The sequence below is a fragment of the Pannus brasiliensis CCIBt3594 genome (assembly GCF_036688125.1).
In the GTDB taxonomy this organism is placed as follows: domain Bacteria; phylum Cyanobacteriota; class Cyanobacteriia; order Cyanobacteriales; family Microcystaceae; genus Pannus; species Pannus brasiliensis.
The window spans coordinates 1-57,671 of record NZ_JBAFSM010000028.1 but is presented as its reverse complement, the minus strand read 5'-3'; the positions used below and the strand labels follow the sequence as shown (position 1 = coordinate 57,671).

Here is a 57,671-nt window from a genome sequence, read left to right as displayed (position 1 = left end):
ACCCCGCCTGACTCGACTCGGATAGCGATCGGCGGATCGCGTTTTCCGTATCGAACACCCGTCGGTTAAAGCGGTTCGAGAGATCGAAAGGACCGGTCACGAAATCGTTGACGAAACTGGAGGTCGTATCGCTACCGCCTCGTTGTTCCACGTACATCGCCCCGCCCTGTACCCCGTTAATGATCTGGGTCGCGTCGCCGATAAAATCCCGATTGCTATCGAGCCAGAACTTCAACCCCAGGCCGGCCCACACTTGGTTAGTGGCGGTTAGAGCCGAGTTATCCGCTAACCCCCGCAGGGCGGCATCATCGAAGTTGAGCGCCCCCAGTTGCGTTCCGGTACTCGAAAAACTGGCGATGTAGTAGCGATCGTTCAGGCTCAGATCGCGGGTGAGGGGGGCGGACAACAACCATCCCCCGCTATTCGTCGGCAATCCCGTGGTCGCGTCGTAGGTGAGCCGCTCGCCCGCCGCGCTTAAAACCCGTATCTCGTAAGTACCGTTTTGAATCCCGGTAATCCGGTAGCTTCCATCGCTCGCCGTCACCGCGAAAGCTTCACCCGCATCCAGGCGACCGTTGCCATTATAGTCAACGAACACCGTCCATCCCCCGATCGCTCGATCGAGTCCGATATCTTGAGTTCCGTTGGCATTGACATCGATATATAGGCTTCCTAAAAGTTCTGCCATGAAAATCTAACTTCCTCCTGAAGTCGCGGGTGACGTTCGCGTGAATATACGGATTTCTAGAATTCGCGGGTTGCTACTGACGCGCTGTAGCGGATGCGGAAAACCCTATCGAGGTTTCTATCTAAATATAGACACTTAAGAGAGGTTGCTGAAAAAAATTTGTTGTACTTTACAGAAAAATTACAAAATACCCTGATTTTCTTTATACATTCTTTATGTACGTCGAGCGTCGGGATCGAGATCACCCGGGAAAAACTTCCGCGGTCGGATGGGAGAGGCCGCCCGGCCGCTAGATTCCCCGACCCGCGGGAAACGAAAAGGCTTATCGGGGTCAAACCGCTCTAGGCTAAACGGTAAGATGATTGTAGGAAAATATACGGTGTATCGTTTAAAATACGGAATTTTTTTCTAAAAAAGTCTTTCACGCCTGTAGACCGCCCCGATACCCCCTACAAAAGGTCTAAAATAGATCGGGAAACGATCGAGCGTGTCTTAGCGGGATCGGCCCTGACGCGTCCGGCGCGACCGTATGAAATATCTACTTTTCTATAAACCCTACGGGGTACTCTGTCAGTTCACCGATGAATCGGGAAGAAAGACCCTAAAAGACTACATCCCGATCCCGAACGTCTATTCCGTCGGTCGGTTAGATTTCGACAGCGAGGGATTATTACTACTCACCGATAACGGTCAACTCCAGCATCGGTTGGGCCATCGTCAATTCGCCCACCCGCGAACCTATCTCGTCCAGGTCGAACGGATTCCCGACGAAACCGCCCTGCAAAAATTACGGGATGGTGTACCCGTTCAAGATTATCGAACCCGACCGGCGATCGTCCGCCTTCTCGACACGGAACCGTCCGTCCCCCCGCGAGATCCCCCGATCCGGTTCCGAAAATCCGTCCCGACCGCTTGGCTAGAAATCACCCTCACCGAAGGCCGCAACCGCCAAGTACGCCGCATGACCGCCGCGGTGGGTTTCCCGACCCTACGCTTAATTCGTACCTCGATCGCTATTGACAAAAACTCCAGATTGTGCTTGACGGGATTACAGCCCGGCGACTGGCGAGAGATCGCGCGCGAGGAGAAGATCGCGTTAGAGAAATTATTAAGGCGGTAAGGTCGAAATTCTTCGTTTCCTTACCGCCTATTATCTTGTTGCCTCCTGCCTTCTGTCCACTGCCTCCTTACGAGGCTAATGTCGCGGTCGATCGACGGCGGCGATAGGTACGCGTGGAAGACGAGGGGGGTTCCGTTTCCGTCGCTTGTAGAAGGAAGATCACCAGCGGTTGACTCTGTAACTCCCGCTTGATCAGACGTTGCAGGGTCGTTTCGATCTCGGCCCGGAGGCGTTGCCAGTCGGGGGTTCCAGCCTCGGTTTGGAACTCGTCGATCCGTTCCTCTAGCGCGCGCTCGATCGCCCGAACGATCAACTGGTTCAACAGCGCCCGTTCCACGTTCGTTACCACGCCCCGCAGGTTAATTTCCGGGGGCGCGCTTAACTGTCCCTCGCCGTTCACGAAGGCCGCCACCGTCACCACACCATCCTCGGCTAACTGTTGCCGTTCCTGCATGATGTGTTCGTGGACGATGCCCGCCTGATCGACCAACTCGACCCCGGAGGCCACTTTCCCGGCCAGGGCGATCGAATCCGCCGTCACCTCGATCACGTCACCATTGTTGACGAGTACCGTGTTCTCCGCGGGAACGCCCATATTCCGCGCCATCCGCGCGTGCTGTACCAGCATCCGGTGTTCGCCGTGGACGGGAACGAAGAATTTCGGACGGGTCAGGGAGAGCATCATTTTCTGATCTTCCTGGGAGCCGTGACCGGAGACGTGAATCCCCTTATCGCGACCGTAAACCACGTTCGCGCCGAGCATCATCAATCGATCGATAGTATTGACCACGGCGATCGTGTTGCCGGGGATCGGGTTCGCGGAAAACACGATCGTGTCCCCCTGACGGACGCGGATATGCGGGTGTTCTCCCTTAGAAATCCGGGTCATCGCGGCGAGAGGTTCCCCCTGCGATCCGGTGGTCAGGATGACGATCTTATCGTCCGGTAAACTGCGGGTCGCTTTCAGCGGCTCGAACAGATTATCCGGACACTTGATATAGCCGAGATTGCGCGCGTGGGCGATGACGTTGAGCATCGATCGACCCACGACCACCACTTTCCGGTTGAATTTCTCCGCCAGTTTCAACACCAGATTGATCCGGTGTACCGAGGAGGCGAAGGTGGTGATCATGATCCGTCCCGTCGCCTGATTGAAAACCCGCTCTAAACCGGGATACACCGAGGCTTCCGAGGGCGTGTAACCGGGAACTTCCGCGTTCGTGGAATCGCTCAGGAGGCATAAAACGCCTTTTTCCCCGTGTTCGGCCAGTTTTTGCAGGTCGAAGCGCTCGCCATCGACGGGGGTGTGGTCGATTTTGAAATCTCCCGTGTGAATCACGACTCCGAGGGGGGTATGAATCGCCACGGAACAACTATCGGCGATCGAGTGGGTGTTCCGGATGAACTCCACCATGAAGGATTTTCCCAGACGCACCATCTCGCGGGGTTGGACGCTCTCTAACTTGGTGCGGTTTTCTAATCCCGCCTCCGCTAATTTATCCCGCAAGAGCGCCATCGCCAACCGCGGCCCGTAGATAATCGGCACGTCGAATTGTTTGAGATGGTAGGGGATACCACCGATGTGATCCTCGTGACCGTGGGTGACGATCATCCCCTTGATCTTGTGGCGATTTTCCCGCAGATAAGTGGTATCGGGAAGAACGACATTCACCCCGTGCATATCATCGGAGGGAAAGGCTAATCCCGCGTCGAGAAGGATAATCTCGTCGTCGTACTCGAAAACGCAGGTGTTTTTGCCGATCTCGTGTAATCCTCCTAGGGGGATGATTTTTAGTTTCGAGTTTGTTTCATTTTGACTCATTTAGTGTCCTTGGTTTGTAGGTGAGTTTGTACTGGATTCGGTTGCTTACGAAACGGAAAGTCGAAATAGTTATAAAAAGCTCTTTCTAGTGATCTATCCCTAGAATGAATCGCTTGTTTTTTATCGATTAAATCGCAAAATCTTTTTCTAATAATTTACGTTTACTATACCATAAATTGGACAAATTTAACCCGGAAGAATCCGAAAAACGGGGTTCGACGATCACGAGGGAAGTTCTCGCAAAATCCGTTCCAATCCCGTTTGCAGTTCGGGACTCAAGGAAACTAGGGGAGATCTCAGCCCGCCCACGTCCCAACCGGTCAGGTTTAACGCCGCTTTTACCGGGATCGGGTTCGTGGTCACGAACAACCCTTTAAACAGGGGGAATAGACGTAGATTGATCTCGATCGCCTCGCGGGTTTTCCCCTCGCTAAAAGACCGGATCATCGTCTGGATCTGTTCCCCGACGAGATGACTGGCGACACTCACGACCCCGATCGCCCCGCAGGTCAATAGCGGCAAGGTCAGAAAATCATCCCCGGAATAGATGGCGAAGTCGGGCGCGGTCATCGTCCGGATCTTGCAGGCCGCCTCTAGATTCCCGCTGGCTTCCTTGACCGCGACGATATTCTCGATCTCGCTTAATTTGGCGATCGTCTCCGGGGTCATATTCTGTCCGGTGCGACCGGGAATATTGTAGAGCATCATCGGCAGATCGGGGGTAGCGCCGGCGATCGAGCGGAAATGCTCGTACAGTCCCTCCTGGGGCGGTTTGTTGTAGTAGGGAACTACCTGCAAGGTTCCGTCTAACCCCAATTTGGCCGCTTCTTTCGTCGCCTCGATCGCCTCTGCGGTACAGTTCGATCCCGTCCCGGCGATCACTTTCCCCCGATTTCCGACCGCTTGTTTGACCACCCGAAAGAGTTCGTATTCCTCTTTCCAACTGAGGGTAGGCGATTCCCCGGTCGTCCCGCAGACCACGAGGCCGTCGCTACCGTGGCCGATCAGGTAATCCGCCAATCTCTCGGCGACCGCGTAATTCACGTTTCCCTCCCCGTCAAAGGGAGTTACCATCGCCGTGATCACTCTTCCGAAACTTGTATCGCTCATCTAACTGCTGGTGTTTATCGATTAATAGCTAAAGGCGGGAGTCGGGCGTGGATTCTTCCCGATCGGGATTCGTGGGAAATGACAATTCCCGCCCCGTACTCCTTTTTTCCGAAATTTTACCCGAACGCCTATATTTTGACCGGATTTTATCCCAAGACGCGAACGAGATTTTTCTCGACCAGTAGTTCGGCGATCTGAACGGCGTTTAACGCCGCCCCCTTGCGGATCTGATCCCCGCATAGCCATAACTCCAGGGCGTTGGGGTTGGAAATATCCTGACGGATGCGGCCGACTAACACCTCGTCGCGTCCGGTCGCGTCGATCGGCATGGGGAAATAGTTCGCTTTCCAGTCCTCGACGAGTTTTACCCCCGGCGCCGAACTCAGGATCTCCCGCGCTTTTTCCACGGGGAAGGGACTACTGAATTCTAGGTTAACCGATTCCGAGTGCGCCCGATCGACGGGAACCCGCACACAGGTCGCGCTTAACCGAAATTCGGGAACCCCGAAAATCTTCCGCGTCTCGTTAACCATTTTCATCTCTTCTTCACAATACCCGAGATCGTTAATCGGCGTGTTGTGGGGGAAAAGATTAAACGCGAGAGGATAGGGGAAAGAATTCGTCGGCGGTTGCCGGTTTTCCAGAATCGCCCGCGCCTGCTCCTTTAGTTCCTCCATCGCCCGCGCGCCCGCGCCGCTGGCGGATTGGTAGGTGGAGACGATCGCCCGTTCGATCGGTCGGACTTGGTGCAGGGGCCAGATCGCGACCCCTAACAGGATCGTCGTGCAGTTGGGATTGGCGATAATCCCCCGATGTTTCGCAACGCTTTCCGGGTTCACTTCCGGGACCACGAGGGGAACGTCGGGATTCATCCGGAACGCGCTGGAGTTGTCGATCAAGGTCGCGCCCGACTCGACGATCGTTTTCGCCCAGGCTTTGGAGGTCGATCCCCCGGCGGAAGCGAGAACGATATCGATATCTCGAAACGAATTCTCGTTAACCGCCTCGATCGAGAGACTTTCGCCCTTGAAAGGGAGGGTTTTTCCCGCCGAACGCTCCGAGGCCAATAGTTTCAGACTCTCGATCGGGAAATCCCGACTTTCCAATAACTCCAATAACTCCGTTCCGACCGCTCCCGTCGCCCCTAAAATGGCGACCCGCGCTGTTTGCTTCAAATCGTTTGACCTCCCGCTCGAAATGGTTTATCCATAAAACCTCTACTCGCTACCAAATATCTCTATTCCGCCCAAAACTTTTTTTCTTAAGCCCTCTTTCGTCCCGATCGAGCCGACCCGGCACGACAGCTACCGTCAACTTTCGGGTATCGGGTTCCCTCAATATACCCCATTCCCCGCTAAAATAAAAAGATTGTGACAGCACGGGGATCGAGTGAAGCGATTCCCCTAGAATAGCATAGGCGCGACGGATCGACACCGCGTTTCCCCCGTTCACCTCATTGTAATCGTTAAATTGTTGTAAGAGCCGGAAAAATCGATGAAAGTTACCCAGGAAAAGCTTCCCGCCAGTCAGATCGGTTTGGAAATCGAGATTCCCGCCGAAACCTCCCGAAGTACCTACGAGAAAGTTGTCGGCAAACTCGCCCGTACCGCGAGCGTTCCGGGGTTTCGCAAGGGAAAAATCCCCCGTCAGGTTCTCCTGCAACGTTTGGGGACGAAAGCGGTCAAGGCGGCGGTACTGGAAGAGTTAATTGAAGACGGACTCAAGTCGGCGCTGAAACAGGAATCGATCGAATCCCTCGGCCAACCGAAACTACTTTCCAAGTTCGAGGATCTGGTCGAGTCCTACGCGCCCGGCGAGGCGATCACTTTCTCCGCTTCCGTGGAGGTTCCCCCCACCGTAACGCTGGGAGATTACTCGGATATCGCCGTTACCGCCGAAGAAACGGTTTACGATCCCGAATCCGTGGAGCAATGGCTTAGCGAGAAACAACAGCAGATAGCCACCCTCGTTCCCGTGGAAGATCGCGGGGCCGAGATGGGAGACGTGGCGATCGTCGATTACGCGGGACGCGACGCGGAAACCGGGGAAGACATCGAGGACGTGCGCGGGACGGATTTACGGGTCGATCTCGAACCGGGACGTTTCATCGAGGGAATGGTCGAGGGAATCGTCGGCATGAAACCGGAGGAAGTGAAAGAACTGCCGTTAAAATTCCCGGAAGATTACCCGAAAGAGGATATCGCGGGCAAAGCGGTGATCTTCACCATCACGATGAAGGAATTGAAAGTCAAGGAGTTACCCGAACTCGACGATGATTTCGCCGGGGAAGTCAGCGATTACGAGACGATCGCCGAACTGCGGGAAACCCTAGAGAAACGCGCCCGAGAACAGGCCGAAAAAGAAACCAAAGACAGCATCAACGGGGCCTTGATCGACGAACTGGTAAAACGGGTTCGGGTAGAGTTACCGGAGACGCTGATCGATCGGGAGGTGAGTCAACTGCTGACCCAGACCTATATGCAGATGCAACAGATGGGCATCGATGTCCGACAGTTGTTCAACTCGGAAAGTATCCCGAAAATGCGGGAAAACGCCCGTCCCGACGCGATCGAGAATCTCACCCGCGTCCTCGCCATTCAAGAACTAGCGAAAGCGGAAGGCATCGAGGCCGACGAGGGATCGGTGAAGGAGAAAACCGATAAGATCTTAGAACAGGTATCCGAACGGGATATCGACTTCGATCGCTTACGGGCGATCGTCACCGAGGAAGTTCTCACCGACAAAACCCTCGCCTGGCTAGAGGAAAAAGCCACCGTCACCCTAGTCCCCAAAGGAACGCTGAAAACCGAGGAAGACGACGAGGAAGACGGCGAGGAAGTAGTAGAGGTCGAAGCCACCGCGGAAGAGGAATAAACGAGGGTGTAGGGCGAAGAAAGGGAAAAGGGTAAAGGTGAAGGGTTTAAAAGTAGTCTTTTCCCTTTCCCCTTTTCCCCCGAAAAACTCCCCCATCTCCCCATCTCCCCATCTCCCCACCTCCCCACTCCCTACAGGGGTTGTACCAACGGCTACCAATCGCGCCAAATCCCGGAAAGTTACGTCATAATGATGGACAGAAGAGACGAAGGCTCTTAACATTTGGAAGTAAACGCGCCAAATCCAAGCGAAACGAATACGATTGTTATAGCGGAACCGTAAAATCTTATGCTCGAATCGAGATCTCCTGACTACCCGATCGCCAGCCATCGTCGTCCTAGCCTACACTCGGTCGCGAACTATCCCTCTGTCCGGAACGTTTTGCCCGTCGTGATCGAACAATCCGGCATGGGGGAACGCGCGTTCGATATTTACTCGCGGCTGTTGCGCGAGCGGATCGTCTTTCTGGGAACGCCGGTCGATGACAATGTGGCCGATTCGATCGTCGCCCAACTCCTATACTTAGAAGCGGAAGATCCCGAAAAAGATATTCAACTGTATATCAACTCCCCCGGCGGTTCCGTGTACGCGGGTCTGGCGATTTACGATACCATGCAACAGATCCGCCCCGACGTGGTGACGATCTGTTTCGGCCTCGCCGCTAGTATGGGCGCTTTTCTCCTCTGCGGGGGGGCGGCCGGGAAACGGATGTCCTTACCCAGTAGCCGGATCATGATCCACCAGCCTCTAGGTGGAGCGCAGGGACAGGCCAGCGATATCGCTATCCAAGCCAAGGAAATCCTTTACATCAAGCAGAGACTGAATACCATGCTGGCCCAGCATACCGGTCAGCCCTACGATCGCATCGCCAACGATACCGAACGCGACTTTTTCATGTCCGCCGAAGAAGCGCGAGACTACGGGTTAATCGATCGGGTGATCTCCCGTCCCGAGCTTCCCGATCCCTCCGTTCCTGTTACCTCTCTCAAGTAAGACCCAAGAAGGCTTATGTCTAAATACGACTCCCACCTCAAATGTTCATTTTGTGGCAAATCCCAGGAGCAAGTGCGAAAATTAATCGCCGGGCCGGGGGTCTATATTTGCGACGAGTGCGTGGAACTGTGTAACGAGATCTTGGACGAGGAACTGATGGAAGCCCCCAGTCCGCTCGCCCCGGCGGAGGAACGCTCCCCGAAACGGCGATCGGCTAAGGCGAAGGGTTCCTGGGATCAGATCCCGAAACCGCGGGAGATCAAGAAATACCTCGACGATTACGTGATCGGTCAGAACGAGGCGAAAAAGGTGCTATCGGTGGCGGTTTATAACCACTACAAGCGTCTGAAGGATATTCAATCGCAAAAAGCGGGACTCGGCGGCTCCGAGGACGGGATCGAACTCCAGAAGTCGAATATCCTGTTGATCGGGCCGACGGGTTCTGGAAAAACCCTTCTCGCGCAAACGCTGGCGAAAATTCTCGATGTGCCTTTCGCGGTCGCCGACGCGACCACGTTAACCGAGGCCGGCTACGTGGGCGAGGACGTGGAGAATATTCTCTTACGTCTCCTCCAAGTGGCGGATCTGGACGTGGAGGAAGCCCAGCGGGGCATTATTTACATCGACGAGATCGATAAAATCGCCCGCAAGAGCGAGAATCCTTCGATCACCCGCGATGTGTCCGGCGAGGGAGTCCAACAGGCTCTACTAAAAATGCTGGAGGGAACGATCGCCAATGTTCCCCCCCAAGGCGGCCGCAAGCATCCCTATCAGGATTGTATCCAGATCGATACCAGTAATATCCTGTTTATCTGTGGTGGGGCGTTCGTCGGTTTAGATAAAGTCATCGAGCAACGCATGGGCAAAAAATCGATGGGTTTCGTCAAACCGGGCGAGAACGGGTCGAGTAAAGATAAACGTTCCGCGGAACTGCTACAGCATTTAGAACCGGACGATCTGGTGAAATTCGGTATGATTCCCGAGTTCGTGGGACGGATTCCCGTTCTAGCGGCGCTCGATCCGCTCGACGAGGAAGCGCTGATCGCCATTCTCACCCAACCGCGTAACGCTCTCGTCAAACAGTATCAAAAGCTGTTGAAGATGGACAACGTGCAGTTAGAGTTCAAGTCGGACGCGGTACTGGCGATCGCCCAGGAAGCTTTCCGACGCAAAACCGGCGCGCGCGCTTTGCGGGGTATCGTCGAGGAGTTGATGCTGGATGTAATGTACGAACTCCCCTCGCGGAAGGATGTCAAACGATGTCTCGTTACCCGCGAGATGGTGGAGAAGCGATCGACCGCCGATCTACTCATTCATCCCTCCTCGCTCCCGAATCAGGAATCGGCCTAATGCGAAAAAGTTACTTTTCTCCTTCGATCGCCCTTCGGTATATGGACCGCGGGGCGATCGGGTTTTCGGGGGGTTAGGGGCGGGATTTTTGGAGACGATTTAATTTCTGTTGGCGGATATCGGCTTCTAGGAGCGCGTCGATCTCTTCGAGTTCTAAGTCGATGAACCTGTCATCGATATCCATCTAGCCACTCTGTAGACTTCCGGCTAGAAAAAGTTAACCCCCGTTCATCGCGCTAGAGTTTCGGGACTCTGGCGCGATTTCTGTCGATGGGAGTTGAGGATATAATTACCGTGTCCATCCAACCCATCTAGGTTAACCATGCTGAACACCGTTTGGGCGATCGTCAGAGACGGCCGGATCGAACTTCTCGAATCCGTTCCTATTCCCGAGGGTACGAGAGTTCTCGTCACCCTCATCCCGGACGAAACAACCCCGAATTTCTGGCAGAAAGCCAGCGAAACCGCGCTCGGCAAGATTTGGGACAATCCGGAAGATGATATCTACGAACCGTTACTCGAAACTTGATATCGTTCTCGATCGCTATCCTTTTTCCGACCTATCGAACGCTAAAGTCAGACCCGCGATCGTTGTTAATTCTCCCCACCGTTCACAGGATATTTTTATCGTTCCTCTTACCAGCCGCATCAATAATTTACTAGAGGGAGAGTTTTTGCTAGAAGATTGGGAAAGCGAGGGTTTGAATGTACCGACAGCCGTTAAACGAGGCATATACACGGTTCAACAGACTTTAATCCTCAAGAGAATCGGACGGATATCGGACGGGGACGCGCGACGCTTAGAAACCTCTTTACGAGGATGGCTAGGTATTGGAAAATCGATCGAGCGCGCCCGATCGATATTTTTAAGATTATCGTAACGCGCCACGAGGCATGATTTTAGGCGTATTACGCTACGCTAATGATTTAGGGGACGTTACGCTATCTTAACCCCCCTACTAATCTATCGAACTGACCGCCAACCGTCCAGAAAAATGCAAACTCAAGTAACAGGAAACACGATCGCCGTCCGCGGTGTCCCCCATTATTACGAGTGGGTTCGCGGGGCCGAATCCTCGGGAAAGAAGCCGGTGATGGTGTTTATCCACGGTTGGGGTGGCTCGGCGCGGTACTGGCGATCGACCGCCGAAGCGTTGAGCGATCGCTTCGATTGTTTACTCTACGATCTGCGGGGATTCGGTCGATCGAAACTGCCGGAATCCTTACCCGAACTGACTTACGAGATGGAGGATTACGCGACCGATCTGGCGTTGTTTCTCGACGCGTTGGGACTGGAGAAAATTTATCTCGATAGTCACTCGATGGGCGCTTCGGTGGCGACTTATTTTATCACCATGTATCCCGATCGATTGGAGAAAGCGATCCTGACCTGTAACGGGATTTTCGAGTACGACGAGCGCGCGTTTAACGCCTTTCATAAATTCGGGAAATACGTCGTTCAGTTCCGTTATCGTTGGTTTCTCTGTGTTCCCTTCGCCGATCGAATGTTCATGGCGAGGTTTTTACATCGATCGATCCCGAAATCGGAACGGGTGGCGTTCTTAGAGGATTTTCTGCTCGCGGATTACCCCGCCGCGCTGGGAACGATTTACACTTCGGTGAGTAAAAAAGCCGTGGAGGTAATGCCGGGGAAATTCGCCGAGATTCGCGTGCCGACGTTGTTAATCTCCGGGGAGAAAGATATTATTATCCCCGCGCGGATGGGACGGATGGCGGCGGAATTGAACGAGAATATTCAATACGTGGAGATTCCCGAAACCGCGCATTTTCCCATGTTAGAGGACGCGCCGACCTATTTGAAAGTGGTACGGGAGTTTTTGGACACTCGATCGTGAGTTAACCCGACTCTCCTATCTATCGCTCGATCGGTCGTTACTCTCCGTGTCTCCGGGGTTCGATCCTCCACACATTCCCGACGCTCATTAACCGTATCGCGAACCCGAATCGAACCATTTAAGAACCGCTTAGTTAATACCTAAACTGAAAACGAGATCGTCTTCCCCGTGATCGTAAAACCCTGGCGTGGTGTACAGCGTGGCATTCGAGGGATATTCTTTCTGTCCGTTTTTTCCTAAAAAAGTGATCTGGATATAACGTCCCCCCGATGCCGAATAGTTCTCGTAGTCGTACATAGAATTAAACGGAACCTGACCGCTATTCTGGGTATAAAAGCAAGTAATGCCATCGGGCGGAATATTGCGGGAGGTATCGGCGGGAAAAAATCCCCTTTCTAACTTATAGATCTGTAGATCTTTCGCCATACAATTCATTTGGGTTCGGGCGTTGGCGTACCGCGTTTTATCAATCCAGCGCTGGTAGGCGGGAAAGGCGAGCGCGGCGAGAATACCGATAAAGACCGTCACGATCAGGATTTCGAGGAGCGTGAAGCCTTCGGTTCCGTTTTTTCCCGATGGCGATCGATAACGGGCGAGCCAAAAATGTAGGTGTCTCGAATACATGGTAGAAACAACCCGATCGATGGTCTTGTGACGAGTATGCCCAACCGATCGGTGATCCCTATCACTCGCGAGACGCGAATCCATCGATCCGCGGGAAAGCCGTTCCCGAGGGACGGGGGTTTAAATTAGCGCGGCGGCTCTCTACAATGAAAAGGGGAATGGCGAAAGACGAGATTTCTATGAGCTTTAGTGAAGAGTTTGAATTACTGCTCCGCGCCTGTTATCCCCTGATTTATATTCCCACCCTAGAAGAAGAACGTTTAGAAAAAGCGATCGCCGAGATCGCCGGACGGGTCGGCAATCGATCGATCTACACCTGGGATTTCGTCGAGGGCTATCAGGATAATCCTAACAACGAGAGTGTCGGTCGGCGGAACCCCCTACAAGCGTTGGAATTCGTGGAAAAACTCCCCGCCAAAGTCGGGGCGATCTTTATCCTCCGGGACTTCCACCGCTTTCTCGAAGATATCTCGATCGCCCGCAAACTTCGTAATCTCGCCCGCGCCCTCAAATCCCAACCGAAAAACCTGATTATTCTCGCTCCCGATCTCTCCATCCCCGCCGATCTAAGCGAGGTTCTCACCGTCGTCGATTTCCCCCTGCCGGCGAGCGAGGAAATCCAAACCGAGATCCAACGTTTGATCGCCTCCACCGGACAATCGCTCGACGGGAAACTCCTCGATGAATTGGGACGGGCGGCCCGGGGATTATCCCTGGAGAGAATCCGCCGGGTGTTAACCCGGTGTCTCGCCGGTCACGGCAAAATCGAGCCGGAAGACGTGGAGTTAATTTTGGAGGAAAAACGCCAATCGATCCGCCAGACACGTATCCTGGAGTTTTATCCCGCAACGGAACAGATATCCGACATCGGCGGCCTGGATAATCTCAAAGATTGGCTGATCCGGCGCGGCGGGGCCTTTAGCGATCGCGCGCGCGCCTACGGTTTACCCCACCCGCGGGGATTATTACTCGTGGGCATTCAAGGAACTGGAAAATCGCTCACGGCCAAAGCGATCGCCCACCACTGGCATTTACCCCTACTCCGTCTCGACGTGGGGCGATTATTCGGGGGATTGGTGGGGGAATCGGAATCGCGAACCCGACAGGCGATCGCCCTCGCGGAAGCCCTCGCCCCCTGCGTCCTCTGGATCGACGAGATCGATAAAGCCTTCGCCGGGATCGACGGGAAAGGCGACGGGGGAACCACCAGCCGCGTTTTCGGTACCTTCATCACCTGGTTGGCCGAGAAAAAATCCGCCGTTTTCGTGGTCGCTACCGCCAACAATATTCAGGCCCTCCCCCCGGAAATTCTCCGCAAGGGACGTTTTGACGAGATATTTTTTGTCGGTCTACCCGATCGGGAGGAACGCGAGGAGATTTTTAACGTCCACTTATCGAGAGCGCGTCCTCACAACTTGAAAAGTTATGACCTCAAGCGATTGGCTTACGAGACTCCCGATTTTTCGGGAGCGGAAATCGAACAGACGATCGTGGAAGCGATGCACATCGGGTTCAGTCAGAATCGAGACTTCACCACCGACGACATTTTGATGGCCGCGAGTCAGATTATTCCCCTAGCGCGGACGGCCAAGGAACAGATCCAGTTTTTACAGGATTGGGCGAAGGCGGGAAAAGCTCGATTGGCATCGCGCGACGCTCGATTCAGTCGCTAAACGTCAATTTTATGCAATAGATTCAAAACGTATGAAACGCTTATCCGGTTTACTACAATTTCTCGTCGGTTTCGTTCTGGGAGTATCCATTTTAGTCGGGGGGGCCGCCGCCGTCGCCTATATGTTCTTCTCGCGGCTCAATAGCGAACCCCCGAAACCCGTTTTCACCGAAGAGAAAAAGACGGAAGAGAAAACGGAAGCGAAAACCGAGACGAATCCCCCCGCGAAATCCGATCTCCTCGCTACCGTTCCCGACAAAGAACCGAAGGCGGCGGAGAGTCCGGCGGTAACGGAAGCGCCCTCCCCGAAACCGGTAGAGAGTTCCGCGATCGCCAACGCGGCGGAACCTAAACCCGCGGAGAGTCCCGCGGTCGCGTCCGTCGCGGAACCGAAGGCGGCGGAAACGAAACCCGCGGTAACGGAAGCACCCTCCCCGAAACCGAAAGCCGTCCCCTCGGCGAAACCCCCGCGGCCCGAACCCCGAACCGAAGCGCCGGCCCCGAAACGGTCAGCGAAACCGGAAACCGCCGACCGCGGGTACAAGGCGAGAGTAACGTGGCAGAGCGGTTTAAGCCTGCGATCGGAACCCACCAGCCAATCGGCCCGGCTCGGTGGTCTCGACTACAATACCTCGGTACGGATCGTCGGCACGAGCGGTGACGGTCAATGGCAGAGAGTCCGTTTATCCGACGGTCGCGAGGGCTGGATCAAGGCGGGCAATATCACCAAAGAAGACTAGGGAGAAGGGAAAATTCTCTTTCTCGTGAATTTATCTAAAATCTATCGTGGGGGGGTCGAACCGAGTTCGGCCCCTTTTCGATCGGAGCGAGCGCGTCGGGATACCGTTTCACGCGTACATTTTTTCCTCGACGACCACGGATTCGAGCAGTCGCTCGATAATCGCCCTCGCCTGCCGTCCGTGGGTGGGAATAATCCGGTGACAGAACACGTAGGGAGCGATCGCTTTCACGTCGTCGGGGATAGCGTAGTCGCGCCCGTCGAGGAACGCGTACGCTTGAACGGCCCTCTGAAGGACAACACTCCCCCGCGGACTGATGCCGAGACTGATATCCTCGTGGTTCCGGGTCGCCCGGACGAGATCGAGCATATATTGTTGTAAAACCGGCTTCACTTCCACCGCGTTCGCTAATTTTTGTAATTCCCGCACCTGATCGAGACCGATACAGGGTTCCAAATCGAGAACATCGGCGTGAGAGTGCTGTCTCTGCAACATTTTTAACTCTTCTTCCTCGGTGGGATAGCCCAAACTGAGGGAGACGGTAAAGCGATCCATCTGCGCTTCCGGGAGCGGGAAAGTCCCTTGATACTCGATCGGGTTCTGGGTGGCGATCACGAAAAAGGGTTGCGGGACCGGACGCGCTTCCCCGTCGATGGTGATCTGTTTTTCTTCCATCACTTCCAGAAGTGCCGATTGGGTGCGCGGGGTAGCCCGGTTGATCTCGTCGGCGAGGAGAATATTCGCGAACGCGGGGCCGGGAACGAACTCGAACTCGCGACTGCCGGGGTTCCAGATCGTCGTCCCGGTAATGTCGCTCGGCAGTAGATCGGGAGTGCATTGAACCCGTTGAAAACGACCGTTGATCGATCGGGCGAGGGATTTGGCCAACAGGGTTTTTCCCACGCCGGGGACATCTTCGAGCAAGGCATGACCCCCACTCAGCAGGGCGACGAGAACGATCCGGATCGATTCGGTCTTCCCGACGATACTCCGGCTCAAGTTCTCCATCAAAACGTGAATGGAATCTCTCATGGTACAAGAAAAACAAAGGGATATATCGATCGGCTAATTCGGGTTAGGGAGACACGCGACTACTCCTAGATTGCCCGGATTCCTTCGGGAATCCCGCGGTTCGAGAAAAGTATTTTCCCGGAAACCAAGAGCGGCGAGGGAAATCTATCGCGGTCGATCGCCGAAAAATCGACTATAACAGATAACTAAGCTGTTCAGTATTTTCGGGAACCAGAGGTAAGAGGCAATAGGCAATAGGCAACAGGTCTTTAGCTATGAGCTTTTCCCTCACCTTCCCCATCTCCCTAACCTCTCCCATCTCCTGACTCCTGAATCCTCGAAATTATGACCTATAGCCTGAGAATCGCCGATATACCCGCCGATGAACGCCCCCGCGAGCGATTGATCAGTATCGGCGCGAAAAACCTTAGTAACGCCGAATTACTCGCGATTTTACTCGCGACCGGACAGGGAAAGGGGAAACTCTCCGCGGTGGGGTTGGGACAGCATATTCTAAACGAATTGAGTAAATATAAACGCGATCCCCTGGATATCCTCCGGGAGATCAGCCCGCGGGAACTGATCGCCATTCACGGGATCGGCCCGGCCAAAGCGACGACGATTCTCGCGGCGATCGAGTTAGGAAAACGAGCCTATCAACTGCGACCGAGCGAGAAAATGCTCATCGACGGCCCCGATGCCGCGGCCTCCGCGTTGAGTAGCGAACTCATGTATCAAAGTCAAGAGCGTTTCGCCGTCCTCCTGCTCGATGTCAAGAATCAATTGATCGGCACGAAAGTGATCACCATCGGAACCGCCACCGAAACCCTAGTTCACCCTAGAGAGATTTTTCGAGAGGTGGTGAAACAGGGAGCGACAAGGCTAATAATCGCTCACAATCACCCGACGGGAAATCTAGAACCCAGTAACGAGGATCTTTTACTCACCGAACAATTACTCCAGGGCGCGGACTATCTCGCCATCCCCCTCCTCGATCACCTGATCCTCGGAAACGGCAACTTTCAAAGTCTCCGCCAGATCACTACACTCTGGGACAAGTATCCCCAGGAGGGATGATCGAGAACACACCGATCGCCTTCTTCGTTTGATAGATTGACTGTAGAAGTCTCGAAAAATCCTGTAGCCTTTTCGATCATGCGATATACCCTTCCGAGAACTCCTTTTCCCAGAGAAACGCTGACCGCGGAAGAAGTGATATGGCGCTACATTCAGGGAGAAAGACAATTTAGCTGTTTAAATCTACAACGAGAAGATATTATTCAAGTCGATCTCAGTCAGGTAAATCTAAGCCGAACCTCTCTCGATTGGTCGAATCTCAGCGGTACGAACTTGAGCTACGCCAACCTCAACCGAGCCGATCTCGTCTACGCGCGCCTGATCGGGACAAAATTGATCGGGGCCGATTTGACGGGAGCGGATTTAAGTCACGCCGATCTCGGCTGGGTAGATCTCAGTGATGCGAATCTCAGCGGGGCGGATTTAAGTAACGTCAATCTCAAACAGGCGAATCTAACGAATGCCGACCTACGGGGGGCGAATCTGAGCGGGGCCAATCTCGTCGGCGTGAATCTAACCGGGGCGAAACTCGGTCGCGCCGATCTCGGTAAAGCCAATCTCAGCGGCGTGGATTTAAGCGGGGCGAATCTCCGACGCGCCGATCTCGCGAAAACCAATCTCAATGGAGCCGATCTGAGCGGCTGTAATCTCTATAAAGCCGATTTAAGTAGAAGCAATCTCCGCAACAGCAGTTTTAAAAACGCCCATCTACAGGGGGCGAATTTCCGACGCGTCGATCTGCGGGGAGCGAACTTGAGCGGCGCGGTGTTCCGGCAGTTGAATATCGGTTTAATTACCCTCTCCGAGTTCAATATCCAGAACGCGAACGCGAGCGGCCGGATCGATCTCTCTTCCGCGAATCTGAGCGGGGCGAATCTCACCGGCGCGCTCCTTCGCAACACGAATCTAGGCTACGCTCTCATCCATCAAACCTATCTACTGGAAGTCTGTTTCGACGGCGCGAATCTGGCCGACGCGTCGCTACAGGGAGCCGATCTCCGCGGGTCGCTTTTCCAGGGAAGCAGTCTCAACGCGGTCAATTTCACCGAAGCGATCATGCCGGACGGTAGCGTTCATCCGTGAGGGGATGAGGGAGATGGGGAAGATGAGGGAGGTGAGGGAAATGGAATTACAGTCTTAATTTCTTCCTAACTCCTAACTCCTGACTCCTGCCTCCTGCCTCCTCCTAGACTTTTCCGAAGCGATTTAGGGGGAAAAAGCGGAAGATCGCGCGACCGATGACGTTTTGCCGGGGTAGAAAGCCCCAGACGTGGGAATCGTTGCTATTATTGCGGTTATCGCCCATCACGAATAGTCGATCGAGCGGCACTTTCACGGGTAAGAGGGTATAGCGGGGGGATTCGAGGATGTAGTCTTCCGGTTGGGGTCGATCGTTAATATACACCCGTCCGTCTTTAACGGCCACGACGTCGCCCGGTGTGCCGATAACCCGTTTGATAAAAGCCTGATCCTTCTCGTACCCCTGTTCTTGCAGTTGTTCGGGGGGTTGGAAGACGATGATATCTCCGGCCTCGGGGGGATGAAAATAGTAGGAAACTTTCTCCACGACCAATCGATCGCCCTGTTCGAGCGTGGGTAACATGGAATCCGAGGGAATATAGCGCGGCTCGGCGATGAAGGTACGGATGAGAAAGGCGAGAACGAGAGCTATCGCGATAATTTGGATATTTTCTCGGATAGGCTTCCAAAAGTTCGGGGTTTCCAGAGTATTTTTCTTATCGATCTCGCGTTCTTGCATTATTCTTCTACGGGTAACGGGTTTGATTTCTGTAATCTCGCTTTCGCCTGGCGCCAGAAAACTTCTAATTCCTCTAGTGTATAGTCACTCAGGGGCTTTTCCGCGAAAGATTCGACGAGGGAAAAGCGTTGGATGAAGCGGAAGTTGGTTTCCTGTAGGGCGATCGAGGGATCTAGATCGTACCATCGGGCGATATTGACGATCGTGAACAGTAAATCGCCTAATTCCGCCTGTTGATGTTCTTTATCGCTCGATCGAAGCGCCTCGGTAAACTCCCCTAACTCCTCGTGAAATTTCTCCCACACTCCCTCGCTATCCTCCCACTCGAAACCGACTTTCGCCGCTTTTTTGGAGATTTTCATCGACGCGAGTAACGGGGGCAGGGTACGCGCGTACCGGCGTAACTGTCCGCTCACCGTCGGGTCGTTTTTTTCTTCGGCTTTAATTTTCTCCCAGTTACGGTGTACCTGTTCCGCGGTGTCCGCGGATACCTCCCCGAAAACGTGGGGATGGCGACGGATCAGCTTTTCGGTGATCCCCCGCGCCACTTCCTCCAGGCTAAAATTCCCCCGATCGCTGGCGACCTGGGCTTGCAGGACGACCTGTAACAGTAAATCTCCCAATTCTTCGGTGATTTCGGTTTGATTACCGCTTTTTATCGCCGCCACTACCTCGTAAGCTTCCTCGATTACGTAGGGAATTAAAGTTTCCGGAGTTTGGGCTAAATCCCAGGGACAGCCACCCTCGGGATCTCGTAAACGGGCGACCACCTCGATTAAATGGTGTAACGCTTCTAAAATCGTCGTGTAGGTCGGATTTCCCGTTTCTGGAAGATTAGACATAGAAATTTGTAAATAATTGTTAAATCCAGTATAACAGGGCGGTTTCGGGTCGATCGGGCGGGGATTTTCCCGAGGTTCTCCCAGTACAATGGAGTTCTTCCTAGGTTCGATCGCTTTGTTTAGACCTTCGGAAAAGTGAGCGTTTAAAGCCAGATTTAACTTAAAGCTTACGTTTCTAGGAATATTTAGAGAAAAATACACGCTTTATATTTTGATAAGCTCTTTACTTCTCCTTTCTCCTCCTGACTCCTGACTCCTGACTCCTGACTCCTGACTCCTGAGAGGCCCTATGACCCGACCCGCTTACCATTCGGTTTTACCGGAAACGACCCACGACGAACTGGCGCGCCAGCATTTCGTACAGAGTTTGGCGACCTATCTCGATCGAACCATGAGTCCCCACCTGAAGAGAATTTACGAGACGGAGATAAAACCCGATTTCGAGGGAGAATACAATCGCTCGCCGCGCGATCGCCACGAAGTCCGTCCGTTAATGGAAGGGAATCCCTATTATCATTGGTTTAGCGCGGTGAAACGTACCGCGCAAGAGATGTTATGGGAGTCCGTGGGGTCGAGTGTCGATCGACAGTGGCCGGACTTGAGCGCGAAAATTTCCTCGGAATCGCCGAAATTAGGCTCTTTAACCCTCTCTCCCGATCTGCATATCCCCCTCTATCACACGGCGATCGATATCCATTGTATGCCCGGCGGCTACGGGGGACAGAGCGAGGACGTTCGCGGCGCGGCGGTGTACGATCGGGGAACCTACGTGTACGGTCGGGGATGGTTGGGCGAATGGAACGACGATCTCGGAGAAACGGCGATTCACGGTTATTTAAAAGCAAATTATCCCGATTTTACGCCGTCGAAAATCCTCGATCTCGGTTGCGCGGTCGGTCACAGTACCTTACCCTACGTTTCGGCTTATCCGGACGCGGAGGTGTACGCGCTCGATCTCTCGGCCGCGATGTTGCGCTACGGTCACGCGAGAGCGGAAGCGTTAGGCAAACGCGTTCATTTCGTGCAGGATAACGCGGAAAATACCCGTTTCCCCGCGGGTTCTTTCGATTTAATCGTCAGTCACATCCTCCTTCACGAGATCCCCGTTTTCGCTATCCGTAATGTTTTGAAAGAATGTTACCGTCTCTTGAGTCCGGGGGGGATGATGGTTCACGTCGAGGCGCCGTTATTCCGACACATGGACGCGTACACGGCTTTCCTGTACGATTGGCAGACGGCGAATAATAACGAACCCTTCTGGAGCGCGATGCGGGATCTGGATCTCGCGACCGAAGCGAGGGAGGCGAATTTCGATCGAGTGACGGAAACTTTCATTCCCAGTTACCTACACGTCCTCAAACGGGGAAATCGCGAGGGATTGGGCAGTCGGGGAACGTGGTTAGCTATAGCGGCGATTAAAGACGAAAATGAGCGGGAAAGCTAAGGGAAAACGTCCGGTTTATTTAAGTACGGCGGAGAACGATCGACTGCTGGCGATCCTGATGGCGCTGGCCGGGGAGGTGGCGGTGGTCCGGGAACGTCTGGACTCGATCGAGCGTTTGTTAGACAGTCGCGGCACTATTTCCAGGCAGGATCTCGAATCCTATCAACCGGACGAGACGGTGTTTCAAGAACGGGAGAAATGGCGACAGGAATATCTAGCGCGACTCCTGCGGATTCTGGAAGAGGAAAAGTAGGTTAAAAAGACGATCCCGGTTGTTGGAGGAATTCTTCTTCTTCGGGAGTGGTCATCCGTCCGAGGATAGAATTTCGGTGGGGAAATCGGCCGAATCGATCGATCACCGCGAGATGGCGGTAGGCGTAATCGATGGGTTCGGCACTATCGGGATCGTCCGCGAGCGATTTCCATAGTTCGATTCCCCGTCGTTGCTCCTCGATATTCTCGCTATGCTCGAAGGGAAGGTAGATAAACCAGCGTTGGACGGGGAGGAGAGAGCGATCGAACCGCCTCTCGACCGCGTGTTTCGCGTGAGATAGGGCGAGTTCGTCGGTGGCGAAAGCTTCCGGTTTTCCCCGAAAGAGATTCCGCGAGAACTGATCGAGGGTGATAATCAGGGCTAAACAGCTTAACGGGTCATTTTTCCAGCTATCCAGCGCGCCGGTGGCCGCCTGTCGGTAGAGGGGGAGGAAGTTCGATCGGATTCGATCGTCGAAAACGGGATCTTTTTGAAACCATTCGCGCCGCGGTTTGCCGTATTCGGGAGAATCTACCTTTCCGAACCAGAAATCTAAGATATTTTCGGGAATCATCGGTGATAACGCTACTAATGTCGGTTTAAGACGGTGAAAAAAATCGTCACTTTTTCGCGGAAAGTTAATAGCCGATACTGGTTATCGGAGGGGGGCTTGTAGCTGTTGTTGTAGGGTTCGTTCGGGATCGATGGTGAGACCGAGAAACTCGCGGGACGAAAGGGGCGATCGATCGTCGGAATCGCCGTCGGGGAAAAATAGCCAGCGACTGCCCGCGGGTAGAGACTCGATCGAGACCGGATTTCCGGTTAACCAGATCACCGGCATATCCGGGAGGGTTTCCTTACTTTCCGTTTCCCCGGATTCTACCGCGGCGAGGGTTTCGAGGATCGATCGCTCGCCGTGAATCACTCCCGTCCCGGCCGTCCACAGTTTCGCGGTGAACTGACGGCGACTGGCGTAGAAATACAGGGAAGCGGCCGCGACGATCGCGCGCTCGAAAGTGGCGGACGGCCAACGCGAGAGGGTGTCCAGACAGACGATCACCTCCTGTCCCCCGGATAGGATCTCCAACTCCCGCACCTGAAATTCTCCCAGACGGGCGCTCGTTTTCCAGTGGATCAGACGGATGGGATCGCCGTATCGATACTGTCGGAGATTGCGGGTAAATCCTTCGGTCGCTCTCCGATAGTGGCGATCGCTCTGTAAGGGATTCCGATCTTGGCCGAGGGAATCGACGATCGGGCATTGTTGTAAGGGTAACACCCGCGGGTAGACGACCGCCCGCGCCGGAACCTCGCGCCGACGGCTACACCAAAACAGCCCCAACGGGGTCGCCGTCCGTAATTGGATTTCATTCCAGCGATAGATGCCGCGTTTAGTTGTCGGGATATAGTTTGTCCACCGATAGGAATCGCGAGCGGGGACACTCTCGATCGGGTGAGCTTTCGGGGGTGCGAGGACGAATGGCAGGATATCGCGGACTTCTAAGAGGGTTTTCGGTTCGCCGGTCGGGTTAGCGATCTCGATCGTGACCGCGAGATCGTCGCCCGCACTGACGGGTTCGATCGGTAAACGGCGCGCGGTCAAGGGACGGAGCGATCGGGGAGGGAGGATCGCCGACGCGCCTAATAATGCCATACTGGTGCCGCAAATGGCGTATAACCATCCGGCCATCGTGTTGGTTGCCGCCGCGAAAAAGCAAAATGTGACCGCGAGGAGCGCGCCACCACCGTAAGCGGGCGCTACCCAGTGATTTTCTAGCCAGTTTTTCATGAGGGGAAGTCGGTGATCCTACGGTTCTAGCATTCCCCGATCGGGCGATCGATCGATCGGTGTGGTTCTCTCTCTAGAAATGTTAGAGCGATCGATCCACCAGTTCCTAGATGTTTTCGGGAAATCAGAATTTTCCGTCGAGATAGGGAACTGGAATCCGATGGCCTACAATCGAGAGAGAAGCTAACGGAGGATACCGCGCGTGTCAGAACAGTTAGAAGAACGGGTAGCCGATTTAGAAGCCGAAGTTGCCCGACTGAAAAACAAAGTCGAAAACGATTCATCTAGACCTTGGTGGGAAAAAATCGCGGGAACTTTCGCCGATAATCCCGCTTATGATGAGGCGATGCGGTTAGGACGCGAGTACCGCGATTCTCTCCGTCCCGATGCTCTAGAACTCGCTAATGAATAAATGTATATTCTCGATACCGATCATTTAAGCGTTCTCGATCGTGGGGGAGTAAACGCTCAACGTCTCCTGCAAAGATTGGCGAGGGTTGGTTCTACGCCGGTCGTTACCAGTATTATTAGTTACGAGGAGCAGACCCGCGGTTGGTTAAGCTATATAGCTCAAGCCAAGACAATTCAACAACAGATTGAAGCTTATCAACAACTAAAGCGACAATTGACCAATTATTGCGCTATACCGATTCTAGATTTTGAGGAACGGTCGGCGCGAGAATTCCAACGTCTCCGGCAAATATACCCCCGACTCGGTACGATGGATGTAAAGATCGCGTCGATCGCTCTGGTTAATCAAGCGGTTCTATTGACTCGCAACAGCGCTGACTTCGGGCAAATTGCCGGTTTATCGATCGAGAATTGGACATAGATTAAATACAAGAGTCTCCGTGGTGAACTAATCCTTATTTCTCCTTGAGACGGAATAATAGAAATTGAGTGACTTGATCTTTCCGAAAATTATCATCGCTGACGAGAATTAACGATCGATCGCCCGAGGGTAGGCGCGGACCGATCGCCATCGCTTCGAGATTATCCAGATCGATGCCTAATGTTCCGAGATCGAGTAATAACTTCTTTTCTAGCGGTCGTACCTGTAAGGTTTCTAACTCTCCCGATAAACTGGTGATTTTCGAGGTATCGGTGGCGCTGGCGTTGACGACTTGGAACAGTTTCGCCCCGAATCCTTCGAGTCCGAAAGTTCTCTCTAAACTGAGAAAATATCCCTCTCTCTCTAGGGCGAGTAATTCCGTTAAACCGTGATAGATCGCGCTGTCCGGCGCCTCGTCGAGAAGGTATAAATGTTCGGCGACGAGGACGGGGGAACCGATCGGATCGATGACGTAGTGGAGGAGTCGAACCCGTCGATTTTCGATCGATTTTCCCGTCGGACTATCTTGCACTAACGCGCTCTCGTTGGCGGTAAACAGACGGAACGGATCGTCGGGGAGGGTACTAGTGATTCCTAACGTTAACGCTTCAAAACCGAGATTTTCCCGGATTCCCCGGCGATTCTCCGCGTCGGGGAGGAAACGGGTGGGAATGGCGAGGGGCGTTTTTACCTGTCCGGAGCGATCGAATTCGGCGATCGAGGGGGCGATTCCCTGTTTTACCGCGCCCTCGCTAGAGATAAAGAAGGTGTTTCGGGGGGAGAGGGCGATGCCTTCCGGGTCGATCGATCCCTTCGGATACGTCTCCCCATTGGCGTTTTTTAGCGTCGTAACGCCCTCGATCGACACTTTTTCGAGTTTTGTGCCATTAAGTTCTAAACGGGCGGTGTAGAAGCGCGCGGGGTTTCTTTCCGATCGATCGTCGGAGAGGAGGTAGAATCGATCGGTCTGTCGATCGCGGGTAATCGCGGAGATTCCCCCGACGCTCGTTCCTTGAAACTCTTCTTTCGGTAGTCGGTACTCGCCGAGAAATTCGACGGACAGGGGCAGAAACATCCGATCCTGTGCCATCACTCTGGGGGATGTCCCGCAGGCGACGAGGACGAGGGCTAGGATGGAGAGGAGGAAGCCCCGGAGAATCGGGAACCGAATTTTTCCCGCCGTCAGTCTGTTATAGAATCGATCGAACACGAAATTTCCCCTCGAAATAGTTTCCTTTTTAGATTGTAAAGTTCTCGTTCCTATATGAAACGTTTTTACCCGATTTTACTGCTCGCGCCGATTTTCTTTTCTTTCCCCGTCCTCGCGCAAACCCCCACCCCACCGAACCCGTTAGAAACGCCGGTACAGAATCCGATCGTACCCCTGAATCGGCCTCTCACCCCGGAGGAACGGCAGAAACTAACCGAATCTCTCGATAAACTCGACGCGGAAGCGCGGGCGAAATACGACGCGGGACTTTACCAAGAAGCTTTCCCTATCTGGTACGAGGAAATTAAACAGCGACGAGCGCTAGGGGACGTGGAAGAGGTAAAAGGGCTGGGAAGAGTGGGGTTAGCGGCGTGGGAACGCGATCGTACCGACGAGGTTAAATATATCAATCAACGCTTGAAAAACATTCAACAAAACGCGGAGACGGGGAAAAAAATGACCCCCGAATTACGGGCGGAGTTGGGAATCGCTTACGAACAGATCCGGGCGATCGATAGCGCCGTAACGATTTACGATCGGATTCTCGCCGACGCTAGAAAGGCGAACGATCCGGTGGCGATCGAGGCGAATTTAAGCAAACTCGGGGAATTACATTTGAAACGTTTCGACTATCAAAGAGCCGCCCCCGTTTACGAGGAACTGTTAGTCATCGCCCGAAGTCGGAACGATTCTTTACAGGAGGGGATTTATCTCCAGAAACTAGCGGAAATCTATCACGAATCCCTACAGCCCGCGAATGCCGCCAGAATCAAAGAAGAAATCGCCGAAAATTATTTACGGAATCAACAGCCTCAATTGATTCCCCCGATGAAAATTCTCATCGGTTTAGATTATCAAGCGCTCAACGATCCCAATAAAGCGAGTCAGAACTTTCAAGAAGCTTATTCCCTCGCTTTCGCCCTACAACAGTACGGAACCGCGGGAGAAGCGTTAGGAAGATTGGCGGAACTCTATCAAAAGTACGGGCAAACCGATTACGCGCTCCAGATCTATCAAGAAACGATCAAGGTTCACGAACTGGGTTATAATTATTACGGGTTAATGACGACCTACGATAAGATCGGGCAGATTTATCTCGATCGAAAAGATTACCGGCAGGCGATGAACGCTTTTCAAAAAGGTTCGGAATTGGCGCGGGCGATCCGTTATCGGGAGGAATATTTTCAAAATCAGATCGCGCGAGTCAATCAGGCGATGACTCAACCCCCGACGGAAGAAAAACCCGCGCCCTCTCCATGAGGCAGGAGTTAGGAGTTAGGGGGTAGGGGCGCGAGGCTCGCGCCCCTACGGTTTTTATTTTCGGAGAGAGAGCGAATTTTTAAACGGCTTCGTCTACCAGTAAACTGCCTCCGAGAATAATTTCGGTTAGGTTGACGAGTCCTAGCATTTTTTCCTGATAGGGGATAACTCCCTGTAGATAGCTTCGATCGATGTCGCTTTCTAGCGCGGACGCGTCCATGATTGTCTTGGGATCGAGCATGAAAATGTCTTGAATGGTGTCGATTAAGAGTCCCGCGGTGATTCCCTCGACGTTGACGATTACCGCTTTGGTGTTTTTCGCGTGGATCGATCGAGGGAGGTTAAATAAACTCCGGATATCGATCAGGGTAACGATTTCCCCCCGGAGGTTAATATTACCGATGATGAACGGGGGACTACAGGGAACGATCGTCACTCGATCGAAGGTAATAAACTCCTGAATTAAGGATAGATCGATGCCGAAAAATTCCTGATTGAGCGAGAAAACGGCGACGGGTTTTAATCCCGTTATATCTTTTAGTTTGAGTTCCTGACGTAAACTTTCCGCGCGTTTTTGGAGAACTTTCCGTTCGTAGGGAGTGGCGGAGGGGAAGAAGATCGGCGATTTGGGTGATTCCGGGGTTTCGGGTTTCGGGCGATCGCTCTCCGCCGGAATTTCCAAATCGTCTAGAATAAGTGTATCCAGATCGAGATCTAAATTCAGTTCTTGCGCGTCCACGTACCGGAGGAGGGATTCGAGATCGAGCAGTAATAAAACCCGATCGTCTTCTTGCAGAAAACCGCCGATAAATTTTTCCTGTTTGAAATCTAATAACGGATGATCGTGAGAGAGTTCGGGAGTGATCACTTCACTATCGATCGATTTCACCGTTTGGACTCGATCGGTAACGATGCCGATCGTGATTTCCTGCCAATTGAGAACGATTATACTGTTATTTAATGAATAATTAACGGCGGTATAACCGAAGCGTAAATTGAGATCCATGATCGGAACGATTTTTCCCCGAACATTGATCGTCCCGATAATATCCGCGGGAGCCTCGGGAATCGGGGTGATCTCCGGGAGTAAAAAGACCTCTTGAACGGCGGTAGCGGGAACCCCGTAGTGAAGGTTATTGTGGGTAAAGGTAAGGTAGTAGTTCATGATAATCGTCCTCGGTAATACTGGGGAAATACGGGCGTAGAAAAACTCTACAGCGAGAATCAAAGAGAGTTTTCTAGTTCTAGAATTAAGGCTTCCACGGAGACATTATCTAGCTCGGCGATTTTGTTTTCTTTCGGTAGGCGTTGGAGAATTTTTAAGGCGGATTGTTGCATTTTACTCGCTCGCTGAAAGTCTCCTTCCCGTTGGTATAAGGTGGCTAGATTCACGTAGGCGGCTACCCCGTCCGGTTCTAGATAGATCACGGTTTTTAAGGCTTTTTTCGCTTCCTCGAAATTATTCTGTTCTTCCTCGATGTGAGCGATAAGATAGTGAGGATCGCAGGAAAAGTTATTTAATTTCATCGCCGATCGACACCATTGCCGAGCTTGATCGTAGTTGCCGAGATTCGCCTGTAATTCGGCCATGAGGTAATTCGATCGAAAATGATCGGGCGATCGTTTGAGGATTTGCTCTAATTTCGTTTTCGCTAAATGGTACGATTTCGTTTTAAATAACTTTTCTACTTCCGCGAGGAGATCGTTTTGCTCGGAAGTTTTTCCCGCGGGAGTGACGGGAGCGGGATTCGCTTTCGGGGGGTGAATGGGAGTGGTTTTCGGGGGTGTGGGAAGTGGGAGCGGTGTTACTACTGTCGCGCTTATCGGAGTGTTTACACTCGGCGCGGAAAAGACCGGCGAAACTTCTAGCGGGGGAGGTTCGGGTTTAAAAGATCGACTGGCAACCGGTTGATTACTCAGATGGCTATATTCACCCCCGCGACGTTGATAAACGATCGATTCGGGAAAGAGTTTCGCTTGAAAGGCTTTAACGTGGTGGTTGGCGAGTTCCGCGTGGCCGGTGAGCAGATATCCGTTCGGTTTGAGGGTATTAAAGAACTTTTCCACTACCTCGGCGATCGCTTTATCGGTAAAATAGATAAAAACGTTACGACAGATGATTAAATCCATATCCCGTAAATCGGAATTCAACCGGGGAAACGGATCGCGGGTTAAATTCACCTGTTGAAATCGAACCAACGGGCGAATCTCCTCGCCGAGTTGATAGTAACCCGCCGCGTTTTTAAAATACCGAGCTTTAATATCATCTTCCACTTGCCGGAAAGACCAAGTATTATAACAGCCTTTTCTGCCGTGATCTAAAGATTCCCGGTTAATATCGATGCCTAATATGGTGAGATGCCAATTGACTAGATCGGGAATTAATTCTTTTAATAAAATGGCGATCGAGTAAGGTTCCTGTCCGGTAGAACAGCCCGCGCTACAGATCCGGAGCGATCTCGTTCTCTGGTTACGGCGGATCAGTTCCGGCAATAGAGTGTTTTGGAGTAGGGAAAATTGACCTTTATCCCGAAAGAAATAACTTTCTCGGTTGGTGATCAAACAGACAAATTTTTGCCATTCCTCTTCACTTTCGGGAGTGGTATTCGCGAGTAAATTATAGTAAGCTTGCGGGGAAGCTAACTTTAAAGCTTTAATGCGGGTGAAAATATTATCGCCCATCGAGCCGTAGTTTTGCGCCCGAATTTCGATTCCTGTTTGTCGGGCGATTATTTCGACGAAATCTTCCCGTAAACTCTGTGAAATGGTTTCATTAATCATCGCTTTTCACTCCCAAATACTTATCCGTAAAAGGTTTTATGGCATGGTTCTATTACATAACTTATGACATAATCTCTAAAAGTTTCGGGCCGATTTCCGACAAGGATAGAATCGCTTTGGTCGCTCCTAATCGGATCGCTTCCTGGGGCATTCCGAAAACGACCGAACTTTCCTCGTTTTGGGCGATCGTGTAACCGCCTTTCTGTTTAATCGTTAAAAGGCCGGCCGCCCCGTCTCTACCCATTCCCGAAAGGAGAATCCCCAATACGGTCGATCGATAGTACCCGGCGACACTTTGAAATAGGACGGTAGCGGAAGGACAATGACCGTCTACGAGAGGGCCGTCCACGCAATAGAAACGACCCTGCGCGTCGATTTGTAAGTGTTGTCGTTCCGGGGGAAAATAAATCGTTCCTCTTTCCGGACTGTCTCCGGTTTTGGCGATCTCGATGCGCGGTCGGCAAGTTTGTCTCAGCCAATCGAGAAAACCGTTTAAAAACCCTTTACTAATGTGTTGCACACAGAGAATCGGTAGGGGAAAATCGGCCGGGAGATGGTGCAGGATTTCCTGAAAAGCTTGGGGTCCGCCGGTGGAAGCACCGATCGCCACCACTCTTATCGAATGCGGTAGGGGACCGGTTTTCGCGGTGGGGGTTACTTTGACCGGGGTGGATTGAGTTTTAATCGCCAAGGTCGCGCCTTTATTGCGTTTGGTAAAAACCTTAACCCCCGCTAACACCCGGATTTTAGTTAATAGTTTTTCGGTTAACTGTTCGTATTCCTCGATCTGTCCGCTTCGGGGTTTGGGAAAAACATCCACCGCGCCCGCGTCTAACAGTTGAAAGACGTTATTTTTATCCTCGTCCTGCACGCAGGCGCTCACGACTAAAATCGGTTTCGGACTGCGTTCCATGATATTTTGGGTCAACTCCAGCCCGTTCATCTTCGGCATCAGGAGATCGGTACAGATCACGTCCGGTTTGACTTTCGGTATCATTTCCAACGCGTCCACGCCGGTGCGCGCCGTCCCGACCACCTTCATATCTTCCGCCGACGAGATCATCCGGGTGAGGATCGTGGTGGCGACCGGGGAATCTTCTACTAATAGGACTCGGATAGTCATAGCTTTACAGGAGGCAGGAGGCAGGAGGAGGGAGACCGTAGGGTGGATTAGCGAAGTGTAATCCACCAAATCTACCGAAAAACGAAGCGTAATCCACCGAAAAACAGGAGGGTAGGAACGATCGAGAAATGGTTCCTACCCGTTGCTTTAGACGATCGCTTCGAGGTTTTTCGCGGTGTGGGATAACTGGCTAGTTCCGGCTTTCACTTGGGTTAAGCTGGCGGCGGTTTGTTGCGCGCCTTGGTTGATGCTGTCCATCGCTTGCAGAACCTGTTGAACCGCTTTACCCTGTTGACGGATATTCAACACGATCTGCTGGTTGTTCATCGCCACGTTATTGATCGATTCCAACACACCCGAGAACGCGTTGGCGGTACGTTCCGTGACCGATAACCCGGCGTTAACCGTTTTCGTCCCTTCATCCGTCACCATAACCGTGGTATTGATGGCGTTTTGAATGTCGGAAACGAGTGTACCGATGTTAACGGCGGATTGACGGCTCTGATCGGCGAGTTTGCGGATTTCTTCGGCGACGACCGCGAATCCTTTGCCGTGTTCGCCCGCTCGAACGGCTTCTACCGAGGCGTTGAGGGCTAACATATTGGTTTGTTGGGACAGATCGCTAACCACGGAAGAAATATTGCCGATCTGGTTGGTTTGTTCCGAGAGACGGACGATCTGATCGGCGATCGCCGCGACTTTGTTTTTCAGGTCGATCATCGTGGCCACGGTTTCCTCTACGGATTGATTTCCGTTATCGGCCAACTGGAGAACTTCCTGAGCGGCTTGAGCGGCGGATTCAGCCTGTTCTTCCGATTGACGGGAAGACGCGCCCAACTCGTCCATCGTGGTGGTGGTTTCACTAACCGAAGCGGCCTGTAAGTTCGCGGTGCGTTCCTGTTCTTCCATCGTGGCGGCGATTTCCGAGGCCGAGGAGGTGATTTCCACGACCGCTTTTTTCACGTCGTCGGTGATCTTGCTCGCGATCATATTGCCGAGAATCACGGAGACCACACCGCCCCCGAATAAACCCAAAAGAGTGATCGCGATAGCGATCGTGGTGATCATGGTTTGCACTCGTTCTTTTTCGACGAGAATCTCTTCCTGGCGTTTGAGCATCGCGTCTTTGACTTTATCGAGCGATGTCATATCTAACTCGGCGATGAGGGGCATCGCTTTCCCTACCTGACCAGCTTTAATCAATTGCATCGCCTGATCGCCGGCCGTTTTCCGAGCGTCGATCTCTTTCAATAATTTTTCCCAAGAGATTTTCTGTTGCGGGTCGTGGATCTGGTCTCCCATCGCGCTGGTGGCATCATCGATCTGCTCTACGCCCGTGGCATAAGATGCGGGATAAACATCATTTTTCGGAAATAGGGCGGCACCCCGCACCGATCGCACCATCCGGGACGCGCCCATCACGGTTTCTCGAACATTATCGATCACGCGGTTGGCACGGGCCAGATCGTTGGCCGCGTCGCTATCGATTTTGAGAACGACACCGATCGTCACGGCGAAGAGGGTTAAAATGCCCAGGGGAACGGCATAGCCTTTGAGGATACGGGCTTGTAATTTGTTGCTGTCGAGAATAGACATGATGGTAACTCCTTAAAAATTGCAGGAAAAGGAAAAACTTGTTGGGGGAAACGGGACAGAAAGGGAGGGGAAGAAAGCGAAAGCTACACCAGTCGATCGAGCGTTTCGATCAGCATTTCCTGGTTGAACTGATCCTTGACGATGTAGGCGTTGGCCCCGGCTTGCGCGCCTTTGCGTTTATCGGCCTCCGATGCCAGCGAGGTGACGAGGACGATCGGTAACTCCCGGTATTCGGGATGTTCGCGCACCTTGGAGGTAAAGCTCAAGCCGTTCATGTTGGGCATTTCCACGTCGGACACGATCGCGTCGAAGGTGCGGCCCGATCGCAGTTTGCTGTAGCCGTCCACGCCATCGACCGCGATCACCACCTCGTACCCGGCTTTTTCGAGGATGCGTTTTTCCTGGGTACGGACGGCGATCGAGTCTTCCACGAGGAGGATCACCGGTTTCTGTTGCGAGACGGGTTCCGCATCCAGCGCGTCGCCGTCTACCTCGGTCACGGCCTGCTGGAGTTTCCGCACCGATCGCATCAGATCGACCGGGTTGAGGATCATGCACACGTCGCCGGTTCCGAGAATGGTCGCGCCCATAACATTCCGCACCCGTTTGAGTAACTTACTCTGGGGCTTGATGACCACTTCCAGGACTTCTTGCAGGCGATCGACCTCGAAGGCGAGGGTTTGCCCGTCCACGTTCAGCAAGATCGCGGGAATAAAGCTCTGTTCCTGTTTCTGCCGTTGTTTCTGACCGGCTTGCACCGGGGCGGGCAGTTCGAGGATATCCGCCATTTTCACCAGCGGAACCGGCTTACCCTCGACGCTGATGGTCGGCTGTCCCTCTAGGGAATAGATGTCCGCGGGACGGATGAGCAGGTTTTTCTCGATCGATTCCAACGGGATCGCGTGGAGTAACCCCCGCACCTCGAACAGCAGGACGATCAGCGTGGCGACCGTACTCCGTAGTTGAATCCGGAAAACACAGCCCCGATCGGGATTGGATTCGATCTGAATATTCCCTTTCAGTCGTTCCACGTTCGTCCGCACGATGTCCAGACCGACCCCCCGACCGGAGATCTCGGTAATGAAGCCGCGGGTGGAGAAACCGGGCAGGAAGATGAGCGATCGCAGTTGGTTCGTCCCCATCGCGGCCAGTTCCTCCGGCCGGTAGAGTTTCCGTTTGATCGCCGTCTGTTTGATCTTCTCGATATCCAGACCGCGACCGTCGTCTCCCACCTCGATCACGATATTGCTACCGCTCTTGGTCGCCGTTAACCAAACTTTACCGACGGGGGGTTTCCCCAATTTTGCCCGATCGCGCGGGTCTTCGATCGCGTGATCCACCGCGTTCCGTAACAGGTGCAGGAGAGGATCTTTCATTTCCTCCAGAATCTGTTTATCTACGGTGATATTCCCGCCATCCATGACAAAATCGATCTCTTTACCCTCGTCCCGCGCGAGATCTCTAACCAGACGGGGGAAGAGAAGAAAAATGGTCGAGAGCGGTAAGAGGCGCAGGGTGCGGATCTTCTCGTCCAACTCTCTCGAAATCGAGTCCAGACGGGTATTGTTCTCCGCGACGCTCCCGTAAAGATAATGAATGATATTGTCGAGTTTTTCCTCGGTAGCCTTTTCCCGTCCCGCGGAATCGCCTTTTTTCTTGGTTTTCCAAGTGTTCCAGGTACGGATCAGATCTTGAATCCTCGCGCCGGTGTGGGCCAGACGGGTTTTCGTCACCGTTAACTCACCGGTATGGGTCATCAACGCGTCGAGATAGCGCATGGGAACCCGGATCGTGTCCAGACGCGCCATATCTCCCAAACCGATCGCGGGAGTGTCGGAACCCGCGGGCCGATTTTCACTCTTGTCGGCGGTTTCATGGCTTCCCCGGACGAGGTTCGTCAGTTTCTCTAGATCGTCTAGCGTTTTCTGTAAATTAACCGCCGAGGGTTCCCCGGTTAGGGCTTCCCGCACGAGGTCGCCGATCGCGTCGATCGCTTGATGGAGCGGTGAGGACACTTCCGGATATTTCACCCGCGAGGCTTTCAGCGCTTCCAGTACCGTTTCGACTTTATGGATCAGGGCTTCCAGGTATTCCTGACCGACGATCCGCGAATCTAGCTCGAAACTCTGGGATTCGCTTAATAGCTCCTCTAGGGAGGCTCGATCGTCCGGGTGCTGATCGAGAACGATTAACCCGGATTGCAGTTTAGTGAGATGTTCCTCGCTGGAAATCTTGTAGATATCGCGAAGATCCGCGTCCTCGATGAATAGGGAACGATGGCCGTTTTTCGGTTTCCCGTTGCCGTTGCCGTCGCGGGAACGTTCCTCGATCGAGGGGGAGACGGCCGCGGTCTCCATCGCCGGTAAAATCTCGCTCAGACGACTGAGTAATTGGTTCGCGTCAACGTGACTCGGTTCGTCGGTGACGGCTTCATGGACTAATTTACCCAACGCGCCGACGGTTTCGTACATCGCTTGACCGATCGATCTCGACCAGGCCAGTTGATTATTTTTAATCCGTCCGAGAATTTCTTCTAAACGGTGGGCGAGGGTTTCTACTTTTTTCACCCCGATCACCCGCGAGTCTCCTTTGAGGCTGTGGGCTTCCCGGAGTAGATTTTGCAGAAGCTCGATATTGTTGGGATCTTTCTCTAGGGATAATAATCCGGCTTCTAGGTTCTGGACGTGTTCCGCCCCCGAAACCTGATAGATTTCCCGTAACTCTCGATCTTCAATCATGGCTGTTTTCTCATCACGAAACGACTCAAGGAGGGGTCAAGGAATATCCCGAAAATTTCGCTTCGGTCCGGGAGATTCGCGGATCGGAGGTTTTTCTAAGAGTGAAATTGTCCTTTTCCTGTTGGACGGGATACCCCGTATTAACTACGTCCGAAGACACCGACTGCCTGGGGTAGATAGGTTTCGATCAACCGGATCAAGGTTCCGGCCTCGGCGGGTTTACTGATAAAGTCATTGGCCCCGGCTAATTTGGCGCGGGTGCGATCGATCGAGCTATCCTGCGCGGTGAGGATAATAATCGGTGTATGGCCGAATACCGGGGTTTCCCGTAAAAATTTGCAAATACTATAGCCGTTGGCGTTGGGCATATTCAGATCGAGCAGAATCAGATCGGGTTTTCGCTCGATTAACTGGCCGAAACCGGCCATCGGTTCCTGAATACTTAATACCTCGAAACCCGCGGGAGTGAGTATCGTTTTTAGGTTATGAATAACGATCGGACTATCATCGATACAGGCGATCAGGAACCGCGCTTTTCCGGACGCGGTTTGATTTCCGGTCGCGGGAACGCTCGCGCTCTCGAACTGGGAACTCTCCGTCACGGTGGACGCTGGAGCGGCTTCCTCGATGTCTTCCACGGGACAGGGTAAATCGGCCAGCTTTTTAAATTCCAGCAGTCCTTTTTCGTGCCAGGGTAGAAGGGATTTAGCGACTTTGATAACAGGTTGTTTTAACTGTAAGGCCACATCCCAGAGCGTGAATTGACCGTTGAGATATTTTTGTAAGTTGGGGTTCGGAATCGCCTTACCTTTTTCGGTTAACGTGGGCGCGGAACTGAGGCTGACACGCTCCAGACGCTCTCTCTCCCACTCGTAATGGATCTCGGTACTTTCGGTTAAGATGGGATGCACTTCCGGTAGGGATAAACTGAGAAAATAGGAAAAGGTGGATTTAGCCCGATCGCGCGCTTCCCAATGATATTCAACATTTTCGCCGAGCGCTAATTCGGTTAAACATTCCCGGACAACACTCCCGATCACCGCTTTGGCCTGTTCGAGAGGTAAGGTACTTTTCTTGATACCTTGATAGAGGAAATCGTATTCCCAGGGCTGGGTGTTGAGAATCTGTGTCGGAACCGCCCAATCGCGACCATGCTGGAAAATCGCCCGTTTCCAACGACGCATCCGATGGGATCGATCGACGATATATTGCAATCGTCCCGCCAACAAATAAAGAGTGACGGTATTGTCCCGCCAACGGAAAATCATCTCTCCCGTCGCTTTGTCTTGATGTAAGCGATCTAACTCTCGGGTTAAGCTGGCGATGAACGGATCGGGTGAGTGAGACATAATACCCTCTATCTTGAAGTCTCCAAGTTTTTCCGAACGGTTAACTATCGTATTTCTCCCCTCGATCGACTTTCTGGAGTGTGAAGCGATCGTCTCTGGATAGTAATAGTAAAGGGGGAGATCTTCTCGAAGGGTTTAGTCGAACACGATTTGAAAAGCGACTGGACAATCGAGAATTACATCGGCGTTCGGCTTTCTAGGAATAAGCGCGCGAACTCCTTCGATGACAGATCGAGTCATAACCAGGGTGTATTTCGTGCGGAACCTAGCGAATGTTAGACAGGAAGGGGAAAGTTAATTTTTTTTCTATGGCTAGTTTGGGTTTGGCTTCTGTCTTTTCTTTCTTCCTTCATTATAAAATCGGTTCGTGAGATAGCGAATAAACAAAATATAAAATTTATTTACCAGATCGCGGTTTTTCGACGAAAGGATATCTTAACTTTTTACAGAAATTAATACAACAACAAGCCTGTTTACGTGATATTACCGTTGTCAGAAAAGTTTTTTCTTTGATACAAAACACGATTCTCGCGAGATTCTTCATGGATTTCGCCTACAAATTTTTCGATCGATCGCGAAATCTAAACAAATGTAAAGATTTTTGGCGATCGTCATCGTGTTCGATAAAAATCTTTGGAAAACTTTACCCGCGTGCCGGTTGATCCCGATTTTCTAAGCGTCAAGAGCGGGGATAGGGGCGGGAGAGAAGGGGAAGGGGGAAGGGGGAAAGGCGGGATTCACCGAGTCAGAAGGAAAGAGAAGAAGTAAATACTTTTTAAAAGTGTAAAAATCGAAGTTTTGGGAAAATATTCTTAAAATCGTCAGTTTTAAGTTAAATTCTACTTTCAATTCTCACTCGGACGGGCAATATACTGAAGAGACGGTTTTAGAAATATCGATTCAAGATCTCCCCCGTCGCGAGCGCCGTTTTCTCCCAACTGAAAGCGCTCGCTCGCTCGATCCCGCGATCGCGTAACCTCGATCGAGTTTTTCCGTCCCCGGCCATTACCCGCATCGCTTCGGTAATCTCTTCCGTTCGGTAGGGGTTCACCAAAATCGCCGCATCTCCCGCCACTTCGGGCAAAGACGACAAATTTGAGGTAATCACCGGCGTACCGCAGGCCATCGCCTCTAAAACGGGCAATCCGAAGCCTTCCCAGAGACTCGGGAATACCAACGCGGTCGCCTGATTGAACACCCGCGGCAAGTCCGCGTAGGAAAGGTAATCGAGAAACTTCACCCGATCGCCCGCGCCCAGTTCCCGCGCCCGTCGTTGTAAGGTGGGAGTGTAACGTCGATCGAAGGCCCCGGCGATCCAGAGATGATGATCGCTCCCGCGATCGAGATCCGCGAAAGCCTCGATGAGACGGTCTAGGTTTTTGTAAGCGTTGGGACGACCGAGGTAGAGAAAATAGGGAATTTCCGGCTCGGGAACCTCGATCGGTCGAAAATGCTCCTTATCGTAAGCTAACGGGATCGGGGTGATCTTGCTTTCGGGAATCTTGAAAACCTCGATAATATCTCTCGCGGTGGCGTGAGAATTACAGAGAATATGTTCCGCCCGTTGTAATATTCCCGGCACTCGGTAGCGAAAATAGTAGGTGAGCGGGGACGTGGCGCTCGGGAAACGCAGGGGGATGAGATCGTGAACCATGACAACGAAACGACATCCCGCGTCGAGTGGCGCTTCGGGTAAGGGAGAAAATAAGAGATTCGCGTTTAATTCTCGGTAAATCCGCGGTAGTTGAAACTGTGTCCAGAGTAAACGCTTGAGATGGCCTTTCCCCCCTCGATCGGGCGCCATATCGTCCGGAATCGGGTAACAGGTAAAATCGGCACGGGGGATCGCGGTCAATAAGGTCGGATCGAGATTTTTGAGATAGGGCAGGATATTGAGAATGTAGGTGCTAATTCCCGTGGGTTTCGAGAAGATCACGGAAAGGTTAATCAGTAGGGGATGGGATTCTTTCACGAGGGTAGGTAGATGGGGAGATTTTTCGCCTTAAAGGGGAAGGGGAAAAGGGAAAAGAGCTTTCTTAACCCTTTCACCTTTACCCTGTCCACTTTACCCTGTCACCATTGGCCCTTTCACCTTTTCTCTCCCTCACCTCCTGCCTCCTGCCTCCTGACTCCTGCCTCCTGCCCCCTACCTTTCTTCTTGATATTTCGCAAGAATTTGCCAAAGAGTATCGTATCCGTTCGATCCGATCGCTTTAATGATTTCCGATCGCTCCGTTTCGAGTACCTTCTCGAATTCCTCCCCGCGCTGTCCCTTGAGAATGGTTAATAAACTGGCGGCCTGTCGCCACTCGATCGCGCCGATCTCGTGTAGCCAGTACATTCCCATCGCGCCGGTATAGATCGCGTCGGTGAAACGTCGATCCTGATAGTAGGCTTCGGCGAGATAGGTGAGGATTAAACCCTGTAGATAGAGATCGCCGTAATATTTCGCCGATTGTAAGCCCTCTAGAAGAATCTCGATCGCTTTTTCCGGCTGTTCGAGGATCACGTAAGCCATTCCCAGACTACTACAACAGAGCGATCGACTCTGCCCGTCCTGTAACCGCCCGGCTAATTTTAACCCCTGTTGTAGATACTCGATCGAGCGCTCGTACAGTTCCGGATCGGGTCGCTCCAACTGACTCGCTCGCTGTACCTCACTATAGCCCAAATTCGCCAGCGCGTTCGCCTGACCGAGACTATCGCCGTACTGACGACCGAGAATTAAGGCTCTCTGGCTTAAATCGATCGCTTCCGCGTGATTTTTGCCGAGTGCCTGTAGTCGCGCTAGATGGTTGAGATTGGCTACCTCGCAGGGTCGATCGTTCGCCTCCCGCGCGATCTCTAAAGCCTGTCGGTGGAATTCGATCGCCTGGCGGTAATCTCCCCTCGCGCGGCTGGAATATCCCAATAACGTCAGGATTCGCGCCTTTTCCGTCGTGCCTTCCGCCGGTAGTAAGGGAATCGAGAGATAGTCCATCGCCTCTCGAAAATACGTCCCCGAAAACGAGGCGAAAATGCCCCCGTAGAGAGGGAAATAATCGCGCCGCGCGAAGGTGCGGAGAATTTGCAGGGTGATCTGAAAACAACCCCGACTATAGCGGGAATCGGCCGCCGCTCGATCGAAACCCATCGCCAAGCGCGACCAGAGAACCGCGAAGGTGAGAAACGTCGATATCGACAATCTAGCTCCCAGTTGCTCGCTATAGATCTGTCGATCGAAAAATTGAATCAATCCCCTCTGCAAGTACGGGAAAACGACGGCGGTTTCCACCCAATCGGTGAGGGTAAGCTCGCTCGTTAACGCGTCGAAAGACTCCCCGTCAGCGGTAGCCTGTAAAATTCGCTGTAACCAGGAAGATTCCAGCTTACTCGCCCACAAAGACCAGGGATTCGCCCGTTCATTCTTCGCGAACCCCAAACTCTCCCGCTCGTAAATCCAACCGGTGAGATCGCCGGAGAGTAGGGACCAACTTTTCAAACCGACGGTAATTCCCGTCACCAGTTGAAACAGATCCGCGTCAGAGCGCGCGCTGGCGATCGAGCGTAAATTATTCGATAGTTGACTTAATTGGTCGGCGGATAGCGCTTCCGGTTGATTGGGATCGATCAGGTACAGGAGAACTTGTAAACGCTCGTCCCTGTCCGCGTTGGCTAACCGATCGATCGCCCCCGTGGTAACGGTAGCCTGTTGGTTTTCTTTCTGCCATTTTTCCCATTCCGTCTCGATCGTTTCCAATGCCCGGAGAATCCGGCCCGCTTTCGTATTCCCGTCGGCTTTCGCTCGGTTGGTCTCCACGCGCTCGCTCAGACAACGCTCGAAAATTTCCCCCGTTCCGACTTCGATCCCTTCGGTTAAAAAACGATAGACTTGAGATTTAGAGCGGATCTTGCCCTCCAAAGTCAAGGCTACCACCCGATCGATCAAGTTTCCATAAATCTCTGACAAATTCTTGGAACTTTCTGTCATATTGACCGCTTCCCTCCCGTTCCCAGATCTATCATCGTTCCGAACCCCTTTTCTCCTCTTTTCTCGATACCTCACTATTCTAGTTTCTATGAACCGATTGTCCACTTCCGCCCTCCTTTCCGGACGACAAGAAGCGACCTCGATCGACAAAGATCCGTGGTTAGCCGTCAATCTCTCGATGTTTTTTCCCGGTCTCGGTCAGTGGTACGGGGGAAAAAGAATACAGGGAAGTATCTGGGCGCTCGCTCAACTATCATTAATTATTTTCACGCTCTGGTCGATTTTTAGCCCTCGGGGACAAATTATCGCCGGTTTATGGTCATTACTCGCTATAATCGTTCTCTATATCGTCAATATTTTCCACGCGCACCGAGCGGTTTACCTCGCGCGCGGCGATCGGAACCTCGAAAAAATCCCCCGTAAGCGGAAAAATCCCTGGTTCGCGGTGTTCGCCTCCCGCGTCCTCCCTGGATTGGGACATTTATACGGCGATCGGGTGATTGTAGGCATGATATTCCTCGCCGTCTCGATGATCTCCCTCCGTTTAGACGATTTTTTTGCCTCCCTGATTTTTTTAACGCCCGCTATCGGTTCGATCGCCACCTATCACGCGTACCATAGTTTCCCCCGGGAATTTCACCCCCACCGTAACACCTATCGATCGCTGTTAGCGCTGATGGTCGCCGTGACTTTCGGTTTCGGCACTCTCTGCAATTACTTTCCCGATTGGTTGTCTCGAAACCTGGAACTGTTCGAGATCCCTAGCGAGTCGATGTTTCCGACGCTCAAGATCGGCGATCGGGTATTCGTCAGCGAATCTTCCGGATATTACCCGCAACGAGGGGATATTGTCGTTTTTCACACTCCCGAAAAGCTCAAAAAACTCGCGCCCGACGCGGGAGAGTTCTTTATCAAACGGGTGATCGCGCTCGGTGGCGAGAGGGTGTCGCTCCGTCAAGGAAAAATTTATCTCAACGATCGACCTCTAGAAAAGGATTATACCCCTATGCCGGGTCAAGCCGATTTTCCCCCCGTCGTCGTTCCCCCCGGCTATCTTTTCGTGTTGGGAGACAATCGCTCGCAGAGTTTTGATTCTCGCTCGTGGGGTTTCCTTCCCGAAGATCACCTCGTTGGCCGGGCTTTCAAAATTTACTGGCCGCTCGATCGCGTCCGATCGCTTCTAGAGTAGGAGAAGGGGGAGGTGAGGGAGACGAGGGAGGTGAGGGGAATTTTTCGGGGAAAAACGGCCTCGCGAAAAGGGAACAGAGCTTTCTTAATTTTTTCACCTTTACCCTTTCCCCTTTTCCCTCCCTCACCTCCCGCCTCCTGACTCCTGACCCCTGACCCCTCGAAGATATGTCCCATCCCGAAGCTTTGCGATCGCTGTTAGAATCCGTCGCTAGAGGGGAAATCAACCCCGATATCGCCCTGGATAAACTCAAACATCTCTCTTTTGAACCGATCGAGGATTTCGCCAAGATCGACCATCACCGGCAACTGAGAACCGGTTTTCCGGAGGTGATCTGGGGGCCGGGGAAAACCCCCGAACAGATCGTCGCGATCATGGCGGCTATGCGGCAGAAAAGCGATGTGGTGATGGCGACGCGGATCGAACCGCCGATCGCCCTACAATTGCAAGAACAGGTGGACGATCTAGTGTACTATCCGATCGCCCGCATCTGCGCGATCGCCACACCGGGACGAGCGATCGAGGTTCCCGGCACGATCTCCATCCTCACCGCGGGAACCGCCGATATTCCCGTCGCCGAAGAAGCCGCCGTCACCGCGACGTTATGCGGTTTTACCGTTCAGCGTCTCTGGGACGTGGGAGTGGCGGGAATTCACCGGCTTTTGCGCCACCTTCACCTATTATCTTCGGCGGACGTGATTATCGTCGTCGCGGGGATGGAGGGCGCGTTACCGAGCGTGGTCGCCGGACTGATCGATCGACCGGTGATCGCCGTCCCCACCAGCGTCGGCTACGGAACCAGCTTCGGCGGTATCGCCCCCCTCTTGACAATGTTAAACTCTTGTGCTACAGGGATCGGCGTGGTGAATATCGATAACGGTTTCGGCGCGGCGATGCTCGCGGGGCAGATCTTGCGGACGGCGGGACGTTTGGCGGAAGAGAACGCGGCGGACTGACGGGCGATCGGTGTCTCCGTTATTAACGAAACGGGGTGGATTTCGATAATATAGTAGGGAGAGAGCTTCGGTATTAACGGAATCGATAATAAAGGATTCCGTATCCAGGAACATCTCCACCCAATCCGAAATCAAAATTCAGTACAGGTTGAGCCAAAGGCTACGGTTGTCTAATCGATATAGACGGTTATCAAGAGTTAAGATCTAGAACAATTATACCCAAAAAGAGAAAAATCTGTTAGAATATAATTCTGTCAATAGCGTTGCCAGTTTCACCTCAAGCTATTTTTAGTCTATGAAGCTTTTGGATGTCCAGTATCGAATAAATGAGTTAATGTCCTTATTTGTTACGAAAGTGAAAGGACTTAATGCAACTCAAAAATATGACATTAATCGAGTTTCTGAATCGGTTTTAATACCTATTTTTTCTGAAATTTATGGGTATAAAAACCTAAAAAATCTCAACCAAATAAAAGAAAACTATCCCGCAATCGACCTAGGAGATGATGTTGCTAAAGTCGCATTCCAAATTACTGCTACTTCTGATTCTACCAAAATCAAGCACACTCTAGAAGAATTTGTCAAAAATGAACTATATAAAAAATATGATAGATTGATTGTCTATATTATTACCGAAAAACAAAATTCATACTCGGGGAATGGCTTTCAAGAGATTCTCGGAGGAAAATTTGAATTTGATAAAAAACAAGATATTCAAGACTATAGAGATATTCTTAAGCGAATTGATGAATTACAAATTGATGAGGCTCGAAAAATTCAAGCTATTTTAGAAAAAAACTTTGGAGATAACAATCATCAATACTTATTCGATCCTCGCTCTGATATAAAAACCGAAGAGGTATTTTTGAATCTTGTAGAGTTAAACTTTCCAGTGAATTTATACAAAGCTAATTTATCAATTGATCGAGGTCAATACCAAAACCAGAAAATTTCATGGAAAGATAAAGATATAATTCGTGCCGAACTTGAACGTAAGGGATTGAAATTTTCTTGTGATTGGACTACTCATAGCGGTCAGCTTATTACCTTTCATAATTTGTTTGATCCCAAAATTCCTTTAAGTAATATCATTGATAAATCAAGTATTGAAGTTATTGAAACTCCAAAATTTTATTCCCATAGTTCCGACAACGATAGAGTTTTTAAAACACTCTTAGGGCGATGCTTACAACAACAATTATTTCTAAAAGGGATAGCTTGGCAAAATCAAGAAAAAATTTTTATTTTCTCGCCTTCTCCTATAAAAGATCAAGAATTCCGGCAAATAACTTGGCAGGGAGAGAGAGAAGGGACTAGAACTGTTTGCGAGAGAAAAATGAAGTCAAATAAAATAAACGAGGTTTTGCATTACAAGCATCTTGCATTTTCAACCGAATATAAGCGATTCGCCGATCAATGGTATTTGTTAATAAATCCAGACTGGTTTTTTAGCTGTGATGGCTATCGACGCTCGTATTATCATGAAAATAATGTTAGTTGGCTTAAACGGAATGAAAAAAATAGAGCTGTACGAAACCATTTTCGATTTATTGTCAGTTATCTTGAACAAGAAACTACATCAATTTTTTCAAATAGAAAAAATTTCTTATCTTTTGGAAACGTAGTTTCTTTTCAAGATTCTCCCTATCTTAATGATCAGGAATGGCTTCCAAAAAAAGTTGAAGAACTAGAAATACCCAAAAGCTTAAATACTGACGACGATTCAAGTCAAAAAGCAGAGATGACAGTAAAACGACGGACTAAAAAGAGAAGTTCAAAAAAGCAAGAATATACCCAGCAACAGCATCAACAGTTATCTTTGGAACTACAATGAAATTAAGCCTGCTAGAAGAACCATTGCTCGAATTCGCACAAGGTAATCATATCTGTCCTAGATATGGTATTACAGATTATCATGTTTATGATTCTCAAAAATTCCCTAGAAGAGATTCTATATTCATTGGAGGGATCGGGACTTCTGCCAATATCGAGAAATTTAGTGCTTGGATAGAAAAATGTTCTTTTTATATTCCTTCTATAGCCAAAACTAAAAACGATAAATTAAGTTTATGGATGGATTTTTGCGGATTTAATGTAGATTCCGGATTTCAATCAAAATTAATTACCGAAGAAACAATCTGTCGTAACTTATCCAATTCAGATGTTAAAGAGATTATTGCGATAGAAGATTGGAATACAAGAGTGGAGCGAGCCGTTGACCTTTACTATAACCAGATAAAATTTCTAGCTCAAAATAGGCAGGTGGATGTTATCGCCTGTATTATTTCGAGTGATTTATACAAGATGCTTGTACAAGAGAAAATTGCAACGGCAGAAGAAAGGCTCGAAGACGATCGACCAGAAGATTTAGTAGAAATTAATTTCAGGAGATTATTGAAGGCGAAATCTATGCACTTAAATAAGCCACTTCAAATTATTAAAGAAATTACATTAGAAAGTAATACCAAAGACCAACATGATGATGCGACAAAAGCGTGGAATATGTGTACGGCAATATACTATAAATCTAGTCCAAGTGCCATTCCTTGGAAGCTCATCAAAAATGAAAATAAGCCTTCTTCTTGTTTTATAGGAATTAGTTTTTATCGAAGCCGAGATCGAAAAATTCTTAATACAAGTTTAGCTCAATTATTTGACGAACTTGGTAATAGTGTAATCTTGAGAGGAAATCCAGTTGATATCGATAAAAATGATAGACAGCCTCACTTAAAAGCCGAACAAGCTTTCGATCTTCTAAAGCAGGCATTATATGAATACGAGGTAGCAATGTCCCATTCACCGGGAAGGTTAGTCATTCACAAAACCTCAAAATATAATCCTGAAGAAATTGAAGGATTGAAACAAGCGGCTAAAGAGGCTAGGATCAAGACGGTTGACTTTATTACCATCTTAGATACAAACCTTAATCTTTTTAGAAAAGGAGAATATCCTCCCTACCGTGGAACTCATATAGAATTAGATAAAGAGAATCATCTTTTATATACTAGAGGGTCGGTCAAACACTACCAAACTTACACGGGTTTATATATTCCTCAGCCTCTTGAAATTAGAATTGTTGAATCCGATGAATCGCCGACTACAATTTGTCAGGAAATTCTCGCTTTAACCAAGATGAACTGGAATAACACGCAATTTGACGGGAAATATCCGATCACGATAAGTTGTTCTCGAAATGTCGGTCAAGTAATGAAGTATTTAGACCGTCAAGAAGATCCGAAGCCTCAGATTGGCTATGCTTTTTATATGTAAAGTACAAGAAAACTCCAAATTTCTCTCTATCCTCATATTTTTCGCTAATTTGCTGGCAAAAATAAATCATGTCACGATCTTGACGAAATAACGATCGCCACGGGGCGGAACCTCTTAAAACTTCGTTAAAATTCTCTCGATCGACCGGGGGAGAAAGTTAGGGTAGAAAATAATCGCTGTCTCTCCCCCGTTGTACTATGACACTTACCGAATTCGGACTCCTCGCCGGACTACTCGCGCCGGGGATTTTACTCTCGATTCTCGTCATGGCCAGTTTCGCCAAGGGCGGTTAAAACGTTTAGAGACACGGGAGACGTGTCTCTAGCACCCTCGCGATCAATCGATCGGCGGTTTCGGGGAAAATTTAATCGAGTCCGTTCCTAATAGGGTGGATTCCAGGCTGTGGCGTTTTTCCACCTGACTGAGAAAATAACCCGTCATCATCGCCGACGCGAGGAGATTGGCTAGATTTTCTCGATCGGTCGTGATCTGGATGGCGAAATCTTCCGAGGGCAACATTCCGACCAATCCTTTGACGTTGTGGGAGATGATTTCCTTGATCTCGGGACTCACGGAGCGGGCGATTCTTTCCAGCGTTTCCGGGTTCTGTTGCTGGAGGTACTGTAGTAGACCGTTCTCGTCTCGCTCTTCAGTCTCCCACGGGAAAGCATCGAAATTATGATAGATCATTACAACTCCCACGTTGTTTGTGGACATTACCTCTAGGTTAGCTCACGCGCTTGTCGATCGAGTCGGTACGGCCGGGAAGATATCCCGTAAGTTAGGCGCGGTTAACCCTATCTACCTACCCTTACTATACCCCGATCTTTTTCAATCGCTATCATCCGGTTTGGGAAATCCAAGATCGACCAATTTATCGACCTCGAAATATTGATGGAATTGGTCGGTTACTTCCAGCCAATAGGAACGTCCCTCGGTCTGACGGCGCTTGCGGACGAATCCCCGATCGACTAATTCTTGAACGTGTTGGTAGGCGGTACTTCCCCGGAGCGCGATCAGATCGGTTTGCAGGAGCGGGCTTTTCAGGGCGATCGCCGCGAGCGTTCTCAGGGTTCCCGTTCCCAATTCGGCCGGGATTAAATCTTCGATCAGGTTCTGGTAGGCCGATCGCAATTGTAGGCTATAGCCGATCGGGGTCTCGATCACCTCCAGCGCGCTATCGCGGTGCGCGTAATCGGACATTAACTCGATCAGGGCATCCTCGACGGCGGATCGATCGCTGGCCGTCAGTTCCCCGATCTCCGTCAAGCTCAGGGGCTGACCCTTGAGATAGAGGATCGCCTCGATCCGGGTGGCTAATTTTAACTCCCGTGCCGATTCTTCGCTCAATCTCGTTCACCTAAATTTACAGAATAACTTAATATTTTACTGGAAGATGCACGGAGCGCTATGGAAACATTTTGGGAACGGGTTTTAGAGTTCTGCCAACGGGCGACCGCGACGGTGGGCGATCGGGCGCGCGAGGATTTCGGCAAACTGCAAGCCACGAATAAATCGGACGGAACCCTCGTGACCGAGGCCGATCGACGGGCGGATAAAGAACTCAGAACGCTGATTCTGGCGGAATTTCCCGATCACGGGGTATTGACAGAAGAGACAACCCATGTATTTCCCGAGAACGATTGGTGTTGGGTGGTCGATCCGATCGACGGGACGACCAATTTTACCCGCGGCGTGCCGATCTGGGGCATTTCTCTCGGTTTACTGTATCAAGGAACGCCGGTTTTCGGTTTCGTCTACCTTCCCTGTCTGCGGCAGTCCTACCACGGCTATTGGTACGGGGATACGGGGTTAACCGGGCCGACGGGGGCCTACCGCGACGGCGAACCGATCCACGCGAGCGATGATTTTCCCAGTAAGAACCATTTATTCAATCTCTGCGCGCGCAGTACGGATATTCTGAAAAATCCCTTCCCCTGTAAGGTGCGGATGATCGGGGTGGCGAGTTATAACCTGCTGTTGGTGGCGGACGGGACTGCTTTGGGCGGGGTGGAAGCGATCCCGAAGGCGTGGGATATGGCGGCGGTTTGGGCGATCGTGCAGGCCGCGGGGGGGGTGTTTATCTCCCTCGGGGAACCGATTTTCCCGTTGAAAGCGGGGGTGAATTACGGAGATCGATCGTTTCCGAGTTTGGCGGTGGCCCGATCGGATCTGGTTCCCGTTTTCCTGCCCCTGGTGGGCTTTTTACGGAATTCAGCCTGAGCGTTTGGGATAGGCTGTCTTTCTTCTGATTTTGCCTATCCAGGAAGAAACTTCGATCGGGATTTCGATCGGATAAAATTATCATTAGCCCTACAAGATAACCAGAAAATTATGATTTTAAAAGATCGCCTTTTAACGAATCTAGATAAGTTGCCCGAAGATTTGCAAAGGGAAGTCCTCCATTATTCGGAATATTTAGTCAGTCGTTACGGTCAGGAGAATCAAGAATCAACCGTGACCAAACGAGGAGGATTAGGAGCTTTAAAAGGGAAAATCTGGATGTCCGATGACTTTGACGAGCCACTAGAGGAAATGAAGGAATATATGGAATGAGCGGTTTACTCTTGGATACTCATATCCTTCTCTGGTACTTTCAAGACCATCCGAACTTGAAACGGGAAACGATCGAACAATTGGAGAATCCCGCGAACGCTCTCTACATCAGCCTGATCAGTTTGTGGGAGATCGCGATCAAAATCAATATCGGGAAATTAAATCTAGGATGTAGTTTTCCCGAGTTATTCGGTTTGCTAGAGCGATTCGATATCGAAATCCTGCCGCTTACCGTCCCCGATATAGAATTCTATATTAATCTGCCCTTACATCATCGCGATCCGTTCGACAGAATTTTAATCGCCCAAGCGATAAATCATTCTCTAACCTTAATTAGTTACGACGCGATATTTAACGTTTACTCTTTTGCAAAACCTTCCGAGTAAAAAAAATCGATGAACGATCCGAATCCTGGACGAGCGTGGCGAGACAACCGGTGAATAGCGATCGCTCGGTCTATTTAGCGAACTCTGCATAGGTTGACTCTTCCTGTAATGTCGCGTTCGTATAAGCGAAAAATCCTCGCGCGCGGCCCGACCCCGGAAACGCTTTAGAAAAATTTAAGAATGATCCCCGTCTGGTGATAGACTTTTGACTGTTAAGGTCATCAACTCGCCGGATAAGATATATCGATCGGCACTAGGGAGGATTATTCCGTGGAAAGTACGTTAGGTTTAGAAATTATAGAAGTAGTCGAACAGGCCGCTATCGCTTCCTCGAAGTGGATGGGGAAAGGCGAGAAAAACACCGCCGATGAAGTGGCCGTGGAAGCCATGCGCGAACGGATGAACAAAATCCATATGCGCGGTCGCATCGTCATCGGGGAAGGGGAACGCGATGAAGCCCCCATGCTCTACATCGGCGAGGAAGTGGGGATCTGCACCCAACCCGACGCGAAACAATACTGTAACCCCGATGAACTGATCGAGATCGACATCGCCGTCGATCCCTGCGAGGGAACGAACTTGGTCGCCTACGGACAGAACGGTTCGATGGCCGTGTTGGCGATCTCCGAGAAAGGCGGTTTATTCGCCGCTCCCGACTTTTATATGAAAAAATTAGCCGCCCCTCCCGCGGCCAAAGGTCATGTCGATATCAATAAATCGGCTACCGAAAATTTAAAAATTCTTTCCGACTGTCTGGGTCGCTCGATCGAGGAACTCGTCGTCGTCGTTATGGATCGTCCCCGCCACAAGGAACTGATCCAGGAAATCCGTACCGCGGGCGCGAGAGTTCGTCTGATCAGCGATGGGGACGTTTCCGCCGCGATTTCCTGCGCGTTCGCCGGAACCAACATCCACGCGCTGATGGGAATCGGTGCCGCTCCCGAGGGGGTTATCTCCGCGGCGGCGATGCGCTGTCTCGGCGGTCACTTCCAAGGTCAACTGATCTACGATCCCGAGGTGGTGAAAACCGGTCTGATCGGGGAAAGCCGCGAGGGGAATATCGCCCGTCTGCAAGAAATGGGCATCACCGATCCCGATCGAGTCTACAACGATAACGAGTTAGCCAGTGGCGAAACCGTTCTCTTCGCCGCTTGCGGGATCACCCCCGGCACCCTGATGGAAGGGGTTCGCTTCTTCCACGGTGGCGCTCGTACCCAGAGCCTGGTTATCTCCAGCCAGTCGAAAACCGCTCGTTTCGTCGATACGGTTCACCTGTTCGACCAACCCAAATACATCCAACTCCATTAAGACAACCGGAGTCGATCGTCGGAATTCCGGATTCAAGAGTCCCGCGTCCCGCCTCGAGTGTTCCTACGGATTCGATCGGGAACCTCAAAGCGCGCTAAAGCACTCTGAATTCAGAAATCAGCGTATAAACTCCAAATTTTAGGGAAATACGGGAGAGTCATGTTATTCGCTCTCCTGTTTTTCCTTTTCTACCTCCTGACTTCTGACTCCTGTATCCTGACCCCTCCCGATTTATGAAGTTTTTTTTCATAGCCCTTTTGCTCGACACCCGATCCAGACTAAATTGCAACAATTAGAGACATATAGCACTTATCCTTATCAATCCTTTTTGTAGCCTCGGCAACATTTAGTAGGAGAACACATGAATATTGCAGTAGTGGGCTTGAGTCACAAAACAGCCCCCGTGGAAATTCGTGAAAAACTGAGTATTCAAGAAGCGAAGATCGAGTCAGCCCTAACCCACTTGCGAGGCTATCCGCACATTCAGGAAGTGGCGATTATCAGCACCTGTAATCGCCTGGAGATTTACGCCGTCGTCACCGACACGGAGAAAGGGGTGGTGGAAATCACCCAATTTCTCGCGGAAACGGGTCATATTCCCCTGTCAACCCTGCGCCGTTATCTGTTCACACTCTTACATCAGGACGCGGTACGCCATTTACTGCGGGTGGCGGCGGGTTTGGAAAGCTTGGTACTCGGCGAGGGACAGATTCTCGCGCAGGTGAAAAACACCCACAAACTCGCCCAGAAGTACGGCTCGATCGCGCAACTGCTCGATCGATTGTTCAAACAGGCGCTCTCGGCCGGGAAACGGGTACGTACGGAAACCAGTATCGGGACGGGCGCGGTCTCGATCAGTTCGGCGGCGGTAGAGTTGGCCCACGCCAAGGTCGAGGATCTCGGTAGTCAGAAAGTCACGATTATCGGGGCGGGGAAAATGTCCCGCTTGTTGGTGACGCATCTCGTGGCGAAAGGTTCGACGAAGATAGCGATCGTCAATCGCTCCCAGCGTCGCGCGGAGGAGTTGTGTAGGGAGTTTCCGGGGGTGCCGATCGAACTGCACGGCCTGGAGAATATGATGCGAGTGGTGGCCGAATCCGATATCGTTTTCACCAGTACGGGAGCGACGGAACCGATTTTAAATAAAACCTTGTTAAGCGAAGTCATCATCGAAACCCGATCGCTAATGCTGATCGATATTTCCGTCCCCCGCAACGTGGACGCGGATGTCCGGGAATTGTTACACGTCCGAGCGTTTAACGTGGACGATCTCAAGGCGGTGGTGGCGGCGAACCAGGAAAGTCGCCGTCAGATGGCGATGGAAGCGGAAGCGCTTTTAGAACAGGAAGTGGAAGCGTTCGATCTGTGGTGGCGATCGCTCGATACCGTGCCGACGATCAGTTGTCTGAGAAGCAAGATCGAGGATATCCGCGAGCAGGAGTTAGAAAAAGCGCTCTCGCGACTGGGTACGGAGTTCGCGGAGAAACATCAGGAAGTGATCGAGGCGATGACGCGCGGTATCGTCAATAAAATCCTTCACGAACCGATGGTACAACTGCGGGCGCAACAGGATATCGAGGCGCGGAAACGCTGTTTACAGTCGCTCCAGATGTTATTTAATCTCAGCGTCGGGGAAGAATATAGCTAGAAAGGCTCTATTTCTGTTCCTAGTGCCGTCCTCGAACGGGGCGGCATTTCGCCTATCGGGACATCTAATCGTACCAACTGCTTCGCCACGCGGCCTCGGCTCGGGCGATGGTGTATTCCCGATGGGTGCGGCGATAGCGCTCGCGAATTTTTTCCAGTTGTTCCCAGAGGGCGCGGAGTTGATTGCGCTCGATCGATAAACGGGTATCGGCGAATTCGATTTCTGATAGTCTCAGGTGAATGGCGGTCAGTTTGGTAATTTTTTGAGGGAGTATCAGTTCTTCGCGTTCTTGTTCTTCGTCTTCGTCCTCCTCGTCGTCGCTATCGCGGTTTTCCGCCTCGATCATCACGCTCAGGAGATTATGGCCGCCGCCGAGGGACTGTCCCTCGTTTTCCGCTTGAATGGCCATATCGAGAATCTGGCCGGGTAGACGCGCGGGCAGGATGTAGGCTTGTTGGAGTTGGTGGTTGATTTTTTTGGAGAGGTGGTCGAGAATGTTGACCGAGCTTTTTTCGATCGCCCGACACCAGTGGGCTAACGCGTCGGGGTTATCGATCGGTTCGGTGACGGGTTCGCTACCGCCTTTTTCCAGGAGGGCTTTGAGGAGTTTTTTCTGTTCGATGGTTCCCGTTTCTCCCGCGGGGGCTTCTAGGGCGGCGAAAGTGGTGCGATCGAGGTTAATTTCGCCCAATTCTTTTAAACTGAGCCGGGTCTCTTGACCGAGGGCCTTGATGTCTTCCTGGAGTTTCTGGCGGTTGGTGTGGGAGAGGGCGAGGAATTCACCGGGGTACGATCGGGTACAGAGATGATAGACGGCGACGATCGCCTGTTTATACACGGATTCTCCGAGGATATCGAGATAGTTTCGATATCTTTCTTGCATTTTTACCGCTAGTTCGGCAACTTCCGTCCCGATGGTGGTTAAATCTTGTTCTAGTTTGCTGAGTCTTCCGGTCATGGAATGATGGGCGGGGGCAAAGTTCGCGATCGCTGTCTCCCATTATAACGATCTGCGGCGAGGGCTTTCGCGGAGGGGGAGGGGGGCGATCGAATTTAAAATGGTACTCTGGCGAATCGAACTTGTATCTCGGTCACGACTACAAAGTGATCGGCTATTCGTTCCGAGTAGTTTTCTAATAAACTTTCTAAATTTTAAATTTTATCGCTCGAACGTTGATTTTCTAGACGACGTAAAATAATCCCGCTTCGGCGATCGCTGTTCTCGATATACTTTCTCCCCGAAGTCTTGATCGCTAGTGATGAGAATCCAATTCTCCTCGAAAGCTTTCTGAAGGATCGAGTTATCATCCATTCCTCTCGCTTCTTCGTAGACCGAAAAAACTTCATGATTTCGTTCGCGTAACCATCGCGCCACGATCACACCGGTATTCTCGTCTACTAAAAAACGCATTCTACGCTATCTCTTTCGCTAGAGGTATAAAACTAGAACTGGCTAACGATCGAGGGGCAAATAAAAGACAAGCTTGAATATCCGCTTCCTCTAAACCCTCGTATTCGTCGAGTATTTCGGGGATGGTCGCCCCGTGTGCTAGAAGATTTAAAATATACTCGACGGTGAGACGGGTTCCCGCGATCGCGGGCTTTCCGATCCTGATTTCGGGGTTGACGGTGATTCGGTTCAAAAGTTCTCGATCGCTCGTCGTTTTAAAAGATTCGGGTGACTTTCTAACGACTATTATAAGCCTGTTCGGGGACAAGAACGCTGGAATTCTGACAGCGGTTAAACAGTTACAGACTTTTTCTTGAAAATTCATGAAAATCAATTATTTCTCGACGCGCCAGAGGGCGGTATTTTCAGTCGGTTTTAATCGACCGTCCGATCGCTCGATTTCTTGTTTCAGTTTTTCGGAGGGAGTGAGGATAAAAATATCGGAAAATCTCGTTTGTAGGGTAGGGAGGGAGATTTTGATCGAGGGCTTCCAGAATAGATATTCGGTGTTCGGGTCGGTAACTTGAATGAGCGGCAATCCATCTAACCAACTTTCCGCGATAATTAATGGCTTGTGACTTCGATTAATAATCGGGTACGCGTTGGGAAGATTACTCCCGTAGCCGAGAAAGCGATTTCCCTCGGGAGGGTTGGGAACTCGGGAGATTAAACCGAAAATGGTTAACAATACGAGAGCGATCGAGGTAATGATTCGATAATATTGTAATCCTTCGGAAAGTAAAAAAGCGATCGCCAACGAGATACCGATAAAGCTGGGAAGATAGAAACGACCGACCACGGTATACCGAAAATCGAGGACGATATCTAGAATCAGTAAACCGAGAAAAGGAATCCCGGTTAAGAGAAGCGCGAAGGAAGAGATCTTTCGATCGGTTTTCCTCGCTAGATAAAACAGGGAAAAGAGGATAAGCGAGACGAGCGCGTAATTCGTGAAACTGGCGACACCCGTGGGGATAAAGGGGATATCCGGAAAAAAGCCCGCGAACGTGGTTATCCATCGATCGATTAATTTTTCCCACGGCCACCGACCTTTCGACCAGCTAAAAACACTTACCCTTCTATAGAAAATACGGGTTAACCAAATCGAGTAAATGAGAAAAGATCCTAACCAAATTCGGGACGAATATTTTTTTGCCAACTCGCTAAATCTATCGCGGTTACTAAAAAAGTACAGAATATGAAAGAGAAAGATAAAAATAAAAAAGACGTGAGTGTATAAACCGGCGACGATCGATAAACCGTATAATAACCAGTCTCGATACTCTCGCGAGTGCGAGGATTCTAGGGCTTTTAAGAAGAGAAAACTAGAGAGGGTGGCGATAAAAGCGTATAGCCCGTATTCCCAGATCCCGAGAGCGTAGCCCGTGAACCGAGGGGAGATAAAGACGAGAAAAGCGGTTAATAAAGCGATTTTTTGGTTTTTAAATAACTGGAAGCTTAAGCGATAAACCGCCCAAAGTAATCCGAACCAGATCAGTACGGAAAATCCCCGGAGAACGAGATCCGAATTCCCGAAAATTCTCGCTAGTATCCAGAGTAAACTGTAGTAGAGAGGAAGATCGTAATTCGGACCGGAATATACAGAATATAGGGTATCCGGAAAACCCCGATCGAGATTGATTCCCTGAAATTGTTTCAACTCCCCGATCGATTTAATCCGACCGTCGAATAAAACCGCGGTCAGTTCGTCGATGGTATGTCCGGATAGATGCAGTAAAACGAAAACTTCATCGTGCCAGACGTATTGAAAATAAGCGGCATAGAGAAAATAAAGAATATTGACCGCGATAAAGAAGATTAAGCCGCATCGAACCAGCGTTTTTCGAGAAGTAAACATAAAGATTTTACGCATTCACTCCGGCCGCGACGGACGCGATCGGTAAAGTGAACCAGATCCGCGAACCGACATCGGGGGTACTTTTCACGCCGATTGTACCGCCGTGCGCCTCGATAATCTGCCGGCATTGGTAGGAACCTAACCCGATGCCCGTCAGGTGTTGATTGTGAAGATTTCGCACGTACAGGCCGAAAAGATGTTGACATTGTTCCTCGTCCATGCCCACCCCGTTATCGCTGACGCTACAGTAAATCCAATCCCGATCGAGCCGCGCGTCGATCGCCAGTTGTAGCCCCGGCGGGTTGTGTTTCAGAGCGTTCTCGATTAAATTGCGAAAAACTTGGTATATATGATTGGCATCGGCGGAAATCGGCGGTAAATCCTCGGGAATTAAATTAATCAACTTCGCGCCCGATCGCTGGCATTCCGATCGCCAATCCTCGATCCAGGTATCGACGCGCTCCGATAACGAGAAAGTCTGCCGGTTCAATTGTAGCGGACGTTGTTCGGCGAAATGATTTTCCGCGAGCGCGTCGATCAGGGTTAACTGGCGATCGCCACTCTGGACCAGTCGATCGAGAATCGGTTTCGATAGGGTAATGCAATCGCCCGATCGATGCTGTAAATTCTTCAATAACATCACCAATCCCATCAGCGAAGTCCGCAGATCGTGGGCTACCGCTTGGAGAAAAACCGTTTTCATCTCGTATAAACGCTCGTTCTCCTTAACTTTTTGCCGTATTTCTAGCGTTCTCTCCTCCACCTGCCGCTCTAGATTATTATTGAGCGCGCGAACCTGTCTATAAAGTCGCGCCTGATAGATCGCGATACTGACCTGGGTGGCTAACTGTTCGAGTAATTTTACCTCGCCCTTCTGCCAGTGACGGGGCGCGGAATATTGATGCAGTACCAGCGCGCCGAGTTGTTCGTTATTGGCGCTCAAGGGTAAAACGAGAGAGGATTGAACGCCTAGATGCTCGTAATACCCCATTAAATACGGTAATGTCTGAACTTTTGCGGTATTATCGGCGATAATCGCGTTCGATCGCTTGAATAATTGCCCCAATTCCCCTAATAATTCCGGTTCGGGAACCCAGCCCATCAGCGAGAAAATTCCCGACCCGCGCGATTCCGCCACGACTCGCGCCCCGTCCTCCTGGCAGTGACCGATATACACCTGTTCGACGTTCAGAAAATCGCGGATTTCCTCGACGATGGTGTGCAAAACGTGGTCGAGATCGAGGGATTGATGCACCCGTAGGGCGACTTGGGTTAAAAGATGCTCGCGTTCGAGGGTTTCGGTGAGGGCCCGATCGATGCGCTGGCGATCGACGATAGCGGCGGATAAAAATAGAGAGGTAGCCATGACGATCGCGAGGAAAATCTGGAGGACGATCGCGGCGCGCGTCACGTCGGGAGTCTGGAGAATAAACGGCCCCGCCTTTCTCGCCAGACCGATCAACGCCAGCGCGGAGATCGCGAAATTCGCCGACACCGCGCCCCAGGTTTGAAAACGCAAGGCGGCCCAAGCGACGAAGGGAAAAGGCAGATATTCCAGATAACCGACGACACTCCACTGATCCAGGCGATCGCTACTGCCTTTCGCCCCCAAGACCACCCAACCGACCACAAACAGCAGACTCATACAGAAAAAAGCTTCGAGAAAGCGATGCGGTTCCTGATCTTTCCAAAAATGACGGCGATGGTAGAGCGATCGCAGGAGAATCGGGGTGATCATTAAAACGCCCGTGACATCTCCCAGCCAGATTATCGCCCAATACTGTCCGAAGGTGCGCCAAGTCCACTGACTCATCCAAGCGCGACCGAGGACATCGATCGACGCGTTCACCATCGCGGGCAATAAAGCCCCGAGAAAGACCAAGAGAATGACATCGTGAATCCGACCGAGAGCGGGGGAGAATTTCCCGTAACGCAGGAGTTTCGCACCGAATAAAGCGGCTAACGCGCTCCCTACCGCCGAAAATACCGCCACCTCGATATTCTTCCCCAGAACAACCGAGAGCAGGAAATCGCCGGCGAAAACCCCCAAAACCACGCGATTCCCCCAGAGATAAACCCCGGCCAGCGCGATCCCGGCACTCATCCAGATCGGTGATGGTCGCGCCCCTAAATCTAACAATCGGTAGCCGAGCCAGCCGATGACGACATACGCTACAGTAACGAGGGCGATTCTCACCCGATCTTGTTGGATTCGCGTGGTCATGTCTAGGGATACGAGCGTAGGGTGGTCGGGGGAAAGGTAGGGAGGCAGAAGGCAGAGGGCGGGAGAAAAAGAGCGAGGATAGGCCGGTTCTAGGCGATTCCGGTCTCGCTAGAACTCCCCTACTTGAAAATTATTTGTTTCCTACTTCCAGATTGCCTAAACTGAGAGTAGTTGTACATCATGCCGATGGGTGATAACCTTACCTTTTCGTTGGGAGAGCGCGACCGGTGAAAGTTTTAATCGTTGAAGACGATCCGTTGATGCAATTAGGTCTGGAACAAGCTCTAGGAGAACAGTCGGATTTCGAGATCGTCGGTCAGGCCGGGGACGGTCTGGAGGGAGTACGGTTAGCCCTAGCTCTCAAACCGGATCTGATCGTCATGGATATCGGTCTCCCGCGTCTCGACGGCATCGCGGCGACCAAACAGATCAAGGAGAGTTTACCGAACGTTCATATCGTCATGCTCACTTCCCACACCGTCCAGACGGAAGTGTTAGCGGCACTGGCGAGCGGGGCCGACGCGTACTGTATCAAGGGGGCCAGTCTCGATCGACTTCTAGCCGCCATCGAGGCCGCGAAAGACGGCGCGACCTACCTCGACCCCCAAATCGCGCGTCTGGTGATGGATAATTTGAAACCACCGGCCCCGGAAAGGCATCCCAGTCTCGATCTACTATCCGAGCGCGAGATGGAGGTTTTAAAGCTAATTGTCGAGGGCAAAAGTAACGCCGAGATCGCCGAGCAGTTATATTTAAGCACCAACACGATTAAAACCCACGTCCGCGGCATTATGAATAAGCTGGCGGTAGACGATCGGGTTCAGGCGGCCGTTATCGCCCTGCGATCGGGGATCGCTTAGATTTATGCACGGAATTCAAAAATTTTCTTGTGGTCAAGGAGTCAGGAGTCAGGAGTCAGGAGTCAGGAGTCAGGAGTCAGGAG

53 protein-coding genes (1 of these 53 running past the window's edge) are annotated in these 57,671 nt (G+C 51.5%); 26 read left to right on the top strand and 27 right to left on the bottom strand.

Annotated features, from left to right (window positions below):
• Positions 1 to 688, bottom strand: partial view of an SdrD B-like domain-containing protein gene (locus V0288_RS14965; RefSeq protein ID WP_332865927.1) — the beginning only. Its footprint begins 4,373 nt before the window's first position; 688 of the gene's 5,061 nt are visible here — the first part of the coding sequence; it begins with the start codon at positions 686 to 688; its stop codon lies off the left edge, out of view.
• 529 nt (positions 689 to 1,217) lie between these two features.
• Between V0288_RS14965 and V0288_RS14960 the strand changes: the two genes are divergently transcribed.
• A complete protein-coding gene (locus V0288_RS14960; protein ID WP_332865926.1) occupies positions 1,218 to 1,808 on the top strand; it encodes a pseudouridine synthase in 591 nt (196 codons plus the stop codon).
• Between the two features lie 67 nt (positions 1,809 to 1,875).
• Here the strand turns inward: V0288_RS14960 and V0288_RS14955 are convergent, their stop codons facing one another.
• From V0288_RS14955 to V0288_RS14945, 3 genes are all read right to left on the bottom strand, one after another.
• On the bottom strand, positions 1,876 to 3,630 hold the full coding sequence (locus tag V0288_RS14955) for a ribonuclease J (protein ID WP_332865925.1): 1,755 nt from the start codon (positions 3,628 to 3,630) through the stop codon (positions 1,876 to 1,878).
• Between the two features lie 222 nt (positions 3,631 to 3,852).
• The gene (dapA, locus tag V0288_RS14950) at positions 3,853 to 4,740 is read right to left on the bottom strand and encodes a 4-hydroxy-tetrahydrodipicolinate synthase (protein WP_332865924.1); all 888 of its coding nucleotides are present in this window, start codon (positions 4,738 to 4,740) and stop codon (positions 3,853 to 3,855) included.
• Between the two features lie 146 nt (positions 4,741 to 4,886).
• Positions 4,887 to 5,915 (bottom strand): aspartate-semialdehyde dehydrogenase, encoded by a 1,029-nt coding sequence (locus tag V0288_RS14945; protein WP_332865923.1) that lies wholly within the window; start codon positions 5,913 to 5,915, stop codon positions 4,887 to 4,889.
• Positions 5,916 to 6,234: 319 nt separating this feature from the next.
• Here V0288_RS14945 and tig point away from each other — a divergent pair, with 319 nt between their 5' ends.
• The 6 genes from tig to V0288_RS14915 all read left to right on the top strand — a co-directional run bounded on the left by tig (position 6,235) and on the right by V0288_RS14915 (position 11,813).
• Entirely contained in the window at positions 6,235 to 7,614 is a 1,380-nt protein-coding gene (gene tig, locus V0288_RS14940; protein ID WP_332865922.1) for a trigger factor, read from the top strand.
• A gap of 288 nt (positions 7,615 to 7,902) precedes the next feature.
• On the top strand, positions 7,903 to 8,607 hold the full coding sequence (gene clpP / locus V0288_RS14935) for an ATP-dependent Clp endopeptidase proteolytic subunit ClpP (protein WP_332865921.1): 705 nt from the start codon (positions 7,903 to 7,905) through the stop codon (positions 8,605 to 8,607).
• Between the two features lie 15 nt (positions 8,608 to 8,622).
• A complete protein-coding gene (gene clpX / locus V0288_RS14930) occupies positions 8,623 to 9,957 on the top strand; it encodes an ATP-dependent protease ATP-binding subunit ClpX (protein WP_332865920.1) in 1,335 nt (444 codons plus the stop codon).
• 322 nt (positions 9,958 to 10,279) lie between these two features.
• Entirely contained in the window at positions 10,280 to 10,486 is a 207-nt protein-coding gene (locus V0288_RS14925) for a hypothetical protein (protein WP_332865919.1), read from the top strand.
• A complete protein-coding gene (locus tag V0288_RS14920) occupies positions 10,455 to 10,838 on the top strand; it encodes a type II toxin-antitoxin system PemK/MazF family toxin (protein ID WP_332865918.1) in 384 nt (127 codons plus the stop codon). The genes V0288_RS14925 and V0288_RS14920 overlap by 32 nt, the downstream gene beginning before the upstream one ends.
• A gap of 114 nt (positions 10,839 to 10,952) precedes the next feature.
• A complete protein-coding gene (locus V0288_RS14915; protein WP_332865917.1) occupies positions 10,953 to 11,813 on the top strand; it encodes an alpha/beta fold hydrolase in 861 nt (286 codons plus the stop codon).
• 129 nt (positions 11,814 to 11,942) lie between these two features.
• Here the strand turns inward: V0288_RS14915 and V0288_RS14910 are convergent, their stop codons facing one another.
• Positions 11,943 to 12,437, bottom strand: a complete 495-nt coding sequence (locus V0288_RS14910) for a type II secretion system protein (RefSeq protein WP_332865916.1) — start codon at positions 12,435 to 12,437, stop codon at positions 11,943 to 11,945.
• A gap of 179 nt (positions 12,438 to 12,616) precedes the next feature.
• On the opposite strand from V0288_RS14910, the gene V0288_RS14905 reads away from it, so the two are divergent.
• Both V0288_RS14905 and V0288_RS14900 read left to right on the top strand, forming a co-directional pair.
• Complete coding sequence (locus V0288_RS14905; RefSeq protein ID WP_332865915.1) at positions 12,617 to 14,110, top strand: AAA family ATPase; 1,494 nt, start codon at positions 12,617 to 12,619, stop codon at positions 14,108 to 14,110.
• Positions 14,111 to 14,141: 31 nt separating this feature from the next.
• The gene (locus V0288_RS14900; RefSeq protein ID WP_332865914.1) at positions 14,142 to 14,849 is read left to right on the top strand and encodes an SH3 domain-containing protein; all 708 of its coding nucleotides are present in this window, start codon (positions 14,142 to 14,144) and stop codon (positions 14,847 to 14,849) included.
• A 108-nt stretch (positions 14,850 to 14,957) separates the two neighbouring features.
• On the opposite strand, the gene V0288_RS14895 is transcribed toward V0288_RS14900, so the two are convergent.
• Positions 14,958 to 15,881: an AAA family ATPase gene (locus V0288_RS14895; protein ID WP_332865913.1), complete on the bottom strand. Its 924-nt coding sequence runs from the start codon at positions 15,879 to 15,881 to the stop codon at positions 14,958 to 14,960.
• 324 nt (positions 15,882 to 16,205) lie between these two features.
• Here V0288_RS14895 and radC point away from each other — a divergent pair, with 324 nt between their 5' ends.
• Positions 16,206 to 16,937, top strand: a complete 732-nt coding sequence (gene radC / locus V0288_RS14890; RefSeq protein ID WP_332865912.1) for a RadC family protein — start codon at positions 16,206 to 16,208, stop codon at positions 16,935 to 16,937.
• 78 nt (positions 16,938 to 17,015) lie between these two features.
• Complete coding sequence (locus V0288_RS14885; RefSeq protein ID WP_332865911.1) at positions 17,016 to 18,020, top strand: pentapeptide repeat-containing protein; 1,005 nt, start codon at positions 17,016 to 17,018, stop codon at positions 18,018 to 18,020.
• Positions 18,021 to 18,123: 103 nt separating this feature from the next.
• Here V0288_RS14885 and lepB (V0288_RS14880) read toward each other — a convergent pair whose 3' ends face one another.
• Together lepB (V0288_RS14880) and mazG are read right to left on the bottom strand one after the other, a co-directional pair.
• On the bottom strand, positions 18,124 to 18,696 hold the full coding sequence (gene lepB / locus V0288_RS14880) for a signal peptidase I (RefSeq protein WP_332865910.1): 573 nt from the start codon (positions 18,694 to 18,696) through the stop codon (positions 18,124 to 18,126).
• Complete coding sequence (gene mazG, locus V0288_RS14875; RefSeq protein ID WP_332865909.1) at positions 18,696 to 19,538, bottom strand: nucleoside triphosphate pyrophosphohydrolase; 843 nt, start codon at positions 19,536 to 19,538, stop codon at positions 18,696 to 18,698. The genes lepB (V0288_RS14880) and mazG overlap by 1 nt, the downstream gene beginning before the upstream one ends.
• Before the next feature lie 289 nt (positions 19,539 to 19,827).
• Here mazG and V0288_RS14870 point away from each other — a divergent pair, with 289 nt between their 5' ends.
• Together V0288_RS14870 and V0288_RS14865 are read left to right on the top strand one after the other, a co-directional pair.
• Entirely contained in the window at positions 19,828 to 20,982 is a 1,155-nt protein-coding gene (locus V0288_RS14870; RefSeq protein ID WP_332865908.1) for a class I SAM-dependent methyltransferase, read from the top strand.
• On the top strand, positions 20,966 to 21,235 hold the full coding sequence (locus tag V0288_RS14865; protein ID WP_332865907.1) for a hypothetical protein: 270 nt from the start codon (positions 20,966 to 20,968) through the stop codon (positions 21,233 to 21,235). Before V0288_RS14870 ends, V0288_RS14865 begins: the two co-directional genes overlap by 17 nt.
• 1 nt (position 21,236) lies before the next feature.
• On the opposite strand, the gene V0288_RS14860 is transcribed toward V0288_RS14865, so the two are convergent.
• Positions 21,237 to 21,809, bottom strand: coding sequence for a DUF924 family protein (locus tag V0288_RS14860; protein ID WP_332865906.1), 573 nt, complete (start codon positions 21,807 to 21,809; stop codon positions 21,237 to 21,239).
• Between the two features lie 81 nt (positions 21,810 to 21,890).
• On the bottom strand, positions 21,891 to 23,024 hold the full coding sequence (locus tag V0288_RS14855; protein ID WP_332865905.1) for a DUF58 domain-containing protein: 1,134 nt from the start codon (positions 23,022 to 23,024) through the stop codon (positions 21,891 to 21,893).
• A gap of 202 nt (positions 23,025 to 23,226) precedes the next feature.
• On the opposite strand from V0288_RS14855, the gene V0288_RS14850 reads away from it, so the two are divergent.
• Positions 23,227 to 23,436 (top strand): hypothetical protein, encoded by a 210-nt coding sequence (locus V0288_RS14850; RefSeq protein WP_332865904.1) that lies wholly within the window; start codon positions 23,227 to 23,229, stop codon positions 23,434 to 23,436.
• On the top strand, positions 23,437 to 23,856 hold the full coding sequence (locus tag V0288_RS14845) for a type II toxin-antitoxin system VapC family toxin (RefSeq protein ID WP_332865903.1): 420 nt from the start codon (positions 23,437 to 23,439) through the stop codon (positions 23,854 to 23,856).
• A 34-nt stretch (positions 23,857 to 23,890) separates the two neighbouring features.
• Here V0288_RS14845 and V0288_RS14840 read toward each other — a convergent pair whose 3' ends face one another.
• Entirely contained in the window at positions 23,891 to 25,066 is a 1,176-nt protein-coding gene (locus V0288_RS14840; protein WP_332865902.1) for an esterase-like activity of phytase family protein, read from the bottom strand.
• Positions 25,067 to 25,120: 54 nt separating this feature from the next.
• Here V0288_RS14840 and V0288_RS14835 point away from each other — a divergent pair, with 54 nt between their 5' ends.
• Positions 25,121 to 26,326, top strand: coding sequence for a tetratricopeptide repeat protein (locus V0288_RS14835; RefSeq protein WP_332865901.1), 1,206 nt, complete (start codon positions 25,121 to 25,123; stop codon positions 26,324 to 26,326).
• Positions 26,327 to 26,405: 79 nt separating this feature from the next.
• Here the strand turns inward: V0288_RS14835 and V0288_RS14830 are convergent, their stop codons facing one another.
• From V0288_RS14830 to V0288_RS14790, 9 genes are all read right to left on the bottom strand, one after another.
• Entirely contained in the window at positions 26,406 to 27,491 is a 1,086-nt protein-coding gene (locus V0288_RS14830) for a chemotaxis protein CheW (RefSeq protein ID WP_332865900.1), read from the bottom strand.
• A gap of 59 nt (positions 27,492 to 27,550) precedes the next feature.
• The gene (locus V0288_RS14825) at positions 27,551 to 29,107 is read right to left on the bottom strand and encodes a CheR family methyltransferase (protein WP_332865899.1); all 1,557 of its coding nucleotides are present in this window, start codon (positions 29,105 to 29,107) and stop codon (positions 27,551 to 27,553) included.
• Positions 29,108 to 29,168: 61 nt separating this feature from the next.
• Positions 29,169 to 30,230, bottom strand: coding sequence for a chemotaxis-specific protein-glutamate methyltransferase CheB (gene cheB / locus V0288_RS14820; protein ID WP_332865898.1), 1,062 nt, complete (start codon positions 30,228 to 30,230; stop codon positions 29,169 to 29,171).
• A 147-nt stretch (positions 30,231 to 30,377) separates the two neighbouring features.
• On the bottom strand, positions 30,378 to 31,826 hold the full coding sequence (locus V0288_RS14815; protein ID WP_332865897.1) for a methyl-accepting chemotaxis protein: 1,449 nt from the start codon (positions 31,824 to 31,826) through the stop codon (positions 30,378 to 30,380).
• 83 nt (positions 31,827 to 31,909) lie between these two features.
• Positions 31,910 to 34,564 carry a hybrid sensor histidine kinase/response regulator gene (locus V0288_RS14810; protein ID WP_332865896.1) on the bottom strand — a complete coding sequence of 885 codons (2,655 nt, stop codon included), beginning with the start codon at positions 34,562 to 34,564 and terminating at the stop codon, positions 31,910 to 31,912.
• 140 nt (positions 34,565 to 34,704) lie between these two features.
• The gene (locus tag V0288_RS14805) at positions 34,705 to 35,913 is read right to left on the bottom strand and encodes a response regulator (RefSeq protein WP_332865895.1); all 1,209 of its coding nucleotides are present in this window, start codon (positions 35,911 to 35,913) and stop codon (positions 34,705 to 34,707) included.
• A gap of 886 nt (positions 35,914 to 36,799) precedes the next feature.
• Positions 36,800 to 37,885, bottom strand: coding sequence for a glycosyltransferase family 4 protein (locus V0288_RS14800; RefSeq protein ID WP_332865894.1), 1,086 nt, complete (start codon positions 37,883 to 37,885; stop codon positions 36,800 to 36,802).
• Between the two features lie 79 nt (positions 37,886 to 37,964).
• The gene (locus V0288_RS14795) at positions 37,965 to 38,096 is read right to left on the bottom strand and encodes a hypothetical protein (protein WP_332865893.1); all 132 of its coding nucleotides are present in this window, start codon (positions 38,094 to 38,096) and stop codon (positions 37,965 to 37,967) included.
• On the bottom strand, positions 38,060 to 39,883 hold the full coding sequence (locus V0288_RS14790) for a tetratricopeptide repeat protein (protein ID WP_332865891.1): 1,824 nt from the start codon (positions 39,881 to 39,883) through the stop codon (positions 38,060 to 38,062). Before V0288_RS14790 ends, V0288_RS14795 begins: the two co-directional genes overlap by 37 nt.
• Before the next feature lie 88 nt (positions 39,884 to 39,971).
• Here V0288_RS14790 and lepB (V0288_RS14785) point away from each other — a divergent pair, with 88 nt between their 5' ends.
• The 4 genes from lepB (V0288_RS14785) to V0288_RS14770 all read left to right on the top strand — a co-directional run bounded on the left by lepB (V0288_RS14785) (position 39,972) and on the right by V0288_RS14770 (position 45,298).
• Positions 39,972 to 41,072: a signal peptidase I gene (gene lepB / locus V0288_RS14785; protein ID WP_332865890.1), complete on the top strand. Its 1,101-nt coding sequence runs from the start codon at positions 39,972 to 39,974 to the stop codon at positions 41,070 to 41,072.
• Between the two features lie 167 nt (positions 41,073 to 41,239).
• Positions 41,240 to 42,028: a nickel pincer cofactor biosynthesis protein LarB gene (larB, locus tag V0288_RS14780; RefSeq protein WP_332865889.1), complete on the top strand. Its 789-nt coding sequence runs from the start codon at positions 41,240 to 41,242 to the stop codon at positions 42,026 to 42,028.
• 295 nt (positions 42,029 to 42,323) lie between these two features.
• The gene (locus V0288_RS14775) at positions 42,324 to 43,862 is read left to right on the top strand and encodes an SMEK domain-containing protein (RefSeq protein ID WP_332865888.1); all 1,539 of its coding nucleotides are present in this window, start codon (positions 42,324 to 42,326) and stop codon (positions 43,860 to 43,862) included.
• The gene (locus tag V0288_RS14770; RefSeq protein ID WP_332865887.1) at positions 43,859 to 45,298 is read left to right on the top strand and encodes an argonaute/piwi family protein; all 1,440 of its coding nucleotides are present in this window, start codon (positions 43,859 to 43,861) and stop codon (positions 45,296 to 45,298) included. The genes V0288_RS14775 and V0288_RS14770 overlap by 4 nt, the downstream gene beginning before the upstream one ends.
• Positions 45,299 to 45,634: 336 nt before the next feature.
• Here the strand turns inward: V0288_RS14770 and V0288_RS14765 are convergent, their stop codons facing one another.
• Together V0288_RS14765 and scpB are read right to left on the bottom strand one after the other, a co-directional pair.
• Positions 45,635 to 46,015, bottom strand: coding sequence for a DUF760 domain-containing protein (locus V0288_RS14765; RefSeq protein ID WP_422661985.1), 381 nt, complete (start codon positions 46,013 to 46,015; stop codon positions 45,635 to 45,637).
• A 114-nt stretch (positions 46,016 to 46,129) separates the two neighbouring features.
• Positions 46,130 to 46,648: an SMC-Scp complex subunit ScpB gene (gene scpB / locus V0288_RS14760; RefSeq protein ID WP_332865886.1), complete on the bottom strand. Its 519-nt coding sequence runs from the start codon at positions 46,646 to 46,648 to the stop codon at positions 46,130 to 46,132.
• Positions 46,649 to 46,708: 60 nt separating this feature from the next.
• On the opposite strand from scpB, the gene V0288_RS14755 reads away from it, so the two are divergent.
• From V0288_RS14755 to V0288_RS14735, 5 genes are all read left to right on the top strand, one after another.
• Positions 46,709 to 47,521: an inositol monophosphatase family protein gene (locus tag V0288_RS14755; RefSeq protein WP_332865885.1), complete on the top strand. Its 813-nt coding sequence runs from the start codon at positions 46,709 to 46,711 to the stop codon at positions 47,519 to 47,521.
• 111 nt (positions 47,522 to 47,632) lie between these two features.
• On the top strand, positions 47,633 to 47,854 hold the full coding sequence (gene vapB, locus V0288_RS14750) for a type II toxin-antitoxin system VapB family antitoxin (RefSeq protein WP_332865884.1): 222 nt from the start codon (positions 47,633 to 47,635) through the stop codon (positions 47,852 to 47,854).
• Entirely contained in the window at positions 47,851 to 48,240 is a 390-nt protein-coding gene (locus V0288_RS14745; RefSeq protein ID WP_332865883.1) for a type II toxin-antitoxin system VapC family toxin, read from the top strand. The genes vapB and V0288_RS14745 overlap by 4 nt, the downstream gene beginning before the upstream one ends.
• 270 nt (positions 48,241 to 48,510) lie before the next feature.
• Positions 48,511 to 49,548, top strand: coding sequence for a class II fructose-bisphosphatase (gene glpX, locus V0288_RS14740; RefSeq protein WP_332865882.1), 1,038 nt, complete (start codon positions 48,511 to 48,513; stop codon positions 49,546 to 49,548).
• Between the two features lie 361 nt (positions 49,549 to 49,909).
• Positions 49,910 to 51,196 (top strand): glutamyl-tRNA reductase, encoded by a 1,287-nt coding sequence (locus V0288_RS14735; RefSeq protein ID WP_332865881.1) that lies wholly within the window; start codon positions 49,910 to 49,912, stop codon positions 51,194 to 51,196.
• A 64-nt stretch (positions 51,197 to 51,260) separates the two neighbouring features.
• Here the strand turns inward: V0288_RS14735 and V0288_RS14730 are convergent, their stop codons facing one another.
• From V0288_RS14730 to V0288_RS14710, 5 genes are all read right to left on the bottom strand, one after another.
• Positions 51,261 to 52,154 carry a hypothetical protein gene (locus tag V0288_RS14730; RefSeq protein ID WP_332865880.1) on the bottom strand — a complete coding sequence of 298 codons (894 nt, stop codon included), beginning with the start codon at positions 52,152 to 52,154 and terminating at the stop codon, positions 51,261 to 51,263.
• A 201-nt stretch (positions 52,155 to 52,355) separates the two neighbouring features.
• Positions 52,356 to 52,607, bottom strand: coding sequence for a DUF5615 family PIN-like protein (locus V0288_RS14725; protein ID WP_332865879.1), 252 nt, complete (start codon positions 52,605 to 52,607; stop codon positions 52,356 to 52,358).
• Between the two features lies 1 nt (position 52,608).
• Complete coding sequence (locus V0288_RS14720; RefSeq protein WP_332865878.1) at positions 52,609 to 52,839, bottom strand: DUF433 domain-containing protein; 231 nt, start codon at positions 52,837 to 52,839, stop codon at positions 52,609 to 52,611.
• A 141-nt stretch (positions 52,840 to 52,980) separates the two neighbouring features.
• Positions 52,981 to 54,504, bottom strand: coding sequence for a glycosyltransferase family 39 protein (locus V0288_RS14715; protein ID WP_332865877.1), 1,524 nt, complete (start codon positions 54,502 to 54,504; stop codon positions 52,981 to 52,983).
• A gap of 7 nt (positions 54,505 to 54,511) precedes the next feature.
• The gene (locus V0288_RS14710) at positions 54,512 to 56,728 is read right to left on the bottom strand and encodes a sensor histidine kinase (protein WP_332865876.1); all 2,217 of its coding nucleotides are present in this window, start codon (positions 56,726 to 56,728) and stop codon (positions 54,512 to 54,514) included.
• Positions 56,729 to 56,955: 227 nt separating this feature from the next.
• On the opposite strand from V0288_RS14710, the gene V0288_RS14705 reads away from it, so the two are divergent.
• Complete coding sequence (locus V0288_RS14705; RefSeq protein WP_332865875.1) at positions 56,956 to 57,588, top strand: response regulator transcription factor; 633 nt, start codon at positions 56,956 to 56,958, stop codon at positions 57,586 to 57,588.
• The last annotated feature ends 83 nt before the right edge of the window (positions 57,589 to 57,671 follow it).

Coding starts and splice junctions, on each gene's coding strand:
- V0288_RS14765 (WP_422661985.1), bottom strand. CDS start 46,015: ATGTCCACAAACAACGTGGGAGTTGTAATGATCTATCATAATTTCGAT.
- clpX (WP_332865920.1), top strand. CDS start 8,623: ATGTCTAAATACGACTCCCACCTCAAATGTTCATTTTGTGGCAAATCC.
- V0288_RS14905 (WP_332865915.1), top strand. CDS start 12,617: ATGAGCTTTAGTGAAGAGTTTGAATTACTGCTCCGCGCCTGTTATCCC.
- V0288_RS14805 (WP_332865895.1), bottom strand. CDS start 35,913: ATGTCTCACTCACCCGATCCGTTCATCGCCAGCTTAACCCGAGAGTTA.
- larB (WP_332865889.1), top strand. CDS start 41,240: ATGTCCCATCCCGAAGCTTTGCGATCGCTGTTAGAATCCGTCGCTAGA.
- dapA (WP_332865924.1), bottom strand. CDS start 4,740: ATGAGCGATACAAGTTTCGGAAGAGTGATCACGGCGATGGTAACTCCC.
- tig (WP_332865922.1), top strand. CDS start 6,235: ATGAAAGTTACCCAGGAAAAGCTTCCCGCCAGTCAGATCGGTTTGGAA.
- V0288_RS14915 (WP_332865917.1), top strand. CDS start 10,953: ATGCAAACTCAAGTAACAGGAAACACGATCGCCGTCCGCGGTGTCCCC.
- V0288_RS14755 (WP_332865885.1), top strand. CDS start 46,709: ATGGAAACATTTTGGGAACGGGTTTTAGAGTTCTGCCAACGGGCGACC.
- V0288_RS14770 (WP_332865887.1), top strand. CDS start 43,859: ATGAAATTAAGCCTGCTAGAAGAACCATTGCTCGAATTCGCACAAGGT.
- V0288_RS14855 (WP_332865905.1), bottom strand. CDS start 23,024: ATGAAAAACTGGCTAGAAAATCACTGGGTAGCGCCCGCTTACGGTGGT.
- V0288_RS14900 (WP_332865914.1), top strand. CDS start 14,142: ATGAAACGCTTATCCGGTTTACTACAATTTCTCGTCGGTTTCGTTCTG.
- V0288_RS14810 (WP_332865896.1), bottom strand. CDS start 34,564: ATGATTGAAGATCGAGAGTTACGGGAAATCTATCAGGTTTCGGGGGCG.
- V0288_RS14730 (WP_332865880.1), bottom strand. CDS start 52,154: ATGACCGGAAGACTCAGCAAACTAGAACAAGATTTAACCACCATCGGG.
- V0288_RS14710 (WP_332865876.1), bottom strand. CDS start 56,728: ATGACCACGCGAATCCAACAAGATCGGGTGAGAATCGCCCTCGTTACT.
- V0288_RS14790 (WP_332865891.1), bottom strand. CDS start 39,883: ATGACAGAAAGTTCCAAGAATTTGTCAGAGATTTATGGAAACTTGATC.
- V0288_RS14920 (WP_332865918.1), top strand. CDS start 10,455: ATGATATCTACGAACCGTTACTCGAAACTTGATATCGTTCTCGATCGC.
- V0288_RS14870 (WP_332865908.1), top strand. CDS start 19,828: ATGACCCGACCCGCTTACCATTCGGTTTTACCGGAAACGACCCACGAC.
- V0288_RS14715 (WP_332865877.1), bottom strand. CDS start 54,504: ATGTTTACTTCTCGAAAAACGCTGGTTCGATGCGGCTTAATCTTCTTT.
- V0288_RS14775 (WP_332865888.1), top strand. CDS start 42,324: ATGAAGCTTTTGGATGTCCAGTATCGAATAAATGAGTTAATGTCCTTA.
- clpP (WP_332865921.1), top strand. CDS start 7,903: ATGCTCGAATCGAGATCTCCTGACTACCCGATCGCCAGCCATCGTCGT.
- V0288_RS14865 (WP_332865907.1), top strand. CDS start 20,966: ATGAGCGGGAAAGCTAAGGGAAAACGTCCGGTTTATTTAAGTACGGCG.
- V0288_RS14955 (WP_332865925.1), bottom strand. CDS start 3,630: ATGAGTCAAAATGAAACAAACTCGAAACTAAAAATCATCCCCCTAGGA.
- lepB (WP_332865910.1), bottom strand. CDS start 18,696: ATGCAAGAACGCGAGATCGATAAGAAAAATACTCTGGAAACCCCGAAC.
- cheB (WP_332865898.1), bottom strand. CDS start 30,230: ATGACTATCCGAGTCCTATTAGTAGAAGATTCCCCGGTCGCCACCACG.
- V0288_RS14830 (WP_332865900.1), bottom strand. CDS start 27,491: ATGAACTACTACCTTACCTTTACCCACAATAACCTTCACTACGGGGTT.
- V0288_RS14725 (WP_332865879.1), bottom strand. CDS start 52,607: ATGCGTTTTTTAGTAGACGAGAATACCGGTGTGATCGTGGCGCGATGG.
- V0288_RS14845 (WP_332865903.1), top strand. CDS start 23,437: ATGTATATTCTCGATACCGATCATTTAAGCGTTCTCGATCGTGGGGGA.
- V0288_RS14960 (WP_332865926.1), top strand. CDS start 1,218: ATGAAATATCTACTTTTCTATAAACCCTACGGGGTACTCTGTCAGTTC.
- V0288_RS14745 (WP_332865883.1), top strand. CDS start 47,851: ATGAGCGGTTTACTCTTGGATACTCATATCCTTCTCTGGTACTTTCAA.
- radC (WP_332865912.1), top strand. CDS start 16,206: ATGACCTATAGCCTGAGAATCGCCGATATACCCGCCGATGAACGCCCC.
- V0288_RS14825 (WP_332865899.1), bottom strand. CDS start 29,107: ATGATTAATGAAACCATTTCACAGAGTTTACGGGAAGATTTCGTCGAA.
- V0288_RS14815 (WP_332865897.1), bottom strand. CDS start 31,826: ATGTCTATTCTCGACAGCAACAAATTACAAGCCCGTATCCTCAAAGGC.
- V0288_RS14895 (WP_332865913.1), bottom strand. CDS start 15,881: ATGAGAGATTCCATTCACGTTTTGATGGAGAACTTGAGCCGGAGTATC.
- V0288_RS14925 (WP_332865919.1), top strand. CDS start 10,280: ATGCTGAACACCGTTTGGGCGATCGTCAGAGACGGCCGGATCGAACTT.
- V0288_RS14860 (WP_332865906.1), bottom strand. CDS start 21,809: ATGATTCCCGAAAATATCTTAGATTTCTGGTTCGGAAAGGTAGATTCT.
- lepB (WP_332865890.1), top strand. CDS start 39,972: ATGAACCGATTGTCCACTTCCGCCCTCCTTTCCGGACGACAAGAAGCG.
- V0288_RS14885 (WP_332865911.1), top strand. CDS start 17,016: ATGCGATATACCCTTCCGAGAACTCCTTTTCCCAGAGAAACGCTGACC.
- V0288_RS14910 (WP_332865916.1), bottom strand. CDS start 12,437: ATGTATTCGAGACACCTACATTTTTGGCTCGCCCGTTATCGATCGCCA.
- vapB (WP_332865884.1), top strand. CDS start 47,633: ATGATTTTAAAAGATCGCCTTTTAACGAATCTAGATAAGTTGCCCGAA.
- mazG (WP_332865909.1), bottom strand. CDS start 19,538: ATGTCTAATCTTCCAGAAACGGGAAATCCGACCTACACGACGATTTTA.
- V0288_RS14735 (WP_332865881.1), top strand. CDS start 49,910: ATGAATATTGCAGTAGTGGGCTTGAGTCACAAAACAGCCCCCGTGGAA.
- V0288_RS14835 (WP_332865901.1), top strand. CDS start 25,121: ATGAAACGTTTTTACCCGATTTTACTGCTCGCGCCGATTTTCTTTTCT.